This window comes from Ruegeria sp. C5, from assembly GCF_056537605.1.
Map to the genome: position 1 here is coordinate 54,089 of NZ_JBQFRX010000007.1, position 57,671 is coordinate 111,759.

A 57,671-nucleotide genomic window follows, 5' to 3' on the forward strand; every position below is an offset into this window, starting at 1 on the left:
TGGGAGTCCAAAGCGCCAGCGTGATCGATCTTGGCACAGACACAGAATAAGACAATGGGAGGAAAAAATGAAACTTCAGGGAATTGCGGCTTTCGCATGTGCGACGGCGATAAGTGCAGGAAGCGCCAGCGCCGGTGGAGCTGATCTGACGGTTTTTGACTGGTCGGGATATGAAGACCCGGGCTTCTTTGCCAGCTACATGGAAAAATACGGGAATGAGGCACCGAGCTATTCCTATTTCGGAAGCCAGGAAGAAGCCTTTACCAAGCTGAGTTCCGGTTTTACTGCTGATCTGGCACATCCTTGTTCCGACGCGGTCAGAAAATGGGTCGCAGCAGATCTGATTCAGCCGCTGGATGAAAGCAAACTGACCAATTGGGCCGACGTACTGCCCGAGATCAAGGAGGTCGACGCCATCGTTCTGGACGGCCAGCTTTACATGTTGCCGTTCGAATGGGGGAACACGGGCCTTATCTATCGCACCGACAAGGTCTCGGGCGACGATATCTCACTGCAAGTGCTGGCCGACCCGGCCTATGCCGGTAAGATTGCTATCCCGGATGCCGCATCATCTGCGTATGCGTTAGCGGCGCTGGCTACTGGAAATGCTGACGACTACACCAACTTGAGCGATGAGCAGTTCAAGGAAGCGTCTGACTTCCTGCGCTCGATCCACCCGAACATGCGCTTTTACTGGTCCGACGCAGGTCAGTTTGACCAGGCAATGACCAGCGGCGAGATCGAATTGGGTTGGGCCTGGAACCAGTCAGAACTAAACCTGATCTGGAATGAGGTGCCGGCCGCGATGATGCGAGACGTCGACAAGGGTATCGCGACCTGGGCGTGCGGCTATGTGCATCTGAAATCATCCACGACACCGGTCGATCAGGTCTATGATCTGTTGAACGCGCTTACCGACCCGGCCAGCGGTCAGTACATCATCGACAACTGGGGCTACCCGCATTCCAACGCAAAAGCGTTCGAAGTTGCCGATCAGGCCAACATCGAAGCCTATGGTTTCTCCGATCCAAAAAGCTTCTTCGAGGGCAGTTTGTTCTTTGATGCGGTGAACCCCGAGCTTGAGGCAAAAATGCTGGCGGAGTTTGAACGGATCAAAGCCGGCTTCTGATTCAACAATATCTCCGGGGCCAACCAGCCCCGGAACACAAACACAGGAAAACGCGTGAACATGTCAGACGCGAACCCATATGCTATGCTCTTGGAACCGGTTCAGATCGGGCCAGTCACTGCCAGGAACCGCTTCTATCAGGTGCCTCATTGCACCGGGTTGGGGCACCTCCGACCAAGGGCGGATGCTGCCGTTCGTGGAATGAAGGCCGAAGGCGGGTGGGCGGTGGTTTCCAATCAGGAGACCGAGATTCACCCGACTTCTGACCTTTCTCCTTACGCCGAAGGGCGGCTATGGGACGCGCGCGATGTGCCCGCGTTGCGGCTGATGACAGACGCAGTACATGAACATGGTGCACTAGCGGCTATCCAGCTGGTTCATAACGGCAATCATGCGCAAAACCTGCTAACCCGCGCCCCGGTTCTTGCACCTTCCGAAATGTCCGTCGACACGACACACCCCAAGCAGGCGCAGGCTATGGATAAGGCCGACATTCGGGAATTCCGCCGTTGGCACCGCGAGGCCGCGTTGCGCGCGAAAGATGCCGGGTTTGACATCATTTATGTGTATGCCGGGCACAACATGACATTGGCGCAGCATTTCATGCTGCCACATATGAACCAGCGTAGCGATGAATATGGTGGGTCGCTCGAAAATCGCGTGCGTCTGACACGTGAACTGCTGGAAGACACTCACGAAGCCGTGGGCAACAGCTGCGCTGTGGCGTTACGTTTTGCTATTGATGAGATGATGGGTGCCGGGGGCATGCAGGCAGCAGAAGAAGGCCGCGCCATTGTCGAGCTCTTGGCTGATCTTCCTGACCTATGGGATGTGAATGTGGCTGACTGGTCCAACGACAGTGCCACGACTCGTTTTCAGCCAGAGGACGGATATCAGAACGCGTTTCTGTCCCACGTTAAGCAGATCACCCGCAAACCTGTGGTTGGTGTCGGTCGCCTGACGTCGCCTGACATGATGTTGTCGATGGTCAGTAAGGGAATTGTCGACCTTATCGGAGCCGCGCGACCTTCCATAGCGGACCCGTTCATTCCGAAAAAGATTGAGAACGGTCGCATTGACGAAATCCGCGAATGTATCGGCTGCAATATCTGTGTCTCATCCGACAATCTGGGCATCCCGATCCGCTGCACTCAAAACCCCACCATGGGTGAGGAATGGCGACGCGGTTGGCACCCCGAGATCATCGCGCCGAAAAAGAGCAACGCGGACACTTTGGTTGTTGGCGGTGGCCCTGCCGGTCTTGAATGCGCCATGCAGTTGGCAAGGCGAGGATATCAGGTGACGTTGGCAGAGGCGTCAGCCGAATTGGGCGGGCGGGTTACGAAGGAAAGCAAACTTCCCGGCCTCGCAGCTTGGTCCCGCGTCGTCGACTATCGTCTGCATGATTTAAAGCAACGCGGCAACGTTCAGCTGTTCACTGACAGCAGGCTTGATGGCGATCAAGTGGCAGAGCTGGGCGTCGAACACGTCTTTGTGGCCACCGGCAGCCTTTGGCGAACCGACGGCATGGGCCGTAACACCCAGCGCCATGTGCCACAGATCGAGCAAAGCGCCAATGTGCTGACGCCTGATGACATCATGAATGGTGTTCTACCGCCGGATGGCCCGGTCATGATCTATGATGACGATCATATCTATCTGGCAGGAGTGATCGCCGAAAAACTTGCGACTGCAGGATACCAGGTTGTCTTTGTCACGCCGGAGAGTTTGGTTTCAGCTTACTCCATCAATACTTTGGAGCAGCCTCGCATTCAGGCCCGCCTGATGGAGCTTGGTATCGACATTCATTGCAATCAGGTGCTGACGGCGGTTCAAGGTGACATGGCCCGCATCGGTTGTGCCTTTACTGGTCGCGAAATGGATATTCCATGTGCCTCGACAATTCTGGTCACTGAACGTCAGCGTGAGACGATGCTATATGACAGCTTGCGCGGGCTCAGGTTGAAAACCGTCGAACTTATTGGCGATGCCGCTTCTCCAGGGCTGATCGTCGACGCAGTCTTCGCGGGCCACCGCGCGGCCCGTGATTTTGAACGCCCCAAGGCAGAAGCAGATCAGGATTGGTTTCGCCGCGAGATAATCGATTTGGAGGAAACGAGATGAACAGCCGACCGTTTGAGTTGGATGCGCTGATAGCCTCGCACCAGTACGGCCACGCCCTGCCGCGCGAATTCTATACCTCCCAAGACATCTATAACTATGACATTGCCCGGGTCTGGAACCGCAACTGGCTTTGGGCAGGGCATGTCAGTCAAATCCCAAGCCCCGGTGACTACTTCCTGTTCGACTATGGCCCGGAGAGCATTATCATTGTTCGCGACCGCGATGGAGATTTTCGTGCTCATTTGAATGTCTGCCGCCATCGCGGATCTCGCGTCTGCACTGAACAGTCCGGCAACGCCCGCGTTCTTGTTTGCCCCTACCACGCATGGACATATGAGCTATCAGGAAAACTTCGTGCAAGTCACAATATGGGGGAACAATTCGACCCGTCAAAGTTTGGGCTTCTTCCCGTTCAGGTGAGTGTCTTCAAGGGCCTGATCTTTGTCTGTGCCGATGCAAACACCCCATCACTTGATCCTGTCCTCAGCAAACTTGAGCCACTCGTCGAACCCTATGGCCTGAACGATTTGAAAGTAGCGCATACCGCGTCATTCCCTGTTCCCGCGAATTGGAAACTAGCGGTTGAGAACTACCTTGAATGCTACCACTGCGGGCCAGCGCACAAAGAGTATTCTCGCTCCCATAGCTTGAAATCACCGCAAGACATGGCTGGTTTGGTCGAGCCGCTAAAGGCTAGGGCTGTAGAAGCCGGGTTGTCACCCAATGAATTGACTCTTGTCGGCGACGCTGCGCTGACCCCATTTACCAGCGGGTACTATCGTCGCTATCCGCTTTACCAAGGCTACAAAACCGGCAGCCAATCGGGCGAGGCACTTGCACCATTGCTTGGAACGCTCAAAGGCTTCGACGGTGGCGCAACTGACTTTGATATTGGTCCATTGAATTGGTTCCTGATTTATTCGGATCACATGGTCGGCTACCGCTTCATTCCACGAGGCTTACAGGAAACTGACATTCAGGTCGTCTGGCTGGTTCGCGCTGACGCCGAAGAAGGCGACGACTACGACAAAGAAGACCTGACCTGGCTTTGGCATGTCACATCTTTGGATGACGAACGCATCATTCGCCACAACCAGTCCGGCGTAAACTCTCAATACTTCCAACCGGGCCCCTTGGGCGAGATGGAAACCTCGATCCAGGACTTCTACGATTTCTATTTCAACATGATCAGCCCGGAACCAGAACAAAGGATGTCCGGTCATGACTGAGGCAAAATCACGCCGTCGCGGCGGCGGCGGACGCGCCGCGCGCATAAAGGTTCAACAGGCTACCACGGGCAATGAGGCCGTACGTGGAGGCCTAAGTGGCGGCCGCTATAAACCGCTGACCCAAGCAGATATGGAGAACATCCATCAAGCGGCCTTAACCGTTCTGGAAAACACGGGCGTTACCGACCATTTTCCGGAATTGCTTGATCTGGTGCTTCCCAAAGGCGCAGTTTTGAATGACCTCAATAGGTTGTGCTTCCCCCGCGCCCTTATGGAAGACATCCTGGCGGCTGCCGCCAGAGAGTTTTACGTCTATGCCCGCGGTGAGCGTGAAGGCAAAGACGACATGCATTGCTCGGCCGAGAGTGTCTATTTCGCCAACTCTGGCACGGCCGTCACAACCTTCGATTCCGAGACCAAGTCCTATCGTCCATCGGTTCTGCGCGACGTTTATGATTTCACCCGACTAGTGGACCGCTTGGACAACATCCATATGCTGGGCGACACAGTTTTGGCTACCGATGTGACCGATGATTTCGCTCACGATATGAACACCATATATGCAATGCTCGCAGGCAGCCAAAAGCCTGCCTGTCTGACCTTTCGCGACCGCAGCCATATCCCGCATGCCATCCGCATGTTTGATTTGGCTCAGGGTGGCGAAGGGGCTTTCATGAAGAAGCCAAGCGTCATTTTTGGCGGCTGTCCAATGGTTTCGCCGCTGCGGATCGGCAAGGAAAACATGGAGATCCTGATTGATACCGCCAAACTTGGCCTCACCGTCGATCTGGCTGTGCCTCCGCAAGCCGGGGCCACAGCCCCCGCGACGCTTGCGGGAACGTTGGTACAAACCGTGGCCGAAACGCTGGCCTGCGTTGCCATCGTAAACCTCATCACTCCAGGCTGTCCGGTTTGCTTTGCCGCCTGGCCCTTCATCACTGATTTGCGCAGCGGCTCGTTCACCGGTGGCAGCGGCGAACAAGCCCTGATCGGCGCGGCTGCCATTCAAATGGGCAACTTCTATGGTCTGCCCACATCCGTTGGCGCAGGCATGACCGATGCCAAATTGCCCGATGCGCAATACGGGTTAGAAAAGGCGCTGACCTTCACGCTTGCTGCTCATGCCGGTGCCAATCGCCTTTGCGAGTTTGGCGGTATGATCGGTAGCCTCATGGGATGTAGTTTTGAAAGTATGGTCATCGATGACGAAGCGGGTGGAATGATCCTGCGGTCGTTGCGCGGGATAGAGGTCACGGATGAAACCATGGCTGTGGATGTGATCCACGATTGCGCCATCGACCCCGGCCATTTCCTCGGCAACCCGCACACGCTGAACTATATGAACAGCGAATTCGTCTATCCGCGACTTATGGATCGTGAGCGTACAGACACATGGGAAAACGAAGGCAAAACAGATTTGCTGGACCGCGCCCGTGACAAAGCCAACTCTATTCTAAACAGTCATTTCCCCAACTATTTCGGCGCTTTGGACACCCAGGTGCGTGAAGAATTTCCCATTGAAATGAGCGCGGAAAGCATGACCCATCATGGATAACTCTAATGCCAAACAATGGGACAACGATCACTTCCTGCACCCGTGGGAAGGGATGGAAGCTTTAGGTAAAAATAGCCGTACTTTTGTCGAAAGTGCCAGCGGCATCCATGTAGTGAACGAAAAGGGTGAACGCTTGATCGACGGACCGGGAGGCATGTGGTGCACCCAGATCGGTTATGGGCGCGAAGAGATGGCCGAGGCCATGGCTGAGCAAGCTAGGAGTCTTGCCTATTTCTCGCCTTTCAACAACACCAACTCGACTGCTGCGCGGTTCGCGCGCGAAATAGCCAAACGAGCGCCTGGAGATTTGAACAATGTCTTCTTTACCACGGGCGGCTCCACTGCGGTGGATACGGCTATCCGATTTGTCCATTTTAGAAACAACCTTTTGGGTCGACCCGAGAAAAAGAAAATCATTTCTAGGCAAAAAGCCTATCATGGAAGCACCTACTTGGCGGCCAGCGTGAGTGGAAAAGAGCGTGACCGGCTTTGGCTCGACAAAGCCGATGACCTCGCACATTTCCTGCCAGACGTGAATCCGCTCTACCGTTCACCTGGTCAAAGCGAAGAGAGCTTTCTGAAGGAGAAAGTTTCCGATCTTGAAAACGCCATTTTGGCGCTTGGCCCGGAAAATGTTGCCGCTTTTATCGCCGAACCTGTTCTGGCATCTGGTGGCGTGATCGTGCCGCCAAAAGGATATCACCAAGGCTGCCTAAACATCTGCAAGAAGTATGATGTTCTATACATCTCCGACGAAGTGGTGACAGCTTTTGGGCGATTGGGCCATTGGTTTTCGTCAGAGGCTGTTTTCGGCATTCAGCCGGACATAATAACTTGTGCTAAAGGAATGACATCTGGGTACGCGCCGATGGGTGCCGCGATTATCTCTGACCGATTGATCGCCGACGTTTCGGGAAAAGATGCTAACTTCTCAAATGGTTACACCTATTCTGGTCATCCAGTTAGCGCGGCTGCGGGTTTGAAGGGCATTGAGATCATTGAGCGGGAAAAACTTCTCGAACACGTTCAAAAGGTCGCTCCGGTTTTTCAGGATCAGCTGCAGCATTTGCGACAGATTGACATCGTTGCCGATGTGCGTGGGATGGGGTTGATGGGATGCGTACAATGCTCAGTCGATGGTGATCCCAGGAGCGATCTGGGATGCGACTACGAGATTGGCGGCCAGATCGATATAGAATGCCAAAAACGTGGGTTATTAGTTCGACCTATTATCAACATGTGTGTTCTTTCACCGCCCCTTATCATCAGCGAAAGTGAAATTGAGCAGATGTTTTCTATCTTGCGCAAAGGGCTTGAAGCGACACGAACGTGGCTTGGCGGAATTCAGTGAACAATGAAGAGCTTGCGCTACTGTTGCGGATGTCCGCAGACCGGTATGCCACTGCAGCATTTGAATTCCGTCCTAAATGTCCGCAATGGGCCGTCTGCTGGCCCTGTCGCTGATACTGTGATGCACCCTAGGTCAACTGTGAGCCTAGCCTGTGAATTCGAATTTCTCGCTTGGTGCAGCCGCAGTACCAGAAGTGTTGCAAACGTTAAGTATGGTCACTGCTGCTCGTGTAGAGGGAACGTCTATCAAGCCGGAGTTGAGCCGGACAAATGGGGTTGTCATCTATAACTTGACGATCCGTTCTCGCGATCCAAACATTTTCCGTGGAAGCTGTGGCGGCTTCACAATTGCGCATGATAAACTGCTTGCAACGCATAAGATCAGAGATGAACCATGCGGTTACCGGATGAAAGCGATACGGAATATGGAGCGGGCAATGTCCGGGCATTTCTGGAAAGCTTGACCGGTCCGTCTCGCGGAACCGTAACCTGGCTTGTCGGCACCGCTTTGTCCGCTTCACTAGGTCAAGACCGTATCCTGAAGATAAGGCGGAAAGAGGATGTACCCCCACATGACGAAGATGTGGCGACCTTTCAATGGTCGCAAGGCGGTTACACGCTAAACGCGCTGCCCGGCCGGGAAATCTGGGTCAATGGTCAAAAGACTGCTTCGGCAGTTCTTAGGCATGGCGACATGATCGAGTTTGGTGAAAAGGGTCCCATGTCGCGCTACAGGATGTGTGACCACTCATTCCCTGCACATCACACGGTCGAAGACATAATAAGTGACGCTTATGTGTATGCGCGCTCCAGCCGACGACCCTTCGCCAGCAAAATGTCCAGTGCGCTGCGCGAAGGCGGACGTCGACTGACATCACAAACCACGGTTTTGTTCCGGTTTACCGTTATCGGTCTACTTCTACTGATTACAGCCTTTGGCTATTTGCTTTTTCAGAACGATCGGAAGCTGGCGGATAGCCTGAAACAGGAATCTCTCAAGATCGAGGCGGTTGCTGTCATGCTTACGCAGACGCGAGAAGATGCACTGACGGCGGATGATCTGGTCGCGCTCAGAGAAGCGTTTGACAACCAGGTAATTTCCACCGAGCAGCGCCTTGGCACTTTGGAAGAACGCGCTGGTGCGTCAAGGCGAGTTATCACAGCCTCGACGCGCTCTATTGCCTTTATCCAAGGGGCCTACGGATTGCGTCAAACCGAAAGCGGCAAATTACTGCGGCATGTGCTTGGCCCGGACGGGGAGAACCTAAAAACTCCATTCGGAAAACCATGGATTGAACCAGATGCGGCAGGCGCGCCGGCGGAGTTTCAGTTCACCGGAACCGGGTTTCTGTTGCAGGACACCTCTCTGTTGGTGACCAACCGTCATGTCGCCTTGCCCTGGACGACCGGGGATCGGGCACAGGCCCTGAAGGCAGCAGGGCTTGAAGCCGAGATACTTAATCTGCTGGCTTATCTGCCAGAACAATCCAAGCCAATGGAAGCGGTATTGCTTAGGGCAAGCAAAACGGCCGATCTGGCGCTTCTGTCCGTTGATGCGAACCGTGTTCAAGGGCTCGGGCTTTCACTGGCACCAGACCCGCCGCGTGCAGGTGAAGAAGTTTTCCTGCTTGGGTATCCGACCGGCCTTAAGGCCTTGATTGTGCAGGCCGGGCCGAACTTTCTGAATTCACTTGAATCCGATGGCACCGTCGATTTCTGGACAATTGCAAAAAACCTTTCAGAGCAGAACAAGATCAGGCCTCTGGCCAGCCGGGGGATCGTCGCCCAGACCAGTCCCGGTGCCGTCGTTTATGATGCTGAAACCACAACCGGTGGAAGCGGTGGGCCCGCCTTGAACCGAAGCGGTAAGGTGGTCGCGATCAACGCCGCGATCTTACCCGAATTTGGCGGCTCCAACATAGGGGTTCCTGTATCGCACCTAAAAGTGCTGCTGGAGGAAATCCGGTAGCAGCCACTGGGGCGAAATTCCCGCTGGCTGTTACCGTCAAGAGAGATAGCTCAGAACTGTACCAGCTCTGCGCTTAGGTACGGTCTAAACATTGTGTGGATCGGGAACGCAGGCCAATACGTTCCCGATCAGCTGAGGCAGGTCGTGTAGCATGAAAGATGCTTCGCGCTGCCGGAAGCCGTTCTTCGACACTCACTTCGAGATGGGGGACTCTGAGACCCTGGGGTCGCAACCGAACAGCGGCAGCAGTTTCATGCTACGAGCCAAATCTGCCACATACTGTTTTAGTTGAATAGCGAAATTGTTTCATGCATTATATTTGAAAATCGAATAGATGCCCCATGGATATTGAACTCGCGCGAACATTTCTGGCGATTGTCGAGACGGGCAGTTTTCTGGAGGCTGCCAACAAGGTTTACGTTACACAATCAACAGTGAGCATGCGTATTCGGTCACTCGAACAACAGCTCGGACGACCAGTGTTCGAGCGCGGAAAATCGGGTGCTACACTTACTCCGGCCGGGCACCGCTTTCATAAACACGCGCAGGCACTTGTCAGGTGCTGGACACAGGCCCGGATCGACGCCTCCCTGCCTGATGCGGTGGAAGCTGCTCTGGAAATCGGAGCTGTGCCCAGCTTGTGGGACGGGTTCCTGATCGACGCGATGCCAGAATTTAAGCAAGCGTTGCCGAATGTGGCGGTTCACGGGTCTACGGTTTCAACTGAAACATTGCTGAGCCTAACGACTGCGGGCGCGCTGGATTTGGCTGTGATGTATGATCCGCGGAACACTGTCGGGCTGACCGCAATGCAGTTGTTCGAAGATGATTTCGTACTCGTAAGCAGCGATTTCGATACCTCGCGAAGCCCATTTGAACAAAACTATGTTCTGATCGACTGGGGACCGGAATTCCGTGCCGATCACCTGCTGAACTTCCCGGAAATACCAACGCCAATGTTGCAGCTTGGCATTGGAACTCTCGGCCTGAACTATTTGAAAGCCCAGCCTAGCGCCGGATATTTCCCCTGGCGGGTAGTTGCGCAGGAAGTCGAAACCGGTTGGTTGAGGGTAATTGAGGATGCTCCTCGGTTTGCCTATGCCGCCTATGCCGTTTTTGCAGAAGATGATCCTGAAAGCCTCCCCTGCAAGGCCGCCCAGCTATTGAGTGCCTTTGCAAAAGAACAGTTTCCCGTCACGGTCTGAGATGGCGAGCTACTCGCGGCTTACCATGTAGAAGGCGAATTGTTAGTTCTCGGAAGCCTCCAGGGCTTCGGTTGCTGCGGGCTGCTCTTTGCCAGATTCGAAAATTAAACCAGCGGTAATCACGACCATCAAAACGCCGCCCATGACGGCCCAGTACCTCCAACCAAAAGACCTTTGCAAACGCATTTCTCTCTCCACGGCCATCCATCGAGACCAGATCAGTATAAGGAGGAATAAAAGTCTGCCAAATCGAAAGGATTGACACTCAAAGAGACAATATACTGAAAAAAACATCTATTCAGATCGTCGATAACATGGTTGAGAAAAAATCATAAGGTTTTGCACTCCGAAAACGAACATTGATCTCCTAAACTAACGAAGTGGAGGGAAAGGAGAAATCGATGGATAGGCGCTGGGTAAATCGCGTTACCGAACACATAAGTCGTTTCATTGCGTCACAACGGTTCGGGATTGCGAAGCGCTCGGCAGCAAAACAGCAGGATTTGCAAATCCCACAAGATTGGGACGAAGCCGCCGAGATATGGGACCCGTCCGAATTCGACCCGGAAAAAGAAAACCGGGAACGACGTTTGCGCCCGAGCGACTACGAATGGGACACAACCGGCGAACTTCCTTGGCGCGGACACAATCACCGGTTCAAAGGAGGCTGAGGGGAACCCAAGGCCTGAATATTGGATATTTCAGTCACAGGTGACACAAAGCTCGCGTCCCCTGATCCCGCATCGCATACCGTTTGGGATCCGAGAACGTCTAGGGTGAATTCCAAATCCGGATTGCTGGACCCAAAACAATTGAGATTGCAGAAAAATTACGTCGCTTTCAGCCTCTTAGGTCGAAAACAGCGCAGCGCCATCTGTGCATCTTGGCAAAATTCAGTACCAATCAAAAATGGTGTACAGAATGCTGGAAGTTCATTCGATTCCCGGTGCATTTACCGCGCGGGAATGTGAGCAGATTGTTGCTGCATCACAAAAAGCCCCGGCAAACGAGGCTCTGCTTGTCGGGCAAAACAAGGATCACAATCTGCGCAGAGCGGATGTGACTTGGCTGGACGACGTTGAAGGCTCTGATTGGGTGATGTCACGCCTGATCAATGTTGTCCGTCGCTCCAACACCGACAAGTTTGGCTTCGATCTGAGCGAGTTCGCCGAAAGTCCGCAGATTGCCTGCTATAAAGCATCAGATGGTGGTCATTTTGCGTGGCATTCCGATATCGGCGACGGGCCAGTCGCCCGAAAAAGAAAGCTGTCGCTGGTCGTTCAACTCAGCAAACCCGGAATGTACGACGGCGGAGACTTGGAGATAATGCCGGGGGCTTATGCTGTAACGGCCAGCCGGTATCAGGGCAGCGCGACCATCTTTCCTAGCTTCTTGTTGCATCAGGTGACACCGGTTGAGAATGGTGATCGGTATTCGTTGACGGTCTGGGCGCATGGCCCGGCATTTCGGTGATGATTTCCGTACTCGTTTGATTAAGAATCCGAGACTACAAGGCTAACGATTCCTTTCGTGTAGGAAACAGAGTCGAAAGTGTTAGGCTTGCCTTTAACATATGCGCTGAAATGGCATTTCCTGTAGTCCAACGTATCTGCTAAATCCTGGAATCCGCACGGTACTGACGCCTGAGTTGCTTTGGTCACTCATTGGCTGACCTCTATTATGTATCCGCCGGTAAGCGACTGGCGACTGATTTCTCATGGACTAAGTTTGGCAGGCTCACCATATCAGAAGCAACTTTGCCAGCTGCCTTTGAAGTACTTTCGACAGATATGCGTGTCTGACCCAACCGGGGGTGCAGCTTACGAGCCAAAATCCACGTCCAAAGCAAACCTGCGCCACCCGCGGCGAACACGCCAGAGAGCGGTGCTACGAGAAGAACCAGCCAGGCGGCACCAGGTGTAATAATACCCGAAACATCGCGAAAGCTCGCGTAAATTGCTGACATCTCAGTTCGTTCGGAAGGTTTGACTGCGAGAAGGAACGGCAAACCTGCGGAAACATCGAGCAAGATCAGGAAAATCGAGCCCATCATTAAGAACGCGATTGTGACTTCAGGGATTCCGAATGGAACTCCAGCAAAAAGAAATAGCAGCCCGGACATGAGGAATCCGGTTCTGACTGCTGCGCGCACCGAACTGCGCTGCATAAACCTAAGCATCAGCGGGGTGCAAAACAGGGCGGCATTGGAAATCGATAAAGCAATCCCTCCAAGCTGGCTGCCTAGCCCGTTCTGAACCGCATAGATGGGCAGATATACGACATAAATCCACCACCCGCAGGAACGAACGACTGCGAATACCCATCCGGCAACCAATCGCGGTTGCGCAAAAAACCTCCCGAAATAGGCGAACGGATTTGCGGGAGCGCATTGGCTTCTGGTGATGAGCCTGCCGTTTCCGAGGCGCATAACAAGAAAGATGAGAAGCATGACAATCGCTGCACCGGCTGCAATCAGGAACGGTGCAGGTTGCCACCACTCGTACAATATCGCGCCAAGTGCAGGGCCAGCCGTCCAACCCAGCGCACTGTAGAAAAGCCGAGATGTCTCAAAACGTCCCAGTTCAATCCTGGCAACATGGTCGAGCACATAGGCGTTGAAGCACACAAATGTCGTCACAACGGCGAAAGTCGTGAGTGCAAGCCCCGCAATAACGGTAGCAGGGGTCGCAACGGTCGTCACAACCGCACCCGCGACGTACGAAAGAGTGCCGAATACATAGACCCATCTCCTTGGGACAAACCGGATCAGGTAGGGAACCAGAAGACCGATCAAGAGTGAAACTGTGCCAATGGCGAAATAAATTTCGGATACAAATCGCGCATCCTTCAGCGCGTTGTATATCGCTACCGGAAAAACAGAGATCAAAATACCCCTGGCAATCGCCTCTGATCCCGCCAGAATGGCGAATCCCCGCACGCTGGGTGCTGGCGCATGGCGAAGCCATTCTGGTATTCGGCGTTCATGCATGAGAAGTACTCAATAGACTGGGAATCAGTCAAACCTGTTTCCTCATTTTTTCTCTCCTGGCAGCGACCCGATGTCGTTTTTGCTAATCGTGTAAGTTACAAAAATTCCATAACTGAATTTCGTTTTTTCTTTTTTGGGAACCCGCTTCGCTGGCGTTCAATTTTAAGCGCTGATTCCAGCGAAAGCATAGCTTGAACTCGGGCTGGATTCGCCCAGTAGAATGGCCGCAAACGGGAAATCACTGCACGACCGAAAAGTCTACCGCTGCGGATGCGAGCACTTTCAGCATGAGCAAAAGTCGTGGCTGCAAAAGTCGGTTTTTTCCGCGATCTGTGAATTCAGGCTCGCCCAGATTTTACTGCCGCAGCGAATGTCGGCAAAGCGGGCTCTGCTGCAACACCTGATGGCCTCGCTCAAAGTCGGCAACGGGCCGTTGAAAATGTCTCGAAAAACAGGGCAGGGGCTTATGCTGCGTCAGCTCCGAGGTTCGCAAATCCGGAATGAAATCGCCATGGCAATGGTGGGCTTCTGCGGGGCAGTTGTTATCGAGTTCGCGGATCGTCCCTTTGGCAAGCGAGCGGGCCGCGTTCTCGACCCATTCGGGCATGCGTGGATTCTGAGCAAGACGACTGAAACTCTGACAGGTGCGCAAATTCAGAACCGCTTGGGCGGATAGTTTGGTCTGATCGAAATCGCGTTGCTCACCTCTTGCAGCGAAACTGACCAAATGTATGCTTTGTCCATGAACATCCACGGCTTCGATCACATCGTTCTCTGCGTCAATAATGTCGACGTAACGCTTGAGTTCTATCAACACCTGCTAGGCATGACTCCGCGAGAGGAACGCCCCGGCAAATGGTCCCTACATTTCGGTTCAAACAAAATCAGTCTTCAAGGTGCAGGCACAGCACCGGATCTGGCGATAAAAACCGTTCCGGGAAGCGGTAATTTCTGTCTACTGACCGACACACCAATCGAGGAAATCACCGCGAAGCTTCGCGCGCATGACGTCACTATCGTGGAAGGTCCTTCCGAGAAACTGGGCGCCGTCGGCAGGCTTATGTCCGTGTACTTCCGTGATCCAGATGACAATCTGGTCGAGGTAAGCAACAAGCTGGCATAATAAACGAATTGCAACACAATAGCAGCCACGCAACCAGGGTCGAGAATGAGCACAAGCTTTTCGAATTTTGCATCTTAGCCGATACTCAATGTAGCCTCGATGTCGAAACCAAGAGCACAAATCTGCTGGCTGATCACAGCTAAGGTAGGGGCCATGAGGCTCTAAGAACTGGAGAGCAGTCATGCCCAGAACGGGATTCATAGATCATATCGGCATCGCGGTGCCGGATCTTGCGGCGGCGAAGGCCTACTATGATGAGCTAATGCCGATCCTTGGCCTCAAGGAGTGGTTCAAAACCGAACCGGCATTCAACTACGGACCGGATGGGAAACTCGGGACGCAGCTGTTCTTCTACCAGGCGAGGGACGATGGGCACTATTTGCGCCACGCTACCGGGCTACAGCACTTGGCATTCTCGGTGGAAAAGCGTGAGATCGTGCATGAGGCGTACAATTGGGCACTCTCGCGGAAGTCACATATTCTGGACGAACCCCAGGAGTTTCCTCAATACGGGATCCACTATGCGGCCTATTGGCTCGACCCACACGGCATTAAGCTCGAGGTTGTCTGCCACAAAGATGGTGAAAGCAGTTGAGACATCAAACTATCACCAGTGCTCCAAATGCGGAGCTTTGACAAACTGTCGAAAAGCGCTGCGCTACGTCCTCCCAAACGTCTGGCGGTGTAGGTCCGGCGAGAGCCCAATGCGGGCTTTGCCAACCTTTCAAATCACCATCATCCCCGACCTTTTCAGTTCGAGTTTCAATCCCTAGCGGGCAAGGCAACCTCGCCTTCCCAGTCAGAAATACGGTGCGGTAGCGCCAGGAATTTTGACGCCACACGTGTTTTGGTCGTTCCACTTCCAGTCATCCCCGAGTATTTGCCGGTCGAGGAAACGATCCGCCAGTTGTTGACGCCGAAGGCAACAACCTCCCATCTCATGGTGAACGTGTCTTCTTCTTCACCATAAACGCAGACGCCACCGCCACTGACACCGCTGGGTCCGCCGAAACCCGAGCCAACGCACCGGACAAACCCAGGATCGATTGGTCCCTCGTCAACGGTATAAGTCCCATAGTTGTCCTCTTTCCAGAACACGTCCTCGCCCGCGGAAATTTGCTCTTGGTTGACGACATAGAAGTTCGTTACCGACACTTTCTCTGCAGCAGTCAGACAATGAGGTGCAATAAGAACTGCGGGGATTAGCATTGAACGCAACATGTTGTTTCCTTCGACAGTGGGGCAAAGCCAGCATGATAGAGCCTACGGAATTTATTGCTAGGAAGGGAACTCGTAGCCAGACCTGCAGAGTCAGCTTTGTCCGCTGACTGTGAGTCCGTGCGTCCTGAGAATTTGCGCCTGCAGCGAATGGCCGGTTCTACGGGCCGCACCGCAGCGGCGACATGTGTCGGTGAACGGCAGTTCAGGGCCGTAATTATCTGATCCCATTGCCGTATTACCTTCAATGGAAGTCTGGTTTCCTATAAATATTCAACAAGTTCATCATCAATAGCCTCTGACAATTCAAACGTAGACAATACGATAGTAAGATCAGGACCGTTCTTAGCAGAAAGCGATCAACTTGGCTCGGCTCAAACTCGAACATCTACAAACATTTCTTTCTGTTGTGCGCTTCGGCAGTGTCAGCAAGGCAGCCGAAGTACTTAACCTGACGCAGCCTGCCGTGACTACTCGCATCAAGTCCTTGGAAGATGGTTTGGGAACGTCGTTGTTCAAACGTGAAAGCGCTGGCATGCGCCTCACCAAGCGTGGCGATATGCTTGTCCACTATGCCGAGCAATTTCAGCACCTTTCAGATCTGGTCGAAGAGCACGTTGTGGATACGAGCGCCGTTGACAGGTTGATCCGCCTGGGCGTGTCCGAGACTATCGCTCAAAGTTGGCTGCCCGAATTTGTCGGCGCATTGCGAGCAAAGTACCCGTCTCTCAAGATCGAGATCAGCGTCGACATTTCATTGAACCTCCGGGATCAGTTGCTGGGGCGTGAAATCGATCTGGGTATTCTGCTTGGGCCGGTCTCAGATTACACGGTCGACAACGTGGTGCTTCCGGATGTACCACTGGCCTGGTTTCAGGCAGCAGGCGGAACTCTAGGGCAAAACGTCGATCTGGCTGGCATCCCAATCGCGACCTACGCCAAGAACACCCGGCCGTACCGGGAACTGAGGGCCGCACTTTTCGAACGATTCGGTTCCGAAATCTCCCTGTTCCCGTCCTCTTCTTTGTCTTCTTGTTTTCGGATGGTCGAGGCCGGGCTATGTGTTGGCGCGCTGCCGATCTCGCTAGCGAAGAAGCTGGTGCAAGAGGGAAAGCTGGTCGAATTCGACCCGGGCTGGGTTCCCGAACCTCTTCAATTTTCTGCCTCTTACCTGGGTGATCCGCGCAATCATCTGCTTGAGGCCGCAGCGGTCATCGCCCGAGATGTAGCGCTTCAACAGGTATAAAAATATATTATGTAGAAGACAAAAATAATACAATTTGATTTTATGCCCTAGTCGCACGAACGTATTCCAAACTAGGGAGGGTCGTAATGAGCGATCTGTTTGAGCCGTTGAAATCTGCGACAACAGCGTCTGTGCGCGCGCAGATCAGGTCACGGGCCTATCGCGGTCACACAGCCGGATTGGGCGGGAATACCCTGCAGGCCAATCTGGCGATTTTGCCCGAACATTATGCGTTGGATTTCATGCGCTACTGCCAGCGAAATCCAAAACCCTGCCCGATTGTCGGCGTTTCCGATACGGGCAATCCAAACATGGACACCTTGGGAGTTGATATTGATATCCGCACCGATACTCCGGCTTACTACGTATATCGCGACGGCATCCACGTCGACACGGTTCATGATCTCAAGCAACTGTGGCGCGATGATTTTGTGGCGTTCGCTTTGGGGTGCTCATTCACTTTCGAACATGCATTGCAACAGGCCGGCGTACCGCTCTGGCACATCGAAAACGACCGCACAGTGCCGATGTTCGTGACCAATATCCAAACGATCAAATCTGGTCCTTTCGAGGGGCCAATGGTTGTCAGTATGCGGGCGATCCCTGATGCCAGGGTAGACGAAGTTGTCGATATCTCACGCAAATTTCCTCTGGCGCACGGAGCGCCGGTGCATTGGGGCGAGCCAGAGAAAATTGGTATCGCCGAAATAAATAGCCCGGACTGGGGCGATCCGGCTCCGGTCTCAGACGGCACCACGCCAATGTTCTGGGCTTGTGGCGTCACACCACAGGCTGCGATCAAGAATGCCAAACCTTCAATCGCGATCACGCACAAGCCGGGGCACATGCTGATCACCGACATCGCGGATGACGCTGAAACACCCATCTATCAATCAAAATAATACAACAGGAGAGAAACCAGATGAAGAAACTCGCAACAACTCTCGGCGCGCTCGCTGTCTCAACAACCGCAGCGTTTGCCGACAATCCCGTGGTTTTGAACGCAGTAGGAACGTGGTCCAGCCTGACCAACTACCAAAAACACGAAGAGCCATTCTTTAACCAACGGCTCAACGAGGCATCGGGCGGCGAAATAGTCGGAAAAATCCAGTCGCAATCCGGTTTGGGGCTAAAGGGCTTCGAGATCATGCGCATGGTCAAGAACGGTGTCTTCGACTTTGCCTTTGGCTTGCCCGGCTACGTCGCCGCCGAAAATGCGATTTTCGAAGGCGCTGATCTGTCCACTTTGACACAGGACATCGACACGCAGCGTAAGGTGGCCGACGCCTATTTCGACACGTTGTCCTCGGCGTTCGAAGAGATCTACAACGCCAAGCTGCTTATGCTGTACCCGTTCCCAAGCCAAACCCTTTGGTGCAACGCTGAAGTGAACGGAATTTCCGATCTGGAAGGCAAAAAGATCCGCGTCTACTCGACGACTTTGGGTGATTTTGTAGAAGGTGTCGGGGGCACATCCGTAACTGTCGCCTTCTCCGAGGTTATTCCGGCGCTGGAAAAAGGTGTCGTAGACTGCGCGATCACCGGCACCATGTCAGCCTATACGGCCAAGTGGAACCAGGTGGCCACTCATGCCTATACCTTGCGTGTTGGCTGGGGTCTGGCATTCGGAGCCATGAACCTGGACAAATGGAACAGCCTGACGCCAGAACAACAGGCACTCTTGGAAACCGAACTCGCGGTTCTGACGGACTCCATGTGGGCCGAGACGGCAACCGAAGATGATATTGCGATTTCCTGCATCACCGGCGGCACATGTGAAATCGGTGAAGCCGGATCCATGACGCTCGTCGAACCCACGGCAGACGATTTGACCGCACGGGACAAGATCGCGACCGATGTCGTGCTGGCCCGTTGGGCGGAACGCTGCGGCGCCGATTGTGCTGCAAACTGGAATGAAACCGTTGGCCCGATCCTTGGCCTGAAAGCCGAAGCCAAGTAATCCGGCCGATTCAGTGGGGCGGTCAAACTCCCGCCGACCCACCACAAAACATCAGGTAATCAAAATGTTAGACAAGCTCTTAGGCGGCGCGCGAAGGCTGAGCCTTTGGATGACGTGGCTGGGTGGTACACTGATCGTGTTTTCGGCCTTCCTCATCACTCTCGAAGTCTTTCTACGCAAAGTTTTCAACATCTCGCTGGGCGGGGCGGACGAAATCTCGGGCTATGCCTTCGGTGTGGCAACCGCGTTGGCGATGTCTTTTGCGCTGTTTGAACGCGCGCATATCCGGGTTGACGCCCTGCTCGGAGCAATTCCCAAGGTGCTGCACCCAATTATCAACCTGTTTGGCCTCGTGCTTTTGACAGGATTTGCCTTGGTCATCGTTGTGATGGTGTGGGGTATGGTGGCCGACACGCTGGCTAACGGTTCCCGGTCGATTACTCCGATGCGCGTACCGTTGGCCATTCCCCAGATACCGTGGCTCTTGGGTTGGATGTTCTTTGTAGGCTCGGGCGTTCTGATCGCTCTGGCCGCGATCAGACAATACTTACGAGGCGATCTGGCCGGAGTGCAGGACCTGATCGGCGTGAAATCCCTGGACGAACAAATAGAAGACGAGACGGTATAGACCGATGCTGATCAAGACACTCCTGATCCTACTTGCCCTCATCGGTTTGGCCGTTCCTATTGCCGCCTCGTTGGGTTGGCTGGGCCTGATCCTGCAATGGACCGACAGCCCGATGCCGTTGCACCGCGCAATATCGGATATGGCATGGCAGACCAGCACGGACTTTCTGCTGGTGGCAATCCCGATGTTCGTAATGATGGGAGAGATCCTTTTGCGTGCTGGCATCACCGAACGGATGTACGACGGTATTGTCAAATGGCTTGGATGGTTGCCGGGTGGGTTGATGCATTCCAATATCGGATCCTCGGCCCTGTTCGCGGCCACGTCTGGGTCATCCGTAGCCACAGCCGCAACCATCGGAACGGTGGCTGTGCCGCAGATCAAAAAACGGGGTTACAACGAGCGGCTGTTTCTCGGCACCGTGGCTGCCGGAGGAACGCTCGGCATTCTCATCCCGCCTTCGATCAACCTGATCCTATATGGTTTGTTGACCAATACTTCGGTGCCGGAACTGTATCTGGCGGGCTTTCTGCCTGGATTTCTGCTGGCACTGTTGTTCATGGCAACCGTCGTTGTGGCATGCATGATCAGGCCGGAATGGGGCGGGGACCAATTACGCCACAGCTGGGCAGAGCGGCTTGCTGCGCTTCCTGCACTGATCCCCCCTCTTGGCATCTTCATGGTGGTCGTCGGCTCGATTTACGCAGGTCTGGCTACGCCTACCGAAGCCGCAGCATTGGGCGTTGTTGCCTCGATGGCGCTTGCGGCGTTCAACGGCAAGATGTCGATGGAAACCATGCGTCACGCAATCGAAGGCACAATGCGCACGACCGCCATGATCATGCTGATCATTATAGCTGCGGTGTTCCTGAACTTTGTCCTTTCAATAATCGGCCTGACCCAGGCTTTGACCGATTTTGTCACAGGGCTGGGCTGGAGCCCAATGCAAACCATGTTGATGATCGTCGCGGTGCTGATCCTGATCGGCTGCTTCATGGAGACGTTGTCCATGCTGTTGACCATGGCGCCGCTGGTTACCCCGATCGTTGTGGCGCTGGGTTTTGATCCGGTGTGGTTTGGCATCTTGTTGATGGTACTTCTGGAAACCGCTCTGATCACACCGCCGATAGGGATCAACCTTTATGTGGTGCAAGGGATCAGGAAAGCAGGACCGATGATGGATGTGATCCGCGGCGCATTGCCATTTGTTGTTACCATGTTCGTCATGCTCGGGCTTCTTTTGGTTTTTCCGAAGCTCGCAACCTGGTTGCCTTCCTTGGTGTACTAAACCGCCGAGGCTTCCTTCCCCCTTCATGAAATTCAATGCCGGTTTGGCCGGCAAGCAGAGGAGTTATGTCCATGTGGCAGTTTTGGGTAGATCGGGGTGGCACGTTCACCGACATCGTTGCACGCAAGCCGGATGGAAGTTTGCAGACACATAAGTTGCTGTCCGAGAATCCTGAACGCTATGCCGACGCCGCTGTACAAGGTGTTCGTGAATTGCTGGGTCTGGAAAGCGATCAGGACATCCCAAAAGGGTCAATTCGTGCGGTAAAGATGGGAACCACGGTCGCGACCAACGCGCTGCTGGAACGGAAAGGCGAACGAACCATTCTGTTCATAACGAAGGGGCTGCGCGATCTTTTGCGGATCGGGTATCAGAACCGTCCGCGCCTGTTCGACCTGAACATCCAGCTGCCCGAGCTTCTGTACGAAGACGTAGTCGAAGTCGAGGAACGTGTCGCGGCAGATGGCGAGGTCGTGACACAGCTGGATATCGACAAAACGAAAACCGCGTTGGAAAAGGCCTATTCGGACGGGTACCGATCCGTCGCTGTCGCGTTGATGCACAGCTTTCAGTATCCCGCTCATGAAAAACTGATTGGTGAGCTGGCGCGTGCCGTTGGGTTTCCACAAATCTCGCTTAGCCACGAGGTGAGCCCGCTGATCAAACTGGTGGGCCGCGGAGACACCGCAGTGGTTGATGCCTATTTGTCACCCATTCTTCGTCGATACGTAGAGCAGGTAGCGACAGCTCTGGGCGCCGATGAAGGCGGGTGCGATCAATTGATGTTCATGCAGTCTAACGGCGGCTTGACCGACGCCGATCTTTTCCAGGGTCGTGATGCCATCTTGTCCGGGCCGGCGGGCGGTGTCGTCGGAATGGTACGCACCGCTGCCGATCACGGCTTTGACAAACTGATTGGTTTCGACATGGGCGGCACGTCTACGGACGTGTGTCACTATGCCGGTGAATATGAACGATTCTTTGAAACCGAGGTTGCCGGCGTCCGGATGCGTGCGCCGATGATGTCGATCCATACGGTCGCCGCAGGTGGCGGATCTATCCTGTCCTTTCGTGATGGCAGGATGCAGGTCGGGCCGGAAAGTGCTGGCGCCAACCCCGGACCTGCTGCCTATAGACGCGGTGGCCCGCTAACCGTCACCGACTGCAATGTTTTGCTTGGCAAACTGCAGCCCAATCATTTTCCGTCGGTTTTCGGCCATGAAGGCAACGAACCGTTGGATAAGGAAATTGTGCGCAGAAAATTTGAAGCGCTGGCGGCTGAAATGGGTACGGATAAGTCGATTGAAGAACTTGCCCAAGGGTTCTTGCGCATCGCTGTTGAGAACATGGCAAATGCGATCAAGAAAATCAGTGTGCAACGCGGTTACGACGTTACCAAATATACCATGAATTGCTTTGGCGGTGCCGGGGGACAGCACGCCTGCCTGGTCGCCGACGCGTTGGGGATGGAACGGATTTTCATCCACCCGTATGCGGGCGTTTTGTCAGCCTTTGGTATGGGTTTGGCGGACATCACAGCGATCCGGGAACATCAGTTCCAGTCCTTTATTCTGGATCCAGAGGCACAGAATATCTGCGATGCTCTGGCGAAGTCCGCCAGGGCCGAGGTTGCGGCGCAGGGCGTGGCAGAGGTAGATATCTCGATCTCAGCAACTGCCCATATCCGTCCCGCGGACGCTCAGCAAAGTCTGTCGGTGCCATTTTCCGACCCGATTTCGATGCGCGACGCATTTGTCGTGTCGCACAAGCAGCGCTTTGGATTCGCGCCGGATACCAGCGATCTGATCATCGAAATGCTGGTGACAGAGGCTATTGGAAAGACGGGTGAGCAGGTCACTTTGCCCGATAGTGACGCAACCAACGCCGCTCGGATTCCGGTGACGCTTTATTGCAGCGGGCACCACCAACAGGTTCCCCTTGTTGATCGGACGCAGCTTGGCATTGGTCAATCGATCAAAGGCCCGGCGATCTTGACCGAACCAACTGGAACAAATGTCGTCGAAGACGGTTGGACTGCCACCTGTCTGAGCGGTGGCAACCTGGTCCTGACGCGTGAAACACCGCTGCAGCGGGTTGAAGCAGTCGGCACAAATGTCGATCCGGTTATGCTGGAAGTGTTTAACAACCTTTTCATGTCTATAGCCGAACAGATGGGGGCAACGCTCGCGAATACGGCGTATTCAGTGAATATCAAAGAACGGTACGACTTTTCCTGCGCGATATTTGACCAAAACGGTGATCTGGTTGCCAACGCACCGCATGTGCCCGTGCACTTGGGCTCGATGTCGGAAAGTGTTCGTACGATCCTACGTCAAAACAAGGGCAAAATCCGTCCAGGTGACGTGTTTATGATGAACAACCCCTATAATGGCGGCACCCACCTTCCCGATGTTACCGTCGTCACCCCAGTTTTTGACGAAGCAGGTGAGAAAATCGTGTTCACCGTCGCCTCGCGCGGCCATCACGCTGACATCGGAGGTAAGACCCCTGGCTCGGCTCCGCCCGACAGTCGCCACATTGAAGAAGAAGGCGTGTTGATCGACAATTTCTTGTTGGTCGATCAGGGTAAATTACGAGACGGCGCGGCGCGCGACCTGTTGGGTTCAGGGCGTTACCCGTGTCGCAATGTCGATCAGAACATGGCGGATCTTGCGGCACAGATTGCAGCGAACGAGACCGGCGCAGCCGAACTGCGCAAAATATCGGCGCAGTTTGGTTTGCCAACAGTCCACGCCTATATGGGGCACGTTCAGCACAACGCTGAGGAAAGCGTGCGACAGGTTCTCGACGTCCTGCGAGATTGCAGTTTTTCCTACCCATTGGACGGAGGGGCAAAAATCGAAGTGGCAATTTCGGTAGACAGGGAATCCCGAACCGCCACTATCGATTTTTCGGGCACATCCGATCAATCGCCCCTCAACTACAATGCACCGCTGGCAATTTGCCGTGCCGTTGTCTTGTACGTGTTCCGAACGTTGGTCGGCAGCGACATTCCGATGAACGAAGGCTGTATGAAACCTTTGAAACTGATTGTTCCGGCTGGCACGATGATCAATCCCAACGCACCCGCGGCAGTCATTTCCGGCAATACAGAAGTCTCGCAAGCCATTGCGGACACCCTTTATGGCGCGCTTGGGGTTATTGCCGGCAGCCAGGGCACGATGAACAACTTTGTCTACGGTAATGCCTCCTATCAAAACTACGAAACCATCTGCGGCGGGACCGGAGCCGGCAAGGGCTTTAACGGTACGAGCGCGGTACACAGCCATATGACAAACACCCGCATGACGGACCCGGAGGTTCTGGAAAGCCGGTTCCCGGTACGGTTGGAGGAGTTTTCGATCCGCTCTGGTTCAGGCGGGAACGGTGAGTTTCAAGGTGGCGACGGTATCCGCAGGCGGTTGCGGTTCTTAGAAGAAACAACCGTGACCATCCTTTCGTCCCACCGGGATACCCATCCACACGGTGCTTCAGGCGGCGCCCCCGGCGCGACGGGACAGAACGCAATTGTCCGTAGCGACGGAGCCGTACAAAAGCTCTGTGGCAACGACCAGTCAGTTCTTCATTCGGGAGACGAGTTTGTAATGGAAACACCCGGCGGCGGTGGGTTCGGTCAACCAAACAAATCGGTTTAAGTTGGGGATATACGACGAAAGAAGGGTTTTCGTAATACAAAGGTGCCTTTGACTTGCTCAGGATATTGTGAAAACGCTTTCTTTTGCTACGGAAAAAACAGCTGAGGCCAGCTTCGCTCTGCGGTGTTGGCCTACTGTTGATCAGCTATCTCTTGTGTCGTGAACGGTCGCATTGGGATCTGTTTAGCAACATCGAACTGGTGGATGGAATGCAGCTGTGGGCCACCCGTCGTAGTGCAACTCGATTAGTTCCAGCTGATGCAGCGCTGCATCCGACGACTGAAAGGAGTCTGAAGGAGAAGAACTAAGTTTGTGCTACGGGCGTACGAAGAAACTACCTTGCTGATCTTGCACCCTTCTAAGCGCTGCGCGGCAGCGTGAAAACCGGCCATTCGTTCAGGACACAACGAGATTAGAGCGGGCAACTTACGGGTCGCGGACGAAACTGTCCTATCTTGGAGCAACGGTTACTCACTGATTATTTCAGAAGACGGACCATCCGGTTTCTTGAGTCAAATAGGCGGCTGCCCGTGTACCAGCATTTGAATTGCCGTAGAAATTCAATCCCGGTGACCAAATGCCGATGGAAGCAACGTTGGGTGCAATAATGAGAATTCCGCCACCTACGCCACTTTTCCCTGGCAATCCAACGCGAAATGCAAAGTCGCCGGAACCATCGTAGTGACCGCAGGTCATCATCAACGCGTTGACACGTCGCGCGTGATTTAGGGACATCACTCTTGGCGATCCCTTCAAACCGGCAAGAACGCGACCGGCTCGTGCAAGTTGGATGGTTGTCATTTCAATTGCGCATTGATGGAAGTACGTTCCAAGGACCAAATCGGGCGGGTTAAAAAGGTTCTCATAAGACGCCAGATAATGAGCGAGTGCCTTGTTTCTGGCCCCAGTCTCTTGCTCGGATCTGGCCACGGCGCCGTTGATATGAATGTCATCATCCTCGGCCATTGCGCGCACGAGATTCAAGACTTCGGCCAAAGCCAGTTTGGGCTCACGGCCAGACAGGAGGGCGTCTGTGGTAACAATAGCGCCTGCATTCACAAACGGGTTTCTGGGGTGGCCTTTGTCGCTCTCCAAAAGAACGATCGAGTCGAAAGCAGTACCTGAGGGTTCGCGATCGACCCGTGCCCACAATTGGTCGCCGATCCTTCCCAAGGTTGCAATAAGTGCAAAGACTTTAGAGATGCTTTGTATCGTGAACCGTTGATTGGCCAGCCCCGCAGAATACGTCGCCCCGTCTGCCAAGCAGACACTGATAGCAAATTGGGCGGGTTCAATTTCAGCAAGATCCGGAATGTACTGCGCAGGCTGTCCCCAATCCGCTTCGTGATAGATTCGATCTGATATGCTTGTCAGCAGCGCCTGTAAGTCGAGCATCAGCCAATCCTAATTTTAGCAGTGACGTTGTTGTTCAGCACACCGGGGCCGGCCTAGCTTACAGCTTCTCTGCACCTCCTACAAAGATCGGCAGATCGTGACGGGCCGCAAATTCAGATGTGGCATTGCGAAATGCTCGTTTGAGGACGACATACATAGACACATTTGTGTTTTCCATTGGCATCACAAATTCCATCTCAATGGTAACCCGCGGTTCGAACCTGCGTGCAACAACGCCATGCGGTGCAAATAGCGGCAGTGAAAATGGTTCCGCAATGTTGACGTTTCGTTTGTTGGCCAACAGCGCGTACCGCATTACGGATGATTGGCACCAGATTCGCTTGGATATGCTGCCAGACGCTTCGCCAATCAACCGGGTTTCGTCATCATTGGGTAAGAACATCGTTTCGCTTTCAAACCCCACATGACTATGCCCGCTGAGATCTGTATTTTTGATCACCTTCAGATTGGCTAGCTCATGGTCCTGATGCACAGCGAACACATAATCGGCCGTTGCAAAGGCTTCGGTATGGATCCCTTCAAGATGACCAACTTTGTGCGTTACGGCAAAGTCGAGCTTTTTGTCGTAGAAAGCTTCCACAGTTTCTTTGGCATCCTGATCATAAATGTCGACGAAGGCATTTGGGTAGTTCTGATGAAATGACTCTAGAACCGAGGGCAATACCGCGGCGCCGATAGTCGGTAGGCAGGCTAGGCGAACCCGATCTTCGATCCCTGCACGGATTTCAGCAGCAGCGCGTTGTAGCGATTCGGCGCTATCGTAGACACCCTCAGCGATCCTAAAAAAGGCCATACCCTGAACTGTTGGTGTTACGCCCCGGCCCACGCGAGTAAAAAGTTCGAACCCTACATTTCGCGAAAGTTCGGTGACAAGTCGACTTACACCCGATTGTGTTAACCCCATATGTTCAGCGGCGGCCGCCAATGTCCCAGTTCGCACCACGAGCAGAAACGCCTGAAGCTGCCTAAATGTCATCGTCCAACCCTCTTCGAGGAATGATCCAATATAGTGTGGCCAACAGTTCGTTGAGGATCCTTCAGGTAAAAAAACGCGATTCCCGACCAATACCGGCGAAGTTCCGATAGGCGTCAGATTACGGTGCACGCCATCGCTTCGCAAGTTGGAGGCGCTCAAATAAGCGGTGGTCGCAAAGAAACCGCTCGGCGCTCGCCGCCATTTAACATCTTAGGATAAATGCGAAAAATTTGTATTGCTGACGTAAGGTCAAGTACCTTGATGATTCAGCAGGATTCCGAAGGGAAAATGTTTGCTACCACTCCGACCACGATGAACCACAAGGCACAGCAAGGCACAAGATAAGGCCTGGCAAACTAGCGACCAAGTGAAGTCCTGCGCATTCTTTTTGCTGATGCCACTGTACATACTCGGAGCAAACATGATCTCGAACCGTGCACTTGCATTGTCCTCCGTAATCAGCATGGCGCTGCTTGCATCGCCCTCAATCGCGGATGTCCATCCTGTCACCAATGAAGAACTAGCCGACGAGCAGGTGTTTACATACCGCGTCGGTGATGAATTTGCCTCGATTGATCCGCAACTGGCGGAAGATGTCCAAGGCGGTGAATTCATTCGGGACCTTTTCGAAGGGCTGATGAACCAGGACGCAGATGGCAATCTGGTGCCTGGTGTCGCCACACATTTTGAAGCGAACGCTGACAACACCGTCTACACATTTCAATTGCGTGACAACGCCAAATGGTCGGATGGCAAACCTGTGACCGCCCATGATTTTGAGTATTCGTGGAAGCGACTTGCCGATCCGAACACGGCCTCTCCTTATTCCTGGTTCGCTAAAGAAATGGGGCTGAAGAATGTCAAAGCTGTTATGGCCGGAGATATGGATCCGTCCGAGCTTGGTGTGAAAGCCTTGGATGACCACACACTGGAAGTTCAGCTGGAAAACAGCATGGGGCACTTTCCGCTGATGACGACGAGCGAACCGACATTTCCGTCGCCAAAATGGGCGATCGATGCGCATGGGTCCGACTGGACCAAGCCCGGGAACATCGTATCAAACGGTGCTTATGTTCTGACCGAACATGTCCCCCAAGAAAAATCCGTGCGCGAACGCAATCCGCTTTACTGGAACGACCAGAACACGATTTTGGAAAGGGTCGAGGCTCTTGTCATCAGTGACGACAACGGTGCCCTGACGCGCTATCTCGCCGGTGAGTTGGATCGCACAGAGGTGCCTACCGGGCAATACAATGCCCTAAGCAAAAAACACCCAGACGACGCAGTTAGTTTTCCGCGTCTCTGTGCCTACTATTACTTCATCAACATGACGGAAAACACGCATCCCGCACTGCTGGACCCGCGTGTTCGCGAGGCGCTTTACCTGGCCATTGACCGAGAGGTGATCACCAATGCGATCCTGCAGGGTGGCGAATTTCCGGCCTACACCTTCACGCCCGAGGCGACAGCTAACTTCGTCAGCCCAGACAGCTCGGCACGTGGAATGACGCAAGCCGAAAGAGACGCGCGCGCTTCGGCTTTGCTGGCCGAGGCTGGCTACTCTGGCGAAGAGATTGAGCTGGATCTTCTTTACAATACCAGCGAGGCGCACAAGAAGATTGCGATCATTGCGTCCCAGATGTGGAAACAGAAGCTGGGTGTCGATACCGTCCTACAAAACATGGAATGGAAAACCTTCCTCGAAGCGCGTTCGAACCAGCAGTTCGACATAGGCCGCGCCGGATGGTGCGGGCCATATAACCTGGCATCGTCCTTCCTGGACCTGATGAGCAGCACACACGCATATAACGATGCGGGCTATGCCAATGCCGAGGTTGACGCACTGCTGGAAAAAGCCAAGACCAGCCCCGATCCGTCTGCAAGTTTTACGCGTATCGAGGAAATCCTGGCCACCGACTTCCCGATCATTCCGATCTATCACTACGCAGGCGTTTACATGATGAACGACGATCTTAGGAACTGGCCCGTTGGGAATGTCGAGCAGAAATGGTACTCGCGCGAGCTCTATTTCGCGGCTGACTGACTGGGCAGCGCCGGACCGCACACCACGTCTCTGGTCCGGCACCTCATCCCGAATTCGCCCCAAACATTCCCTTTCCGCGGGAGGTCCCAATGACCGAATTCATATTCAGACGTCTGCTATCCGCGATTCCTACGCTACTTGTTCTGATCATCTTCTCCTTTCTGCTGATGCATTCCGCACCCGGCGGCCCGTTTTCTTCTGACCGACCCCTGCCGCCCGAAGTGCTGGCCAACATCGAGGCCAAGTACCATCTCGACGATCCTCTTCCGCTCCAGATCTGGAACTACGTTGTGGGTGTCGTCACCCAGTTCGATTTCGGTCCGTCCTTTCAATATAAGGATAGGACGGTAAACGAGATCATCGCTCAGGGTTTTCCGGTGACGTTGACTTATGGGTCGATCGCATTTGTGGTTGCCGTTGTGTTTGGGTGCGCCTTGGGCATCACGGCAGCGCTGAACCAGAACTCGTGGCTGGACTATTTTGCCGTGGGTGTTTCTATCGGCGCTCAGGTGCTGCCGAACTTTGTCATGGCGCCGATCCTCGTGCTGATCTTTACGCTATGGCTCGGATGGCTGCCCGGCGGTGGGTGGAACGGTGGGCAATGGCCCTACCTGGTCATGCCGGTGATCGCATTGTCGACCAGCTTCATGGCGTCGATTGCCCGGATCATGCGGTCGTCGCTGTTGGAAGTGATGCACAGCAACTTTATACGAACCGCGCGCGCCAAAGGCCTGTCGGCGCGTGCAATCCTTTTCCGGCACGCCTTGAAGCCGGCGATGCTGCCGGTGATTTCCTACCTCGGGCCGACCTTCGTGATCATGATCACCGGATCTGTTGTGATCGACCTCTATTTCACCACCGGCGGTATCGGGCAGGCCTTTGTAAACTCGGCGCTGAACCGGGACTATTCGGTGATGATGGGGATCACGATCCTGATCGGCTGCCTAACCATCCTTTTTAATCTGGTCGTGGACATCCTCTACGCCTGGATTGACCCCAAGATCAAACTATGAGGAGGCCGCACCATGTCTGACACCGCCATTGCAACTCCTGACGGCCACGTGGAAACACCGACAAAAGGGCGATCCCTCTGGCAGGACGCGCGCCGCCGGTTCTTGCAAAACCGGGCCGCTGTGATCAGCCTATTCGTGCTGAGTTTTATATGCCTTGTTGCCGTTCTTGGCCCGTTTTTTACCGCATGGAACAACGAAGAGGTGGACTGGAGCGTCTTGGGCGACATTGCTACGTTGGGCGCGCCGTCGCTAGGAAACGGCCACTATTTCGGCGTCGATGAACTTGGCCGAGACCTCTTTGCGCGTGTCGTTCAAGGTACGCAGGTTTCACTCATGGTCGGGATCGTCGGTTCGTTGATCGCCGTCACCTTCGGGACCCTCTATGGCGCGACAGCTGGATATGTAGGCGGGCGCACCGACAACATCATGATGCGGCTAGTCGATATCCTGATGTCGATCCCTTACATGTTCGTGCTTATCCTGCTGCTGGTCGTCTTTGGCCGCTCGATGTGGCTGCTGTTCGTGGGTGTCGGATTGATTTCCTGGTTGGAAATGTCACGGATCGTACGCGGCCAGACATTGACCCTGAAATCCAAAGAATATGTCGAGGCGGCACTGGCTATCGGGGTCAAGCACCATGTGATTGTCATCCGGCATATCATCCCGAACTTGCTGGGTGTGATCGTGATCTACGCCACCCTGCTGGTGCCTCAGATGATCCTGACCGAGAGCTTTATCTCGTTCCTTGGCCTCGGAGTTCAGGAGCCCAACACAAGCTGGGGAGCGTTGATCTCGGAAGGTGCCTCGACCCTGCAATACGGCACCTACTGGCAGCTCTTCTTCCCGCTCGCTTTCTTTATTGTGACGCTCTTTTGCTTCTTCTTCATCGGTGACGGCCTGCGCGACGCGCTGGACCCCAAAGACAGGTAGGGACCATTCATGAGCTTGCTAGAAGTCAAAAACCTCTCTGTAGAATTCGACACGCCCGACGGGCCGGTACGTGCCGTGCAGGACGTCAGCTTTTCGCTCGGAGAGCAGAAGACTCTGGCCATCGTCGGAGAAAGCGGATCAGGGAAGAGCCAGACGGCGTTTTCAATCATGGGGCTGCTCGCCGGCAACGGGCGGGTGACCGGATCGGTCAAATTCGACGGAACCGAGATTCTTAATGCGTCGGAAAAAGTGATGAATACCTACCGCGCTGCGCAGATTGCGATGATCTTTCAAGATCCGATGACATCTTTGAACCCTTTCGTCCGAGTGTCAAAGCAGATGGCTGAGGTGCTGATGCTTCACAAAGGGTTAAGTAAAACGGACGCCATCAAGGATAGCACCAAGATGCTGGACGCCGTTAAAATCCCCGACCCGGCACGACGTGTTCACATGTACCCGCACGAGTTTTCCGGTGGCATGCGACAGAGGGTGATGATTGCGATGTCCTTGCTATGCCACCCCAGGTTGGTCATCGCCGACGAGCCGACAACTGCGCTGGACGTAACTGTGCAAGCGCAAATTATGGATTTGTTAAGTGACCTGCAAAGCGATTTTGGTATGAGCATCGTGTTGATTACCCACGACCTTGGAGTCGTAAAGGGATCGTGCGAGAACACGCTGGTGCTCTATGGCGGGCGTGTAATGGAAAGCGGCCCGACGGATCAGCTCTTTGAGGCGCCCACCCATCCCTATACCCGTGGATTGTTGCATGCGGTGCCAAGGTTGGAGTCAAATGACGCCAAGCTGGCTACCATCCCCGGGAATCCGCCCAACATGCAGCAACCACCTAAGGGCTGCGCATTTTCTCCGCGCTGCGGGTATGCCAACGACCGCTGCATCGCCGAGAAGCCCAAGCTGGAACAATTCAGAGCGGGTCGCAGCCGCACTTGTCATCTGTCCTTGGAGGAGCTCGTATGACCAGTACCGAAACATTACTCAAGGTCGATGGCGTCAAGGTCTATTTCAAGTACGGCGGAACCGGCCTCGCGAAGAGAACGGAACAAAAGTACATCAAGGCTGTTGACGGGATCAGCTTCGACATTAGACGCGGCGAAACGCTGGGGATCGTCGGCGAAAGCGGTTGCGGTAAATCCACGCTGGCTCGCGCTGTCATACGGATGGTTCCTGCGCATTCCGGGCGTGTGTTGTGGATGGGTCAAGACCTGCTTGAATTGGATGGAAACGCCATGCGCGACCAGCGCAAGGACCTTCAAATGATCTTTCAGGATCCGCTAGCCTCGCTGAATCCGCGCATGACTTTGGGGCAGATCATCGCGGAACCGTTGAAAACACATTTCCCCAAGATGCCCCGATCCGAGATCCGCTCGAAGGTGGCTGCCATGATGGCGCGAGTTGGCCTGTTGACCAGCATGGTCAACCGCTATCCGCACGAGTTTTCCGGTGGCCAGTGTCAGCGGATCGGGATTGCGAGAGCACTGATACTAGAACCCAAGCTGATCATTTGTGACGAGCCGGTTTCTGCGCTGGACGTGTCGATCCAGGCGCAGGTAATAAATCTGCTGATGGACCTACAGAAAGAGATGAACCTCTCCCTGATGTTCATCGCCCATGACCTGAGCGTTGTAAAACACATCTCCACACGCGTGATGGTTCTGTATTTGGGTAATGTGGTGGAATTGGCCGAAAGCGAAGCCATATATCGGAACCCGTCACACCCATATACCCGCGCTTTGATTGCAGCCGTGCCGGATCTGGACAAGCCCGCCCCGGCAGACCGGGCGTCATTGATGGTCGACGGAGAGTTGCCCTCTCCGCTGGCGCCTCCGTCCGGGTGCCCATTTCGTACGAGATGTCCCATGGCCCAGGATATTTGCAGTACTGACAAGCCGAAACTAAAAACATCGTTCGACGGCCACAGTGTTGCGTGTCATTTTCATCGGGTTGACCAACACGACAACTGAAATTTGCTGTTGCGTAAACAGCGACGGACATTCCACTTACAGCGCTTGCGCCGGGAGGGTTATTGCGAGTTGAACCAGATTGACGGCTCCGATCACCGAAGGCTCGAGGATCGAAGCGACACCTGCACGCTGCTCGTATTCATTTACGATGCGACCAACTTTCCAATTCTGAACTTCATCACCTCAGCCAACAACAAATTTGCCAACGATGTATAGGTTCAACCTTAGCTCGATTTTGCGCTCGCAGCGAACGGCCGGTTTGACGAGCCGCACCGCAGCGACCGAGACGTTGGGTGAACGGCTGCTGTGGGCCGAACCAAGAGTTTTCTAGGTCTGCTAGTATGCCCCTGAGGCGTATATGAAGAGCCTAAGGCGGCCGTGATGATTTTGAGAGTTTTCTCGGTCGACCTTTGTAACCCACGATCAGCTTTTCATCCTCGAGCAGACGTAGCGCCGTTTCCCAGTGGATTTTGAGTTTTCGTGCCACCCTGTTGATTACTTGGGTCTCTGTCCAGATGCGGCGCAGTTTATGTTTTGGCACTTTGGGTCTGCGAACCCCACGCTGTACCTCAAAGCCTCGTTCCCTAAAGAGTTTGGACAGTGTTGCAGGCTTCATCCCGTTTGCGTTGGCAATATCTGAGCAGGTTTTTCCCTTTTTATATTGCCTATAGAGGCGTTGAACATAATCGACACCAAGCAAGTCCAAGAGCCGTCGCACAACCAACGGGCTAATTCCGAGTCGCGTGGCAAATTCCTTATGGGTTTTACTTTGTCTAAGCAAAGCGAGGAGTTTGCGGCGCAGGTATGGCTGCCACGCATTTGGCGTCTCTCGCAGGAAAATAGTCGGAACTCTGCCGCATTTTATTTCGACTATTGTGCTCAAGCCTAATCCAGTTTCTTCAACGTCAGATACCTCTATTTGCGTCTCTAGGCGCAAAGCCGTCGGCGTTACAGCAACTTAGCTGATTGTCTTCCGACATTGCATTGAAATTTTGAGGCGCAAATACGTAAACGTCAGAAATTAAACAATAAAAATGACACCCGTAAAGTCATTTGTTAGGTTTCGTTAACTGGAATCAGTCGGAACATTTGACATGACCGGGAATTTGATTGTCGATCTCGCGAAACATGAGCAGATCAAGTGTGACCTTCGGCTAAAAGGCAGTTCACTGGCTAAGCTGAGCCGAGATATCGGCCGTTCCATCAGCTCAGTGTCTACTGTGTCACAAGGATACAGGCGCTCTGACTACGTCCAGAAAGCCATAGCAGAAAAGCTTGGGACAACGCCCGAGACTCTGTGGCCGGAACGTTACGAATAACGGAGGTGCCTGCAGATGAATTAGCAACAGCATAGATTGCCAGCAATCGGCCACGTGACGCCTTATCCGCAGCCTCATTTATCCATGAATCTCCAATCGCAAATAGTCCGGCTGTCGCCACGCCGGTCATAAGGCGAACGAAGAACAAGGCAGGCTCGAACTCGGTGAGCGAAAACACAAGCGCGGACCCGGCAGATATCGCAGCCCCTGCCGAGAAGGATCGGATATACCCGATTTTGGAGATAGGCCCGGCAGCAAAGAAGCAGCCAAGCAGGAAGCCTAGAGAGTATGAAGCGGATGCGATGGCAGCGCTTGCTTGTGAAGCTCCTGTTTCGGCAAAATAAAGAGCCACTAGCGTACCGGAAGCCGCCGTCACCAACTGTATGGCCGCCATCGCCAGCATGACAGATCGTAGTGTTATGAGTTGTGCCTGCACCACCACTCTTCCGTTATTCAGCTTCGTCTCTATGCCGGCCAAGGGAACACAACCATAGCACTATTCGCAATTGAAAATGCGTTCGAGTAGATCGCCGGCACGACCATGATCTACCGGTCAATCTGTAGGCTACGTCGCAACTACACTTACTCGGGATTGAATTTTTGTACTCGTGTACGCCGACTAGGTGTCCGTCGTCAGACAGTTTTGAGAGCTTCTGGGTCGTCGAAGGTCAGCTTTACTTTGTCTGAACGCTTTTTTGCCTTCTGTTTCGGGCTGAGAGCAGACATTAATCAGATAGTGTCTAATGACAGCAAAATCCGCAGAGGCAGCCTTTCGTACTCGTTCCTATGAACGGCCATCACTCAACCAGAGATCGCTTCACATAAAACCGCTTCAACGATGTGCGCAAGTCGTCATCGAATCATCAAACATCCAATGGTTGCGAAATCTGGTGCTCTTTATGTCGCTCTCCGTCTACCGCGAAGCAGACAAAGCTGACCTTTTCAGCGCTTACTTCGATGCGAGGTTTCGTAAACTGGTTGCGCAACGCAACAACAATGCTCGGATCTTGTACTCTACCAATCCGGGAAACGTGTCGCGAAAAAGCTGGGGAGTCGGACTGTAAACAGCCGCTGCAGCATGGATCTCAAGGAAATGCCCACTGTTATTTTTGCGGGGCTTCCATCCTCTGGAGAGTAGCCAATCGTTTGTCGTGTTTCGGTGATATCCCAGCGCATACCTGGGTTATCTGACATTAGGTTTAGGGCTGCGAAGGAAATATCCTTTGCATCTATTGCGGCGCGCATTCCGCTTAGAAAGTCCCGATCACTCAACCACATTTCCTGACCCCACCGGCCCATCGCCATGTGTGTGCCGGGTTGGTTGCCGTGAGTCCATTGCGTCCAGCCGATGCGCAAGCAGATGACCGATAGTCCGTGATGCTCAGCGAAATAGGCCCCTGTCCGTTCACAGAATAACTTTGACATGCCGTAGGCGTTTACTGGCCCTGGTGGTGTCGCGCTGTTGAGCACCTTATGCGTGAACCTTTTGTCGCCGTGAACCCAGTTGGAGCTGGCAAGAACCACGCGCCTGACGCCCATGGCTGCCGCATGGTGATAGAGAGAAAGCGTTGCATCCATATTGTGTTTGATCGCGGAGGCCCAAGTGGCGGAGGGCTCTCGGTCACCAGCTAGATGCACGATAATGTCCACTCCCTTTAGCAAACTGACCCAACTGCTGTCGTCGGACAGGTCTGCGGTGTGAATGTCGGGATGATCAACGGGGCGAATGTCGATGCCAGAAACGGTGTAGTCGGGGTCGCTTTCTAGCGCGTCAAAAAGTTTGCGGCCGAGATGCCCACCAGCGCCTGTAATCAGGACATGCATGACAGGAATTCCTTGTTGTTTGCGAGTCCCAATGGCATTTGGGATGCATCTTCCTCCGCCAAGACGCGGAACGTCTGCCGAAAATTCAGCGTTTCATTCGGTGCGAGATTGCGTGCCGGGGAGTGCCACTCCGCTTCGCAATAGGCGTAATCGCCCGAGTTAAAGACCTCAAACGGATAGTCGTGTGCAAATTGATCGCCCCGTTGAGGTTCTGGTACTGAACACATCAGCAGAGGGCCATCAGCGCCGCACCGCGCCACTGTACGTCCGTTTGGGTTCGGTAGCCCGACCTTGAATTCCTGCTGTCTGTTGCAATCCACGACAATGCTTTTGCCGTGCGTAGCTATCATCCCTTCGGAAGAGCCAAAAACAGGATAAAACGCGGGGTCTTCCAACCCGACACCGATCTTGGCAGGGGTGTTAAGCATCATGACTGACCAAATGCCGGTGAGGCGAGAGGAGGTCCCATGGTTGACCACGATGTGTTCTATTTCCCAGCTTTCCGCCGAGGTCAGCGTGATGCGGCGCGACACTGACAAGTGCGAGGTCGGGCATACTGCGCTGGTCATGTCGATACGAGTGCTGCTTCTTGAAGTGATCTGGTAAGAGCCGCTGTCCAACACGGGAAACGGAGCGCCGTTTACCCAGGATGCATCTGGGGCGATCCACGTCTTCTCTCCGCCCCAGAGCGGAAAACCAAATTGTGGAGAGCGTGTGGGCAGATCAGTAAGCCGTGTGTCATCGACATCCAAACCGTCGAGATCTGCGTTCTGAAATAGGAGGGAGCGACCTTGGAAGTATATATCCCATAGGCGGCCCCCGATGCCGGGCAGGAGTGTCAGTTGCAGATCGTTTTGCTGCAGGTGAAGAACGCTCCATCTGTCCGACATGTACCCCCTCCTATCGGGTTCCCGGCGCGATCGAATGCGCCGGGACAATCGCTTAGGTGTGTTTGAACTGGACGACGTTTTCTGCCGTAATCGGCATAACCCCGGTCTCAACGCGCTCCGGCAACGGGTTGATGCCAGCCGCCTTCCAATCGGGCAAGACCTTCAGCGCGTCTGTGTTCTGCCAATGCATCATGTGGAAGGCTAGAAAGATCTCAAGATAGGATTTCTGAGCCACAGCGCCGTGAATTGTGCCGTCTTCGATATAGGGAAGCATATCATCATTTCGGTCCATCGCGACGATCTTGATGTCCTTGCGTCCCGCCTCATTGACGGCAATTGCAGCGCCTTTTCCGCTGTCGCCGTCCGTGCCGCCAATTCCAACAATATCCGGGTTCGCCTGAATTGCCTGAAGGTAGGCTGTCGGCGCATAGGAAGGGTCGGCCTTATCGTTGACGACGTCGACCACTTCGATATCCGGGTATTTCTCGGCAAAGATTTGTTTGTACCCCTCGACCCGCTCCAATGTGGAGGGGGCAGGGAAAGTGCCGAGGATAACCTTGCCTTTCCCGCCAATCGCTTGCGCGAGCATTTCGCCGCCGACACGTCCTGCCTGAACGCCATTGATACCAAGAAATGTGGACCGGGGACTGTCGGGAATATCGCCAATACAACATGTGACCGGAATGCCCGCCTCGACCGCACGTTCGACGCCGGGGGCCAGAGTGGCCGGATCACCGGGGAAGATAAGGATGCCTGCGGGACGTCTTGCGATCAGTTCATCCAATTGGCGTGCTTGTGCGGCCGTGTCGAAATCCAAGGGGCCCGTGAATGTGGCCTTGATGCCCATCAGTTCCTCAAGGTCTTCCATTGCATTTCGATAGTCCACCCAGAACGGCACCTGCGTGACGATGGACAGGAACACATACTCCTTGCCGGCCGCTTGCGCCATGGCTTCTTTGGACAGCATGGGCAGTCCGAACGCTGCGGCCAATCCAGCGGTGGTGCCCGCTGTCAGCAGCCTGCGCCGATTCACGTTCAATTCAGTCATCGTAGTCTCCCTGTTTTGGATCTTTGGTTGTTGTTGAGTTTTGGAAAGCTTCGGGATTAGCCCCGTTTGCTTCGGATCAGCATGTCCAAGGCGACCGCTGTAACGAGTACACCGCCGATGACGATCATCTGCCAGTAGATTGATACAGCCAGCATCGTCATAGTGTTGTTGATCAACGCAACGAAAACGACACCGAGGAAAGCACCAAGAATAGTACCTTCGCCGCCGCGTAGAGATGCGCCACCGATGACAGCCGCTGCCAGAACCTGAAGTTCGATACCGTTTCCTGCCGTGGGCGTGCCGCTCATCAGGCGGGAGGCCAGCAATACACCCGCCAAAGCAGCCAGAATACCGGTCAGTGCGTACAGAATGATACGTACGCGTGTGACATGGATGCCTGACAACATCGCGGCCTTTTCATTGGCGCCGATGAAATAGACCTGACGGAAAAAGCGCGTATGGCGGACGGCCAGGTCAAACAGAACGACGAGCAGAATGGTGAACAAGACGATTACCGGAAAGCCGCCTATGTCAGCTTTGCCGATCCAGGCAAATGATGCCGGCAGGCTTGAGACAGAAAAACCTTCGGTCAGGACAAGAGCGATGCCTCGCGCGATCGACATCGTGCCGAGGGTCGCGATAAGCGGATTGATCCCGAGGCCGGTCACGAGCAAACCGTTCACTACCCCGACAATTCCACCCAACACTAATCCGCATACCACAGCGAGCGGAATTGGCATGCCAGTCAAAAGCAGCATGGCTACGACGGTAGAAGACAAAGCCATAACCGATCCAACGGAAAGATCGAACCCGCCGGATGCAAGTAGGATCGCCATACCGATCACGATGATCGCGGTGGGGGCCATGCCCACGGCCACGGCTCGAAAGTTCGAGAAGCTGAGGAAATAGGGATTAACGTTGGACATCACGATGATGATGGCGGCGATCAGAACGATCAGCGTTAGTTCACGAATATCGACAAAAGCTTGTAGAACACGGCGCAGCAGCGGACGCTTCATGGGCAAGTTGGCTTGAGCGGTCATGGTCACGTCGCGACTCCTGATTGATTGGTTTGGGGTGCGTCCACAATTGGAACGGAATTTCCAGCGGCCATTTGAAGAAGCGTGGATTCGGTTGCCTCAGCGGCTGCGATGTCTCCCATGAGGCGACCGTCGTGGACGACAAGGATGCGGGTCGAGAGAGAGACCAGTTCGGGAAAATCGGATGACACTACGAGGATGGCCATTCCCTCGGCTGCTCGACGCAAAAGTTCCGTGTGGATTTGGAATTTGGCTCCGACATCGACCCCTTTTGTGGGCTCCTCAATGATCAGAAGAGCTGGCGCGCGTTTGAGCCACTTGGCCAACATAATCTTTTGCTGATTGCCCCCTGAGAGATCACCAACAAGTTCGTTAATCCCGCTAGTTTTGACACTGAATGCGTCAATGGCTGTTTGGCTGGCTGCTTTGATCGAGCCCGAACGCATGAACCCAGCAGACGCATGATCGGAAAGACTGGCCGCGATCAGGTTGTCGCTGAGTGATTGTTCCAGAAAGAGGCCTTCAGTCTTGCGTTCCTCGGGAACAAACCCGACCCCAGCACGCATCGCCTGCCGCAAGGACGCAAAGTTAACAGGCTTGCCGTGCAGTCTGATCTCCCCGGTCGCGCCATGCATCAACCCGACAATCGATCGAACAATCTCGCTGCGGCGAGCGCCCATCAACCCTGCCATCCCTACAATCTCTCCGGCTTTAATGGAGAAAGAAATGTCTTCGAATTCATCTGGATGGGTTAATTCTTGGACATGCAAAACCTCTTCGCCGTTAACCTTACCTGACCGCGTGACATCGCCGGGGTGAGCGCCGCCGATCATCTCGGCGACGACTTGTTCCTGAGAAGTTTCCGAAACCGGTAAAGTGCTGATGTGGCGCCCATCTCGCAAAACGGTAATGCGATCCGAGATCTGGAAAATCTCGGCCATATGGTGGCTGACATAGACGATGCCAATCCCTTTCTTTGTCAGGGACTTTAGGACTTCGAATAGTGCGTCTACTTCGTCGGGTGCCAATGCTGATGTCGGTTCATCCAGCAAAAGGACGCGGGAATTCAACGACAGCGCCTTGGCGATTTCAACAATCTGGCGGGAGCTTATTGGCAAGTTTTCCACGGGTGTTGAGACGTCGATATCCAGACCGAATTCCGCCAGTAACGCCTCCGCACGGCGGCGCAGTTCAGGCCAGTCAACTACGCCAAACCGGGTGGGTACGCGCCCCGCGTAGATGTTTTCCGCAACAGAGAGCGCGCCAGCGAGGCTGAGTTCTTGAAAAACACAGCCGATGCCCAAGGATTGCGCGTGTGATGGGCTTTCGACTCGCTTTTCCTTTCCGTCGCACAGGATACGCCCAGCAGAAGGTTGGTGAAGTCCATAAAACAGGCCGAGACAAGTGGATTTTCCGGCGCCGTTTTCCCCGCATAGCGCGTGAACTTCGCCGGGTCTCAATTCAAAGTCGACGCCATCCAAAACAATGTTCGTGCCGAAGCTTTTGCCAACCCGATCCAGCTGGATCAGTGGCTGTAGCCCCGGTGAGTCAGGTTTCATTGCTGGCGTCATACAAGCTTCCTCCCGCCTTTTGATTGGCATCTGATATCTCAGATGTCAACTGAAAAAGAAAAGACCGTGAGGTGCCCAAAAGAAAGGGGCGGCGCCGTTTTGGCCGGCCCCCGTCACAACGAAGCTACGTTTTTGCTAGGATGCGGTCGCTCCTTCGAGGACGATGGCGGCGCTTTTGTAGGCTTGTCTGGTGCGGTCAATATGCGCAGTGAGAAGAGATTTGATTTTGGCCATGTCGCCTTCGCGAACGGCAATAGCGATTTTCGAATGCTCATCGAAGGAGAGCTCAGTATGCTGTGGCAGCTTCGCCAAATGGGTTCGCAATGCGGCAATCTTACCGATGTAGCGTGTATAGCTGGCCGTCAGGTAGTCGTTACCTGCATGTTCAAAAATCAATTGATGAAATGTGGTATCCAGTGAAAGGTAGCCCTTTTCATTACCTCGCCTGCGTTCTTTCTCCATGTCCTTCACGACACGCTGCATGTCGCCGGCAAGACCTTCCGGATTCCGCAACAACGCAAGTTCAAAGGCGGCAGTTTCGATAGCCTGTCTGAAATCGCAGATCTGAGTCACTTCCGGCTCAGACAGCGAAAAAACACGTGCGCCTTTTTGAGGCTCGATACTGACCAACCCTTCGTCACGTAGTTGAGCGAGTGCTTCGCGGACTGGCGATTTCGATACGCCCAGCTCTTCGGAGATTTTTCGCTCCGACAAAACCTGGCCCATTTTCAGGGAGCCATCGATAATACTATTCCGCAAATGTTCCAGTGCGAGTTCACGCAAAGACTTGGGTCTCTCAAGCGCCATCTGAGGATATCTCCAAAAAAAGGTGTTGCCAGATGCAAGATATCTGATACACCAGATTAGGCAAGCTGGTATATCAGATATCAGAATGTACTAGGGAGAACCAAAAGTGCGCGCAGAGTTGGTCGTCGATTGTAAGAACCAGCACGGGGAAGGGATTTTCTGGAATCCCGCCGATGGTCTTGTCTGGTGGACCGACATTGAAGGTTGTGCGCTTTGGTCATTTGATGCTGCAACGTCAGACACCGCCTCTCATGAGATGCCGGAGCGTGTGTGTTGCTTCGCGCCGCGCGCGTCTGGCGGTCTGATTGTTGCTTATGCTGATCGAGTTGTCTTGTTCGAGTCGCCCAATAGCGAGGAAACCCTCGTGGCACGATTCGAGCCGAACAATCCGGAGACACGGCTGAACGACGGGCGAACCGATCGCCAGGGGCGATTGATTGTTGGAGGCATGAACGAAGTCACTGGTAAGGCCGATTCGTCAGTCATCTGCGTCGATAAAGACTTGAGTGTGCGGACGATTATCGAAGGAGTGTCTTGCGCCAATTCGACTTGCTTTACATCCGACGGTGAGACGATGTTCTTCGCGGATACTCCGGATCGGGAAATCGTCGCATTTGATTACGACACCCGCAGTGGAACCGTTTCGAACCGTCGGCGGCACGCTTCTTTCAATGATGAGCCCGGCTTGCCTGATGGGTCCTGTGTCGATGCCGAAGGGGGCGTCTGGAACGCCGAATGGGAAGGCCATCGCGTTGTTCGCGTCGCACCTGATGGCACGATAGATCGCGTGATCGAGGTGCCGGTCTGGAAGCCCACCTGTTGCGCTTTCGGTGGCCCTGATCTCGACACGCTGTTCATCACGACCTCAAGGCTGATGAGTGACGAAGCAGCTTTAACAAAAGAACCGGAATCCGGCGGCCTCTTTGCTGCGAAACCCGGCGTTCGTGGCGTGATCGACGCGCCATTCAAAGGATAACAAACGAAATTCTGGAGGAGAAAACTATGTTGAAAACGCTTATGACCACTACGCTTGCCGCGGGGTTCGCCACGCTGGCAGCGGTCGCTCTGGCGGAAAATTATCCAACACCGGTTCCACTTGAGGACGGGGCACAAGCGCCAATCGATGCAATAGAACCCAAGAACGATACGTTCCGGATCGCGTATATGCCGCCGGCGACCGAGTTCAACTACTACATCGCCATCGGTGAAGGCATCAAAGCGGTTGCTGCTGAGGCCGGGGTCGAAGTCTTCATGCTTGCGCCCCAGTCCGGTGCGGACATCAACGGCCAAATGGGAATGATCCAAGATGTGCTGACGCAGGATGTGGATGCAATCATCTTTGGGACACACGACGAATTTGCTGCCGCACCACTGCTAAAGCAGGCAGTAGACAAGGGCATGGCAGTTCTGATGATCAATTCGGACATCCCGAACTTCCCGACACCAATTCATGGCGTTGTCGGGTACTCTCAGCGTAACGGCACGCATGCTATCGCTGATTGGGCCATTGAAACTTATGGTGATCAACCGATGAAGGTCGGCATTATCGAAGGGCAGCCTGGCTATCACTCGACCGAACGTGTGGGCGGCTTCCTCGACGGTATCGAGGGCAATGATAACTTCGACGTTGTGGTATCCATTGATGGTAAATGGAACGTTGAAGGCGGCAACACTGCTGGTATGGATATCCTGCAGTCGAACCCCGATCTCGACATGATCTTTGCGGCGAACGACTACATGATCATTGGGGCATCATTTGCTGCAAAAGCACTTGGCCGCAATGATATCGTCCTTTTGGGCAATGATGGTGACACGTCTGGCCTTGAAGAAATCGCGGCTGGCAACATCACGGCAACCGTCAACACCTCGCCATTCTTAATGGGTAAAGCCGCCATGCACGCAACCATTGATGCGCTCAACGGGTCCTATCCCGGCGGCTGGATCGAAACGCCCACATCGATTGAAGACAAAGACGGTGCGATCAGCGTGCTGCAAGAGCCAGAAAAGCTCTTCCCGCAGCCGTCCAAAGAGTACTGAACTTTCTCCCCGCTTCCCGGTGGCGCGTGCGCGTGCTGCCGGGTCGCAATTCAACCGAGATCCCCTTTTATCGAGGCAATCGCAATGACACCCGCAACGCCCCTTTGGGAGTTTGTCGATATCACCAAGGCCTATCCTGGGGTTTTGGCGAATGACAAGGTCTGCATCCGGCTTATGCCCGGTTCCATTCATGGGCTGCTGGGTGAAAACGGCTGTGGTAAGTCGACTATGATCAAGACACTGTCCGGCGTGCAGCAACCCGATAGCGGTCAAATCCTGCACAATGGCAAGCCGGTCACGATCAGCGATCCGCAGGCGGCACGTGAACTTGGTGTCGCAACAGTTTTTCAGGAATTCTCGATCGTGCCCACCTTGTCGGTTGGCGAAAACATCTTCCTTGGCAATATGCCTCGGTCCCGCTTTGGCGTGATCGACTGGGCCAAGGTCCACAACGAAGCCGCTCGGGTTCTGGTGGAAATGGATGTCGATGTTTCACCCGAAACCATAACCGGCTCGCTATCGGTAGGCGAGCAACAACTGGTCGAGATCGCGAAAGCTGTCGCGATGGACGCCCGCATGATCATCCTGGATGAGCCGACGGCGGCATTGGGTGAAGATGAAATCGAGCGCCTGCACCAGCTACTGCGCAATATGCGCGAGCGCGGCACCGCTATTCTCTATGTGTCGCACAGGCTGGATGAGGTTGAACGGATCGTTGATGAAGTGACGATCTTGCGCAACGGCTGTGTTGTGCGTGCAAGTGGCGAGACCAAGATCAACGTTTCTGAGATTGTCAGCGCAATGGTCGGTGAGGACATTGGTGAGCATTATCCCAAGGAGCAGAACGCGACCAAGGATATTGTGCTAGAGGCGGCGGGTCTGGCCACCAATTCGGGCGTGAGAGATGTATCGTTTTCGTTGCACCGAGGTGAAGTTCTGGGCTTGGGTGGTGTATTGGGCAGTGGCCGCACAGAGATTGCCCGCGCCCTATTCGGGACAGATGAGCTAACCGCCGGGCAGATATCACTGAACGGCAAACCGGTTCGCTTTCGTCGGGAAATTGATGCGATCCGTGCCGGATTGGCCCTTGTTCCGGAGAACCGTAAGTTTGACGGGTTGTTCTTCAATTTCCGCGCAAGCGGGAACGTCACCGCAGCGTCCCTTGGCGGGCTAAGCCGGTTCGGCGTGTTGAATCTTAAGGCGGAAGAGCAAGCCACCCATGACCTGATCCGCGATCTGGAAATCTCGACCCAGGCCGAGGAAAAGACGGTCAACTTCTTGTCTGGTGGTAATCAGCAGAAGATCGTGATTGCACGTTGGCTGTTCTCAGCCTCTGACATCCTGATCCTTGATGAACCGACGCAAGGGATCGATATCGGCGCCAAGATCGCTGTTTATAAGTTGATTAACAGGCTCACGCGGGCGGGAAAATCGATCATTCTAATCAGTTCAGACCATGATGAGTTGCTTGCGATGAGCGATCGGATTTCCGTCGTGCAGCACGGAACGATAGTGCGCACGGTCGATGCATCCGACCTTACGCATGACGATCTTGTTCGCGCGTCCGCCGACACCCCCCAATCCAAGCCTAAGGAGGCTTTCGCATGAAGCGGATCTTTGACACCCAGTTGATCGGGCCATTCGCAGCAATGGTGATTGTCGCACTGATCGTGGCCCTTACGACCGAACGCTTCCTGAACCCGGGCAACCTTTCTAACCTTTCGCTACAGGTAAGCATCGTGGCCTTGATCGCAATCGGGTCTACTATCGTGATCTTCGCTGCGGGCATCGATCTGAGTTCCGGGTCTATGGTGGCTTTGCTGACCATGATCCTTGCGCAAATGTTGAAATTTGTCGGCATTCCACTGGTTCTGGCGCTGCCCCTCATACTCTTCATGGGCGGATTGCTTGGTCTGTTCATTGGGCTGATAACAGCCTACGGGCGTATCCCGTCGTTTATCACGACATTGGCGGCGTTGATTGCCTTCAGGGGCCTTGCCCTGACCTTCAACAATGGGTCTCCGATCTTCTCGCTGGATCCCGCGTTAGAGCCAATCTTCTACGGCAAGCTGTTCGGCGTTCCGATGCCTTTCTTCTACCTCGTATTCTTCTACGTCCTTGCTGCGTTCACCATGAACTTCACGAAACTTGGGCGTGAGATCTATGCCGTGGGTGGTAACCCAGCCGCTGCCGTTCTGACGGGTATCAACGTACGAAAAGTTCAGACGACGACATTTGTCATCGCTGGTTTCATGACGGCTGTTGGTGCGATCCTGATGTCAGCGCGCCTCAACTCTGGTTCGCCCAACTATGGCCAGACGCTGGAACTGCAGGCCATTGCCGCTGCTGTTGTCGGCGGAGCCAGCCTTGCAGGCGGTCGTGGCAACATCCTCGCCACGCTGATGGGGGCGATGACAATCGTTATCGTCCAGAATGGTTTGAACCTGAACGCTGCGCCATCTTCGGTTCAGAACATCGTGTTGGGCCTGATCATTCTGTTGGCCGTCGGCATAGACATGTGGCGTGCAGAGATTTCGGGCTTGATGGGTCGAATGTTCGGCCGCACTTCATCGCAGCAGTCGTCTAACGTAAAGAAGGAGGCCTGAGATGGATCTGGGGCTTAAGGATAAGCTGGTCCTGGTGACTGGTTCAGGTTCCGGCATCGGCAAAGCCACTGCCCGGGTCTATCTTGAAGAAGGCGCGCGGGTCATCGTGCATGGCCTGACCCAGACGGAAGTGTCCGACTGCGTCGACGACCTGTCATCTCTGGGCAAGGTCGAAGGCATTGCGGCCGACCTGACCAAGACCTCAGATGCAGAAACACTGGCGGATTTTGCCCGCGCGCGCGGGGCGGTGGATGTTCTTGTGAATAATGTCGGCATCTTCTCGGTCAAACCGTTCGAGGATCTCACGGATGACGACTGGATGCATTACTTCAACATCAATGTCCTGTCCGCCGTTCGGATGAGCCGAAATTTCCTGCCTGACATGCTTGGCCGGGATAAGGGATCTATCATCAACATGGCCAGCGAAGCGGCAGTGAAACCGCTCCCTCAGATGGTGCATTATTCTGTCACTAAAACTGCCATGTTAGGTCTGACACGCGGCATGGCAGAACTGACAAAGGGCACGAAAGTCCGGGTTAACTCGATCCTGCCTGGTCCGACCTGGACCGAAGGTGTCGAAGCCTATTTTGACGGTCTCGCGGATCAAAAGGGTGAGCCGCTCGATACGATCGTCGACAATTACTTCAAATCAGATGAGCCCACATCGCTCATACAACGCTTTGTCCAACCAGACGAAGTCGCCCGCATGATCGTCACGATCTCAGCAAGCACGGCCTCCAATGGATCTGCGCACCGGATCGAAGGCGGCATCGTTCGCAACATTCTTTAACTTCTAACTGGAGGAGCCCTACATGGCCGCTCTCACTTTCTCTCACATCGGCATCACAGTTCCCGACCTGGAAAAAGCCGTGGAGTTTTATTCCAAGGCATTCGGCCTCTACGTGCTGATGGAACCAACTGAAATCCTGCATGACGAAAGCGCCATCGGTCAGATGTGCGACGATGTATTTGGGGAAGGTTGGGGAAGCTTCCGCATCGCGCATTTGTCGATGGGCGACGGTGTTGGCATCGAATTGTTTGAGTTCCCGAAGACCGTCGAAGAAGAACGCCCGTTTGAATATTGGCGGCGTGGCTTGTTTCATTTCTGCGTACAGGACGAGGATCTGGAAGGCCGCGTCAAGGTTATCGAAGACCTGGGCGGGCGCCAGCGCATGAGCCAAGTGCGCAAGTATTACCCAGGTGAAAAGCCCTATCGCATGGTCTATATGGAAGACCCTTTTGGCAACATTTTCGAGCTCTACAGCCACTCGTACGAATTGACCTATTCGGCGGGTGCTTATGACTGATCGCGCCGCCTTTCCCCCCAGAACGGACAAACCCAAGGTCGTGATCACCGATTACGACTTTGGTGATGTTGCCGTTGAGACGGAAATCCTGGAAGCCGCAGGAGCCGAGGTGATTGCGCTTCAGGCCAAGCGTCAGGAAGACCTGTTCGATGTCGCGCCGCATTGCGCAGCGATGATGAACCAATATGCCCGGATCGGGAAAGAAACGATCACGCGGATGCGAAACTGCGAGGTCATCGCGCGCTATGGCGTAGGCGTGGATATCGTGGATGTCGGCACGGCGACGGAAAAAGGTATCCTCGTCACCAATGTGCAAAACTATTGCACCGAGGAGGTCGCCGATCATGCGATTGCCCTTTGGCTGACCCTGGCGCGCAAGTTGCCTGACTATGATCGGGCCACTCATGCAGGGATCTGGAAATGGCAAAGCGGGCAGCCGGTCTACCGTTTGCGCGGGCGGACGATGGGTGTCGTCTCGCTGGGTAAAATCGGGCAAGCCATCGTGGCGCGGGCGCAATCTTTCGGGGTTACGGTCATCGCCTACGACCCGTATTTGCCAAGAGAAGTCGCGGCAAAGATTGGGGTCGAGCTGGTGAGCAAGCCCGAATTGCTGGCAAGGTCCGACTATATCCTGATGCAGGCACCGATGACGCCGAACACGCATCACTTTTTGTCGGATGCCGAATTCTCGGTCATGAAACCCGGTGCGATACTCGTGAACACCGGACGCGGACCAACGGTCGACAACAAAGCCCTATTCCGGGCGCTGACCGAAGGCCATCTGGCCGCTGCAGGGCTCGACGACCCCGAAGAAGAGCCGGCCAAGCGCGCCAACTGGACGCCTGATGACAACCCGTTGTTCACGCTGCCCAACGTCCTCGTAACGCCACATGCGGCCTACTATTCCGAGGAATCCATACACGCAGCGCGGGTCACCGCGGCCACTCAGGTGGCCAAGGTCCTGACAGGGCAAAACCCCGACTATACCGTCAATGCCGACGCATTGGCCGTATCTACCGCATAACAGGAGACAAGAATGCCAGACGTCAGCACGGACCTCAGGGTTTTCTATGATTTTGAAAGAAACCCGGAACTTCTCAAAAAATTCGACAAGGTGTTGGAGGCGTACTCTGCCGCTGCCATTTTTGCGGATGTGCAGTACCGAACAGGCGTGATGGACAGCGCCATCAAACCCGCCTTCCGCGCCAAGGTGACAGGCCAGGCCGTGACGGTTCAGCTTTCAAAAGGCGACCTGGTCGACCCATTGCGAGCGCTTGAAATGGGACAACCCGGGGACGTGATCGTTGTGGACGCGGGTGGAGATCGTCAAACGTCGGTCTGCGGCGGTTTGATGGGTGGTCTGGCCAAGAACCGTGGCATTCGCGGTATGATCGTCGATGGTACCGGGCGTGACACAGATGAGTTGGAAGACATCAACTGGCCGATTTGGACGCGCGCGATCACGCCGCGCGGAACGCACACGATGTTCTCGGAACGTAAAGAAGAACTTTCGATCAATGTACCAATCGCCTGTGGGGGCGTCGTGGTAAACCCCGGAGATTTCATTGTAGCTGATCTTATGGGCGTCGTCGTGGTTCCACAGGAAATTGCCGAAGAAACCGTGCGCCTTGCTCAAGAGCAAGCTGACCGTGAGGAGGAAACCCGTAAATGGGTGGCCCAAGGCAAAACCGTTGAGGATCTGCTAAATGAATTCGGTCGCATCTGAGCCAGCGCTGATCGGCGTAGATTGGGGCACTTCATCGTTTCGTGCATTTCTAATTGGTGCGGAGGGCGACGTGATCGATGGGGTCTCGTCGCCTGAAGGTATCATGCAGGTTGCGGGACAAACCTTTGAGGCGGTCCTTGATCGTCTCATCGGCCCTTGGGTCGCCAAGGCTAACCTGCCGATCCTGGCATCTGGCATGATCACCAGCCGCAATGGCTGGGTAGAAACGCAATATGCTGAAATGCCGCTGGGTGCTGGCGGTCTTGCGCGAGCGTTGGTCCCGCATGAAGCGGCCAACGGAGCGCGTATTCATTTTGTGACAGGTGCTTCGACAGAACATGCTGGAGGACCGGACGTGATGCGCGGCGAGGAAACCCAGATCATCGGGGCATCTTCGCTAGGCTTGAGCGAAGGTATGTTCGTGATGCCGGGAACGCACAGCAAATGGGTTCAGGTTGCCGACGGGAAGATCGTGGATTTCTCGACTTACATGACAGGTGAGATCTTTTCGGCGCTGAAAGAACACACGATCCTTGGCACCTTGATGAAGGAGGACGCCTTCAGCGAAGGCGCATTCGTGATGGGCGTCAAGGCGGGTCTCAGTGGCGAGTCGAACCTGCTGCACAGCCTGTTTCATGTTCGGACGCTTCCTCTCATGGGCAAAATCCCAAAGGTTGCCACGGCCGACTATTTGTCGGGCTTGTTGATCGGGACCGAGGTTGCTGCCGCGACCGGCGAAGTAAAAGACGTCGGCACGATCACTGTTGTTGGACGTAGCGACTTGTCCGACCGATACGAAATAGCGCTTCGAACTGCTGGTTTCGACAGCCGTCGCGCGCCAGATGATATCGTTGCGAAAGGGCATTTTCTGATTGCTCGCGCTGCGGGGTTGGTTGGATGATTGACCTCACCGCAGCTCTTGCCGAGAACCCGCTGATTGCGATTTTGCGGGGGCTGGCACCAGAAAATGCGCGCCCGGTGTCTGATGTACTCTTCGATGCCGGGTTTCGGATAATCGAAGTGCCACTCAACTCACCTGACCCGCTGGAATCGATAGGGCAGATCGCCGTAAATCATGGCGCTCAGACCATCGTCGGCGCTGGCACAGTGTTGACTACGGATCAGGTCGCGGCGGTCGCAGATGCAGGCGGGCGGATCATCGTGTCGCCCAATATGAACCCGGACGTCGGGCGCGCGGCCGTCGCGCGGGATCTGTATTGGTGTCCAGGTGTCATGACCCCCTCCGAGGCCTTTACGGCGTTGGATATCGGAGCATCGGTCCTCAAATTCTTTCCGGCAGAAATGGTGCCACCAGCTGCCATAGCTGCCATGCGTGCCGTATTGCCTGCAGACGCAGTCATCGCTGCGGTAGGGGGCATAACGCCGGATACGATGGCGTCGTATCATGCCGTGGGTGCAGATGGATATGGGCTGGGCTCTGCACTATTCAAACCGAGCTATACATTGGATGATATCGGAAGGCGCGCGCGCGCCTTCACCAGTGTATTGGAGGAACTTGGATGAAACAGGCCCTTGTAACGGGCGGAACGCGAGGGATTGGTGCGGGTGTTGCACGGTCGTTAGCAAACGCAGGTTGGTCCGTCATTGCCGCATCCGCCTCCCAATCCGAATTGGATGCATTCGAGCCTCAGGACGGGTTAAAGGTGCAGCTCTTGGATGTCACCGACCAGACGTCCATCAATGATGTATTCGGCGAACTCACGGGTCTCGATGCCTTGGTGAACTGCGCAGGTATTCTTTTGCGTGGCGAAGAATATGACATCGACGTCTTCGCCAAGGTGCTCGATGTGAATCTGACAGGCACCATGCGCTGCTGTCTTGCCGCGCATCCATTGTTGGCTGAAGCGAGTGGGGCCATCGTCAACACCGCCTCTATGCTCAGTACCTTTGGTGGGCCTTTGGTTCCGGCGTATTCCGCTTCTAAGGGCGGCGTGGCACAGTTGACCAAGGCGCTCGCAGGTCGCTGGGCCGAAGACGGTATCCGGGTCAATGCCATCGCGCCGGGTTGGATTGAGACAGAGATGACCCAGGGCCTTCGGGAAGACCCTGAAAGAACAGCGGGGATCATGGCGCGTACGCCTATGAAACGCTGGGGGAAACCCGAAGAAGTCGGTGCGCTTGTGCAATGGCTTTTGAGTGAAAACGCCAGCTTTGTGACCGGATCAATCTATCCGGTCGATGGCGGCTATCTCGCTATGTGAGGAAAATCAATGAATGACGATGACACCGCCCGAATGCCATATCAGTTGCCGTTTCCCAAGGATGCGCAAGACGAGATCGTGATCCCGAATGCCATGAGCGAAGACGACAGGCTATGGGTTCCGCAGGCAGAGAACGTCTGGTTCCGACCGCTCTGCTTGAACCGCTCGCAAGGTTATTGGATGAACCTTCTCAAAGTGCGCAAAGCTGGTGTTCTTTCGCGGCACCGCCATCCACAGCCAGTCCACGGTTTTGTCCTGAAAGGCCGCTGGCATTATCTGGAACATGATTGGGTTGCGGAAGAGGGGGGATATGTCTTTGAGCCGCCGGGTGAGACTCATACTTTGGTCGTTCCCGACGATGTTGAAGAGATGGTCACCTATTTCCAGGTCAATGGCGTGATGTGCTATGTTGATCCGTGGGGCAAGGTCACTGGCTACGAAGATGTCTTTACCAAGATTGATCTGTGCCGAAAACATTTCGGGGAAGTCGGTCTTGGAGAAGATTACGTTGAACAATTCATCCGGTGATGCGCCGCGTTTCGCGCTTGTAGCGCATGATGCGCGAAAGGACGAAATCGTTGAATGGGTGGGTCTGCAATTGGCCCGCCTGTCCAGAGTACAAATCTTTTCGACTGGGACTACCGGTAGCCGCATTAAGCAAGCCTATCCAGAACTGGATGTGACCTGCCTGAAAAGCGGACCACTCGGAGGCGACCAACAGATCGGCGCCATGATCTGCGAAGAGAAACTGGATGCATTGATTTTCTTTGTCGACCCTCTCTCACCCATGCCACATGACGTCGACGTTAAGGCTCTGACCCGTCTCGCAACGGTATATAATCTGCCAATGGCATGTTCGCGCTCAACCGCGGATCTGATCGTCAAGGGGCTGATTGACGAGGATGACAACGCGTCTGCGTGATACGCCACGCGCCGCAAGCGCCGATCAGCCAGTTCTCAGAAGGTGCTCTGCCAGACTGCCGAGGTTTTCGCTGCCAAGCTGGCTCATGTTGGCCTCAATGTCAGCTTTCAGGATGTGAACGAGATGGTCGATCCCTCGTGCTCCGAACGCTGCAACAGCATATTGAAAGGCACGCCCGACCATGACGAAATCCGCACCTTTCGCCAGGGCACGCATGATGTCCAATCCCCAGGCAACGCCAGAGTCGTAGATCAGTGGCACATCTATTCCGACCGCCTCGCGGATGTTCGGGAGTTGGTCAATCACAGCGGGTCCGGCTTCGAATTGACGCCCGGAGTGGTTTGAGACCCAGATGCAATCCACGCCCTCGGCCACCATTTTTTGCGCGTCCTCCGGCCGCAAAACACCCTTGACGATCAGGCGACCCCCCCATTCCTGCCGTAGTTCGCGCAGGTAGTCCCAATCTGGAATCCCACGGATCAGAGCGCCTGCATGAGTAAAACTTTCTCGTCCGCGGGTCGGGACGTAATCGTCAAAGAACCGCATACGTGGCATGATGCCCTCGCGAAGATGTGCAAGGCACCAGGCGGGTCGTGACGCCATTTCTGTCAGCGTGCGCAGGTCAGTTTTTGGAGGCACCGTCAGATTGGCGCGGCGTTGTCGTTCGCGCCGACTCTCTTCTGGAACGTCCACCGTGACAATCAGCGTATGAAATCCCGCTGCCTTAATCCTCGGCAGCATGGCGCGACGCAGATCGCCGGAGTTCACCGGGTAATGCTGAAACCATCCGTTTTTTCCAATGTAAGGTGCCACATCTTCCGGTGAAGCAACCGCCACGCTGGACAACGAAAACGGAATATTGTGAGCAACCGCAGCCTTTGCAAGCATCCGCTCTGCTCCTGCCCACATCAGGCCGGACATACCTACCGGTGCTATTCCGAATGGCAGATCGTAAGTTCTACCCATCAATGTAGTCTGTAGGTCGGCCTTTGTTCGGCCGCATAGTACACGCGGCATGAACCCGATGGCATCAAGTGCGTCCCGGTTGACCTTCAACCCCAGCTCCCGGCCGGTCGCGCTGTCGAGGTATTCGAAGGCAAACTTCGGAATGCGCTTTTGTGCGGTTTTCCGAAGGTCTTCTATCGACGGGTGGGAAAGGTCCAGATCCATCCGGGTCCTCTGTTCGTTGTCTAACGTTTGAAGCTCCTCAGTCGGTCACCAAAGGGATGGCAGGGCCAAGGAAATTACGGGCACATAGGTGATGAACATCAACAAGATCAGCATGCCGACAAAGAATGGCAGGATCGCCCGGCTGAGGCTTTCGATGGAAACCTTCGAAATGCTACTGGCCACGAACAGGTTCACACCCAATGGCGGTGTGCAGAACCCAATGGCCAGGTTGACCGTCAAGATGACACCAAAAACGATCGGATCGACACCTAGCGCGGTTGCAACCGGCAGCAGGATCGGCGTCATGATGATGATCGACGAAATCGTCTCCATGAACATTCCGATCACCAACAACAGCAGATTGATCAGCAACAGGATGATGATTGGGTTGTCGGACAGGCTGGTGATCGTTGTTGCGAGCTCTGTCGGGATTCTTGCGAGCGTGATCAACCTGCCAAAGGCGGTCGCCATGATCACCAATATCAGAATGGTCCCGCTGGTCTTTGCACTGCCCGCCAAAACCTCTGGCAGGTCCTTGAGGGTGATGTCGCCATAGACGAATATGCCGATGAAAGCGGCATAGACTACGGCCACGGCACCGGCTTCGGTTGGGGTGAAGATACCGCTGTAGATGCCCCCAAGGATAATTACCGGCACCAATAGCGCCCAGATGGAAGACCGGAAGCTCTGCCAGACGCCTGGGCCTGAGAACGTAGTCGTCGATTGCTGAACAACCTCGTCCTTTCGCAGCAGAACACGAGCGACCAACATGAACATGAGGGCAAAAAGGATGCCAGGAACAACGCCTGCAAGAAACAGTTTGCCGATCGAAACCTCGGCAGTAACACCATAGATGATGAAGGGAATACTTGGCGGGATCATTACACCGATCATTCCTGAGGAGGCTGTCAATGCGCCGCTGAATTTGCGCGTATAGCCGACCTTTTCCATCTCTGGGATCATGTTCGACCCGATGGCGGCTACGGTCGCAGGAGATGAGCCGGATATGGCGGCAAAAAACACACAGGCGAGCACGTTCACATAAGCCAGCCCACCCCGGATATGACCGATCAGCGCATTGGCAAATCCAACCAGTCGGCGAGACATTCCGCCGTGTTGCATCAGGTCGCCTGCCAATATGAACAGAGGGACGGCAATTAGAGGAAAGGAGTCCGCGCCTGTTACCACCGACCGTGCCAGAAGAACCATGGGTGGTGTGCCATCTACAAAGACCATCACGATCATAGTGGCCAAGCCCAGACAGATGCCAATAGGCACGCTGAAGAGCAACAGGGCAAAGAGCGTCAAGAAAAGCGTTGTTGCAAGCATACCGGGTTCCTCACGCTTTGGTTCCTGCGATCAGACGCAGGGTTCGGAACAGATGTTGAGTGACGCGGATCGCGGACAGGCCCGCGCCAATCGGCGCCGAAGCATAAAGGATCGGAATCGGTAGCCCCAAAACGACCGAAGTCTGGCTGGCGACAAAAGGCTGTCGGATAAGCTTGATGCATTCAATTGTTAGAACGATCAGAAATCCAAGGACAAGAAGCGCGATCACAACATCCGCGTAAAGCCTTGCGCGCTCGCTTAGGACATCACGCAGGACCGTGATACCCACATGATCGCCTGTGTGGAACGCATAGCTGACGCCTAGCCAGACAAACCATACAAACAGCCAAAGCGTTAGCTCTTCGCCCCATGAAAGAGAGGCATTCAGAATGTAGCGCATGAACACATTTCCAAAGATCAACAAGACAATCGCGGCCAAAAGTGCACTGGCTAAGACCTTTTCGGCATTCATATCGATCCATTTGATAACCGACACCGTTCACCTCCCCTTGAACGAAAGGGGCACCCGAACTTTCATGGCGCGGGTGCCCGTATTGGCTGAGTAGTCTGAGGGTCAGCTTCCGCTCGCTGCGGAAACTGCCGCTACCCAGTCGTCATAGGCTTCAGCGCCAACCTCGTCGCGATACTGCAGGCGGACGCTTTCGGTTTTGTCGGCAAAGGCCTGTCGCTGCTCTGCAGTCAGTTCCAGAACCTCGACACCAGCAGCACGAATCTGTTCCAGTTGTTCCGCATCTTCGCTCGCGACCAGTTCAGCCTGATATTCACGTGCGGCGGCCATCGAGTCCCGGACCAGTTGCTGATGCTCTGCGGACAGCGATTCAAAGAACGGTTTGGAGATGACGGGCATATAGACCGCAAAGACATGGCCCGTGGTCGAAAGGTATTTCTGAACCTCGTAGAAACGCTGTGAGGTAATGATCGCCAGTGGGTTTTCCTGGCCGTCGATCACGCCTTGCTGGAGAGCAGAATAGACCTCACCAAAGTTCATTGGCGTCGGGTTGGCTCCGAGCGTTTCGAATGTCGCCACATGCGCCGGAACCTTCATGGTACGTAGCTTGACACCCTCGAGATCTGCGGGGGTTGCAACCGGACGGACATTGTTGGTCACATTGCGTATACCCAATTCAAGCCAGCCAAGACCGACCAATCCCTGGTTTTCGACCCGTGCAAGCATCCCATCACCAGCATCACCATCAAGAACATCAAAGGCGATGTCCTTGGAGGAATACATGTAAGGCAGTTCAATTACTGCAAAAGCCGGATCCCAGCCCGCGAAGAAAGAGGAAGGAGGAATGGCCATTTCCAGAACGCCGGTTTGAACACCTTCGATCATCTCGCGATCAGGGCCCATCTGCGACGAATGGAATATCTGTACGTCGATCTCACCATTCGAGCCAGCTTCGACCAGTTCTTCAAATTTCAGTAGCGCGCGATGCATATGAAACGCTTCTGCTGCGCCATGCCCAACCTTAATGACTGTTTCAGCGGATGCTGCAAAAGCAAGCCCGGCTGACATGACGACGCCAAGCGCCAATGTTGATTTCTTGAACAAGGTATCCTCCCACGGATTTAGTTATTTTCGATCTATTATCTGAGATATCAGATATAATATAGAAATCAAGCTTACATGTGCTATTGTGTTAGAGAGACGAAATAGGACGAAGTGAAAATGACCGAGATTTTGCAGATTAAGCGCCCGGATTCGTTGAGTAAAACTGCTGAAGAGCATATCCGAAAAGGCATAATCAATGGCACGTTTCAATTGGGTGAATCGTTGCCGGAAGTGAAGCTTTCAAATGCCATGGGCATCAGCAAAACTCCGATTCGCGAAGCGCTATCGGCATTGAACCTTCAGGGGCTCGTTCAGATATTTCCTCATCGAGGAGCCTTTGTATTCTCTCTTTCTCAAGAGGACGTGGTGCAGCTTTGCCAGTATCGGCTCATCCTAGAATCCGCAGCTTTGGAGCAGTCGCTTGAAAAGAACCCTTCGGTTCTGATCAATGAGCTGGCTACAATTGTTTCTAAGATGTCAGAAGCGCAGGAAGCGGATGAATTCGAGCAGTACTTGGAACTTGACGCCGAGTTTCACGACGCGTTTTTCAGGTCCTGCGGAAACAGTTACCTGCGGGATGGATATCAAAAAGTCAGTGATATCGTCCAAACTATGCGGACACATCTGTCCAAGCGTTCCAATCGAACGAAGAAATCTTTCAAGGAACATCAAGCGATCACATCGCTATTGGGCGAGAGTAAAGTAAAAGCAGCAACGAACACCCTCAAACGTCAAATCACTCGCGGTGAGCGTTCTTATTCCGATTTGGTTGGTCTGAAGCAAGCATAAGTATCCTGCCATCTGAACACTGTGCCAATAGAAAGCGCATTTGGCGGCAACTGGAGGCTTTCCAGTCTCCTGTATCAGGCCTTTAACATCCAGTGGTTACGAGACCTGCCATTTGAGGCGAAGGCCGTCGATAGAACTACTTTTGCTAAGTTACAAAACCCCGCCAATTTCATGGCGCCGGTTAGCGCTTTAACCTCTGTCCAAACGGCTCCCTGGTACAGCGGGGTTCGGGTGTTGAATGATAAGTTTGCGAAATTCGCCTAGTAAGCACAGTAATTTAACTTACCTTTCAGGTCCCGCGTCGCTGATCCAGGTGTTAGAGACAGGCGGTAACCACGGCGAGCTACATAGCTTCCAGCGTATGTGCGAGACCGTTTCGGATGTGATCTTCCAACAGTTTCTTGGCCGTGTCGGCGTCTCTGGCCAGTGCTGCATCGAACATGCCCTTGTGCTCCTTGACG

General features: G+C 54.3%; 55 protein-coding genes and 1 pseudogene (2 of these 56 running past the window's edge). 40 read left to right on the plus strand and 16 right to left on the minus strand.

Features of this window, described 5'->3' with window-relative positions; genetic code table 11:
* The 10 genes from ACR0AW_RS18640 to ACR0AW_RS18685 all read left to right on the plus strand — a co-directional run.
* Positions 1-50, plus strand: the end of a protein-coding gene (locus ACR0AW_RS18640) for an ABC transporter ATP-binding protein (RefSeq protein ID WP_170474744.1). The gene continues 1,048 nt to the left of window position 1, outside the view; 50 of the gene's 1,098 nt are visible here — the last part of the coding sequence; the start codon falls outside the window, past its left edge; it ends in the stop codon at positions 48-50.
* 17 nt (positions 51-67) lie between these two features.
* On the plus strand, positions 68-1,129 hold the full coding sequence (locus ACR0AW_RS18645) for an extracellular solute-binding protein (protein WP_170733988.1): 1,062 nt from the start codon (positions 68-70) through the stop codon (positions 1,127-1,129).
* A 60-nt stretch (positions 1,130-1,189) separates the two neighbouring features.
* On the plus strand, positions 1,190-3,253 hold the full coding sequence (locus ACR0AW_RS18650; protein WP_170733989.1) for an oxidoreductase: 2,064 nt from the start codon (positions 1,190-1,192) through the stop codon (positions 3,251-3,253).
* Positions 3,250-4,482, plus strand: a complete 1,233-nt coding sequence (locus ACR0AW_RS18655; RefSeq protein ID WP_170733990.1) for an aromatic ring-hydroxylating dioxygenase subunit alpha — start codon at positions 3,250-3,252, stop codon at positions 4,480-4,482. The genes ACR0AW_RS18650 and ACR0AW_RS18655 overlap by 4 nt, the downstream gene beginning before the upstream one ends.
* Positions 4,475-6,037 carry a trimethylamine methyltransferase family protein gene (locus ACR0AW_RS18660; RefSeq protein ID WP_170733991.1) on the plus strand — a complete coding sequence of 521 codons (1,563 nt, stop codon included), beginning with the start codon at positions 4,475-4,477 and terminating at the stop codon, positions 6,035-6,037. The genes ACR0AW_RS18655 and ACR0AW_RS18660 overlap by 8 nt, the downstream gene beginning before the upstream one ends.
* Positions 6,030-7,388, plus strand: coding sequence for an aminotransferase (locus ACR0AW_RS18665; protein ID WP_170572139.1), 1,359 nt, complete (start codon positions 6,030-6,032; stop codon positions 7,386-7,388). Before ACR0AW_RS18660 ends, ACR0AW_RS18665 begins: the two co-directional genes overlap by 8 nt.
* 393 nt (positions 7,389-7,781) lie before the next feature.
* Positions 7,782-9,356 (plus strand): S1 family peptidase, encoded by a 1,575-nt coding sequence (locus tag ACR0AW_RS18670; RefSeq protein WP_170733992.1) that lies wholly within the window; start codon positions 7,782-7,784, stop codon positions 9,354-9,356.
* 341 nt (positions 9,357-9,697) lie between these two features.
* Entirely contained in the window at positions 9,698-10,561 is an 864-nt protein-coding gene (locus tag ACR0AW_RS18675; RefSeq protein WP_170733993.1) for a LysR family transcriptional regulator, read from the plus strand.
* Between the two features lie 401 nt (positions 10,562-10,962).
* Entirely contained in the window at positions 10,963-11,232 is a 270-nt protein-coding gene (locus ACR0AW_RS18680; RefSeq protein WP_170733994.1) for a hypothetical protein, read from the plus strand.
* Positions 11,233-11,482: 250 nt separating this feature from the next.
* A complete protein-coding gene (locus ACR0AW_RS18685) occupies positions 11,483-12,034 on the plus strand; it encodes a 2OG-Fe(II) oxygenase (protein WP_170733995.1) in 552 nt (183 codons plus the stop codon).
* 205 nt (positions 12,035-12,239) lie between these two features.
* Here ACR0AW_RS18685 and ACR0AW_RS18690 read toward each other — a convergent pair whose 3' ends face one another.
* Positions 12,240-13,550, minus strand: a complete 1,311-nt coding sequence (locus ACR0AW_RS18690; RefSeq protein WP_170733996.1) for an MFS transporter — start codon at positions 13,548-13,550, stop codon at positions 12,240-12,242.
* A gap of 220 nt (positions 13,551-13,770) precedes the next feature.
* Between ACR0AW_RS18690 and ACR0AW_RS18695 the strand changes: the two genes are divergently transcribed.
* From ACR0AW_RS18695 to ACR0AW_RS18705, 3 genes are all read left to right on the plus strand, one after another.
* On the plus strand, positions 13,771-14,226 hold the full coding sequence (locus ACR0AW_RS18695; protein WP_170733997.1) for a VOC family protein: 456 nt from the start codon (positions 13,771-13,773) through the stop codon (positions 14,224-14,226).
* Positions 14,227-14,292: 66 nt separating this feature from the next.
* The gene (locus ACR0AW_RS18700) at positions 14,293-14,673 is read left to right on the plus strand and encodes a VOC family protein (RefSeq protein ID WP_170733998.1); all 381 of its coding nucleotides are present in this window, start codon (positions 14,293-14,295) and stop codon (positions 14,671-14,673) included.
* A gap of 181 nt (positions 14,674-14,854) precedes the next feature.
* Positions 14,855-15,268: a VOC family protein gene (locus ACR0AW_RS18705; protein WP_170403748.1), complete on the plus strand. Its 414-nt coding sequence runs from the start codon at positions 14,855-14,857 to the stop codon at positions 15,266-15,268.
* A 167-nt stretch (positions 15,269-15,435) separates the two neighbouring features.
* Here the strand turns inward: ACR0AW_RS18705 and ACR0AW_RS18710 are convergent, their stop codons facing one another.
* Positions 15,436-15,894, minus strand: a complete 459-nt coding sequence (locus tag ACR0AW_RS18710) for a hypothetical protein (RefSeq protein ID WP_170403745.1) — start codon at positions 15,892-15,894, stop codon at positions 15,436-15,438.
* A 361-nt stretch (positions 15,895-16,255) separates the two neighbouring features.
* On the opposite strand from ACR0AW_RS18710, the gene ACR0AW_RS18715 reads away from it, so the two are divergent.
* The 6 genes from ACR0AW_RS18715 (at position 16,256) to ACR0AW_RS18740 (ending at position 24,669) form a co-directional block, all read left to right on the plus strand.
* Entirely contained in the window at positions 16,256-17,137 is an 882-nt protein-coding gene (locus ACR0AW_RS18715; protein WP_170403851.1) for a LysR family transcriptional regulator, read from the plus strand.
* 86 nt (positions 17,138-17,223) lie between these two features.
* Entirely contained in the window at positions 17,224-18,039 is an 816-nt protein-coding gene (locus ACR0AW_RS18720; RefSeq protein ID WP_170687396.1) for a putative hydro-lyase, read from the plus strand.
* A gap of 20 nt (positions 18,040-18,059) precedes the next feature.
* Positions 18,060-19,097, plus strand: a complete 1,038-nt coding sequence (locus ACR0AW_RS18725) for a TRAP transporter substrate-binding protein (RefSeq protein WP_170511034.1) — start codon at positions 18,060-18,062, stop codon at positions 19,095-19,097.
* A 64-nt stretch (positions 19,098-19,161) separates the two neighbouring features.
* Positions 19,162-19,725 (plus strand): TRAP transporter small permease subunit, encoded by a 564-nt coding sequence (locus ACR0AW_RS18730; RefSeq protein ID WP_480439428.1) that lies wholly within the window; start codon positions 19,162-19,164, stop codon positions 19,723-19,725.
* Between the two features lie 4 nt (positions 19,726-19,729).
* Entirely contained in the window at positions 19,730-21,013 is a 1,284-nt protein-coding gene (locus ACR0AW_RS18735) for a TRAP transporter large permease (RefSeq protein WP_010441863.1), read from the plus strand.
* 71 nt (positions 21,014-21,084) lie between these two features.
* Positions 21,085-24,669 carry a hydantoinase B/oxoprolinase family protein gene (locus ACR0AW_RS18740; RefSeq protein WP_170733999.1) on the plus strand — a complete coding sequence of 1,195 codons (3,585 nt, stop codon included), beginning with the start codon at positions 21,085-21,087 and terminating at the stop codon, positions 24,667-24,669.
* 483 nt (positions 24,670-25,152) lie between these two features.
* Here the strand turns inward: ACR0AW_RS18740 and ACR0AW_RS18745 are convergent, their stop codons facing one another.
* Together ACR0AW_RS18745 and ACR0AW_RS18750 are read right to left on the minus strand one after the other, a co-directional pair.
* A complete protein-coding gene (locus tag ACR0AW_RS18745) occupies positions 25,153-26,064 on the minus strand; it encodes a glutaminase (protein ID WP_170511028.1) in 912 nt (303 codons plus the stop codon).
* Positions 26,065-26,122: 58 nt separating this feature from the next.
* Positions 26,123-27,061 carry a LysR family transcriptional regulator gene (locus ACR0AW_RS18750; protein ID WP_170511025.1) on the minus strand — a complete coding sequence of 313 codons (939 nt, stop codon included), beginning with the start codon at positions 27,059-27,061 and terminating at the stop codon, positions 26,123-26,125.
* Positions 27,062-27,482: 421 nt separating this feature from the next.
* Here ACR0AW_RS18750 and ACR0AW_RS18755 point away from each other — a divergent pair, with 421 nt between their 5' ends.
* From ACR0AW_RS18755 to ACR0AW_RS18785, 7 genes and pseudogenes are all read left to right on the plus strand, one after another.
* A complete protein-coding gene (locus ACR0AW_RS18755; RefSeq protein WP_170511022.1) occupies positions 27,483-29,105 on the plus strand; it encodes a peptide ABC transporter substrate-binding protein in 1,623 nt (540 codons plus the stop codon).
* 89 nt (positions 29,106-29,194) lie between these two features.
* Positions 29,195-30,118, plus strand: coding sequence for an oligopeptide ABC transporter permease OppB (oppB, locus tag ACR0AW_RS18760; RefSeq protein WP_170511019.1), 924 nt, complete (start codon positions 29,195-29,197; stop codon positions 30,116-30,118).
* A gap of 12 nt (positions 30,119-30,130) precedes the next feature.
* A complete protein-coding gene (locus ACR0AW_RS18765; RefSeq protein WP_170734001.1) occupies positions 30,131-31,048 on the plus strand; it encodes an ABC transporter permease subunit in 918 nt (305 codons plus the stop codon).
* Between the two features lie 9 nt (positions 31,049-31,057).
* The gene (locus ACR0AW_RS18770; RefSeq protein ID WP_170511016.1) at positions 31,058-32,026 is read left to right on the plus strand and encodes an oligopeptide/dipeptide ABC transporter ATP-binding protein; all 969 of its coding nucleotides are present in this window, start codon (positions 31,058-31,060) and stop codon (positions 32,024-32,026) included.
* A complete protein-coding gene (locus tag ACR0AW_RS18775) occupies positions 32,023-33,030 on the plus strand; it encodes an oligopeptide/dipeptide ABC transporter ATP-binding protein (protein WP_170403814.1) in 1,008 nt (335 codons plus the stop codon). Before ACR0AW_RS18770 ends, ACR0AW_RS18775 begins: the two co-directional genes overlap by 4 nt.
* Positions 33,031-33,036: 6 nt before the next feature.
* A pseudogene (locus ACR0AW_RS18780) lies at positions 33,037-33,186 on the plus strand (ISNCY family transposase); the annotation flags it as partial.
* Between the two features lie 938 nt (positions 33,187-34,124).
* Complete coding sequence (locus ACR0AW_RS18785) at positions 34,125-34,349, plus strand: helix-turn-helix domain-containing protein (protein ID WP_170734003.1); 225 nt, start codon at positions 34,125-34,127, stop codon at positions 34,347-34,349.
* On the opposite strand, the gene ACR0AW_RS18790 is transcribed toward ACR0AW_RS18785, so the two are convergent.
* From ACR0AW_RS18790 to ACR0AW_RS18820, 7 genes are all read right to left on the minus strand, one after another.
* Complete coding sequence (locus tag ACR0AW_RS18790; protein ID WP_480439432.1) at positions 34,246-34,752, minus strand: MFS transporter; 507 nt, start codon at positions 34,750-34,752, stop codon at positions 34,246-34,248. The genes ACR0AW_RS18785 and ACR0AW_RS18790 overlap by 104 nt on opposite strands.
* A 611-nt stretch (positions 34,753-35,363) precedes the next feature.
* Positions 35,364-36,173, minus strand: a complete 810-nt coding sequence (locus tag ACR0AW_RS18795; RefSeq protein ID WP_170734004.1) for an NAD-dependent epimerase/dehydratase family protein — start codon at positions 36,171-36,173, stop codon at positions 35,364-35,366.
* Complete coding sequence (locus tag ACR0AW_RS18800) at positions 36,161-37,063, minus strand: hypothetical protein (RefSeq protein WP_170734005.1); 903 nt, start codon at positions 37,061-37,063, stop codon at positions 36,161-36,163. The genes ACR0AW_RS18795 and ACR0AW_RS18800 overlap by 13 nt, the downstream gene beginning before the upstream one ends.
* A 52-nt stretch (positions 37,064-37,115) precedes the next feature.
* Positions 37,116-38,111: a substrate-binding domain-containing protein gene (locus ACR0AW_RS18805; protein ID WP_010437236.1), complete on the minus strand. Its 996-nt coding sequence runs from the start codon at positions 38,109-38,111 to the stop codon at positions 37,116-37,118.
* A gap of 56 nt (positions 38,112-38,167) precedes the next feature.
* Complete coding sequence (locus ACR0AW_RS18810) at positions 38,168-39,154, minus strand: ABC transporter permease (RefSeq protein ID WP_174818509.1); 987 nt, start codon at positions 39,152-39,154, stop codon at positions 38,168-38,170.
* Positions 39,155-39,156: 2 nt separating this feature from the next.
* Entirely contained in the window at positions 39,157-40,710 is a 1,554-nt protein-coding gene (locus ACR0AW_RS18815; RefSeq protein WP_480439434.1) for a sugar ABC transporter ATP-binding protein, read from the minus strand.
* A 147-nt stretch (positions 40,711-40,857) separates the two neighbouring features.
* Complete coding sequence (locus ACR0AW_RS18820; RefSeq protein WP_480439436.1) at positions 40,858-41,505, minus strand: GntR family transcriptional regulator; 648 nt, start codon at positions 41,503-41,505, stop codon at positions 40,858-40,860.
* 130 nt (positions 41,506-41,635) lie between these two features.
* Between ACR0AW_RS18820 and ACR0AW_RS18825 the strand changes: the two genes are divergently transcribed.
* The 13 genes from ACR0AW_RS18825 (at position 41,636) to ACR0AW_RS18885 (ending at position 52,349) form a co-directional block, all read left to right on the plus strand.
* Entirely contained in the window at positions 41,636-42,505 is an 870-nt protein-coding gene (locus tag ACR0AW_RS18825; RefSeq protein ID WP_170734007.1) for an SMP-30/gluconolactonase/LRE family protein, read from the plus strand.
* 26 nt (positions 42,506-42,531) lie between these two features.
* Complete coding sequence (locus tag ACR0AW_RS18830) at positions 42,532-43,566, plus strand: sugar ABC transporter substrate-binding protein (protein WP_170734008.1); 1,035 nt, start codon at positions 42,532-42,534, stop codon at positions 43,564-43,566.
* Between the two features lie 84 nt (positions 43,567-43,650).
* Positions 43,651-45,174 (plus strand): sugar ABC transporter ATP-binding protein, encoded by a 1,524-nt coding sequence (locus ACR0AW_RS18835; protein WP_170734009.1) that lies wholly within the window; start codon positions 43,651-43,653, stop codon positions 45,172-45,174.
* Positions 45,171-46,172, plus strand: a complete 1,002-nt coding sequence (locus tag ACR0AW_RS18840) for an ABC transporter permease (protein WP_108861951.1) — start codon at positions 45,171-45,173, stop codon at positions 46,170-46,172. The genes ACR0AW_RS18835 and ACR0AW_RS18840 overlap by 4 nt, the downstream gene beginning before the upstream one ends.
* A 1-nt stretch (position 46,173) precedes the next feature.
* Entirely contained in the window at positions 46,174-46,962 is a 789-nt protein-coding gene (locus tag ACR0AW_RS18845; RefSeq protein ID WP_170734010.1) for an SDR family oxidoreductase, read from the plus strand.
* Positions 46,963-46,984: 22 nt separating this feature from the next.
* Positions 46,985-47,479 (plus strand): lactoylglutathione lyase family protein, encoded by a 495-nt coding sequence (locus tag ACR0AW_RS18850; protein WP_010437254.1) that lies wholly within the window; start codon positions 46,985-46,987, stop codon positions 47,477-47,479.
* Positions 47,472-48,503 (plus strand): C-terminal binding protein, encoded by a 1,032-nt coding sequence (locus ACR0AW_RS18855; RefSeq protein ID WP_010437255.1) that lies wholly within the window; start codon positions 47,472-47,474, stop codon positions 48,501-48,503. Before ACR0AW_RS18850 ends, ACR0AW_RS18855 begins: the two co-directional genes overlap by 8 nt.
* 12 nt (positions 48,504-48,515) lie before the next feature.
* Positions 48,516-49,205 (plus strand): RraA family protein, encoded by a 690-nt coding sequence (locus tag ACR0AW_RS18860; protein WP_170734011.1) that lies wholly within the window; start codon positions 48,516-48,518, stop codon positions 49,203-49,205.
* Positions 49,186-50,106, plus strand: a complete 921-nt coding sequence (locus ACR0AW_RS18865) for a 2-dehydro-3-deoxygalactonokinase (RefSeq protein WP_170546583.1) — start codon at positions 49,186-49,188, stop codon at positions 50,104-50,106. The genes ACR0AW_RS18860 and ACR0AW_RS18865 overlap by 20 nt, the downstream gene beginning before the upstream one ends.
* A complete protein-coding gene (locus ACR0AW_RS18870; protein WP_170734012.1) occupies positions 50,103-50,729 on the plus strand; it encodes a 2-dehydro-3-deoxy-6-phosphogalactonate aldolase in 627 nt (208 codons plus the stop codon). Before ACR0AW_RS18865 ends, ACR0AW_RS18870 begins: the two co-directional genes overlap by 4 nt.
* Complete coding sequence (locus ACR0AW_RS18875; RefSeq protein WP_170734013.1) at positions 50,726-51,427, plus strand: SDR family oxidoreductase; 702 nt, start codon at positions 50,726-50,728, stop codon at positions 51,425-51,427. Before ACR0AW_RS18870 ends, ACR0AW_RS18875 begins: the two co-directional genes overlap by 4 nt.
* 9 nt (positions 51,428-51,436) lie before the next feature.
* Positions 51,437-51,955: a 2,4'-dihydroxyacetophenone dioxygenase family protein gene (locus ACR0AW_RS18880; protein ID WP_010437260.1), complete on the plus strand. Its 519-nt coding sequence runs from the start codon at positions 51,437-51,439 to the stop codon at positions 51,953-51,955.
* Positions 51,936-52,349: a methylglyoxal synthase gene (locus tag ACR0AW_RS18885; protein WP_170588270.1), complete on the plus strand. Its 414-nt coding sequence runs from the start codon at positions 51,936-51,938 to the stop codon at positions 52,347-52,349. The genes ACR0AW_RS18880 and ACR0AW_RS18885 overlap by 20 nt, the downstream gene beginning before the upstream one ends.
* Positions 52,350-52,373: 24 nt before the next feature.
* Here ACR0AW_RS18885 and ACR0AW_RS18890 read toward each other — a convergent pair whose 3' ends face one another.
* The 4 genes from ACR0AW_RS18890 to ACR0AW_RS18905 all read right to left on the minus strand — a co-directional run bounded on the left by ACR0AW_RS18890 (position 52,374) and on the right by ACR0AW_RS18905 (position 56,421).
* Positions 52,374-53,519, minus strand: a complete 1,146-nt coding sequence (locus tag ACR0AW_RS18890; RefSeq protein WP_170734014.1) for an alpha-hydroxy acid oxidase — start codon at positions 53,517-53,519, stop codon at positions 52,374-52,376.
* A gap of 45 nt (positions 53,520-53,564) precedes the next feature.
* Positions 53,565-54,827: a TRAP transporter large permease gene (locus tag ACR0AW_RS18895; protein WP_480439440.1), complete on the minus strand. Its 1,263-nt coding sequence runs from the start codon at positions 54,825-54,827 to the stop codon at positions 53,565-53,567.
* A gap of 31 nt (positions 54,828-54,858) precedes the next feature.
* Positions 54,859-55,344, minus strand: coding sequence for a TRAP transporter small permease (locus ACR0AW_RS18900; RefSeq protein WP_170734016.1), 486 nt, complete (start codon positions 55,342-55,344; stop codon positions 54,859-54,861).
* Between the two features lie 78 nt (positions 55,345-55,422).
* Complete coding sequence (locus ACR0AW_RS18905; protein WP_170734017.1) at positions 55,423-56,421, minus strand: TRAP transporter substrate-binding protein; 999 nt, start codon at positions 56,419-56,421, stop codon at positions 55,423-55,425.
* 117 nt (positions 56,422-56,538) lie between these two features.
* On the opposite strand from ACR0AW_RS18905, the gene ACR0AW_RS18910 reads away from it, so the two are divergent.
* Positions 56,539-57,210 (plus strand): GntR family transcriptional regulator, encoded by a 672-nt coding sequence (locus ACR0AW_RS18910; RefSeq protein WP_170734018.1) that lies wholly within the window; start codon positions 56,539-56,541, stop codon positions 57,208-57,210.
* Between the two features lie 343 nt (positions 57,211-57,553).
* Here ACR0AW_RS18910 and ACR0AW_RS18915 read toward each other — a convergent pair whose 3' ends face one another.
* Positions 57,554-57,671 carry the end of a GntR family transcriptional regulator gene (locus ACR0AW_RS18915; RefSeq protein WP_170734019.1) on the minus strand. Its footprint extends 536 nt past the window's final position, so 118 of the gene's 654 nt are visible here — the last part of the coding sequence; the start codon falls outside the window, past its right edge; the stop codon is at positions 57,554-57,556.

Excerpts from the sequence above, each read along its gene's own strand:
- ACR0AW_RS18790 (WP_480439432.1), bottom strand. The coding sequence starts at position 34,752 with ATGCTGGCGATGGCGGCCATACAGTTGGTGACGGCGGCTTCCGGTACG.
- ACR0AW_RS18860 (WP_170734011.1), top strand. The coding sequence starts at position 48,516 with ATGCCAGACGTCAGCACGGACCTCAGGGTTTTCTATGATTTTGAAAGA.
- ACR0AW_RS18890 (WP_170734014.1), bottom strand. The coding sequence starts at position 53,519 with ATGGATCTGGACCTTTCCCACCCGTCGATAGAAGACCTTCGGAAAACC.
- ACR0AW_RS18675 (WP_170733993.1), top strand. The coding sequence starts at position 9,698 with ATGGATATTGAACTCGCGCGAACATTTCTGGCGATTGTCGAGACGGGC.
- ACR0AW_RS18775 (WP_170403814.1), top strand. The coding sequence starts at position 32,023 with ATGACCAGTACCGAAACATTACTCAAGGTCGATGGCGTCAAGGTCTAT.
- ACR0AW_RS18795 (WP_170734004.1), bottom strand. The coding sequence starts at position 36,173 with ATGCATGTCCTGATTACAGGCGCTGGTGGGCATCTCGGCCGCAAACTT.
- ACR0AW_RS18845 (WP_170734010.1), top strand. The coding sequence starts at position 46,174 with ATGGATCTGGGGCTTAAGGATAAGCTGGTCCTGGTGACTGGTTCAGGT.
- ACR0AW_RS18655 (WP_170733990.1), top strand. The coding sequence starts at position 3,250 with ATGAACAGCCGACCGTTTGAGTTGGATGCGCTGATAGCCTCGCACCAG.
- ACR0AW_RS18755 (WP_170511022.1), top strand. The coding sequence starts at position 27,483 with ATGATCTCGAACCGTGCACTTGCATTGTCCTCCGTAATCAGCATGGCG.
- ACR0AW_RS18665 (WP_170572139.1), top strand. The coding sequence starts at position 6,030 with ATGGATAACTCTAATGCCAAACAATGGGACAACGATCACTTCCTGCAC.
- ACR0AW_RS18855 (WP_010437255.1), top strand. The coding sequence starts at position 47,472 with ATGACTGATCGCGCCGCCTTTCCCCCCAGAACGGACAAACCCAAGGTC.
- ACR0AW_RS18805 (WP_010437236.1), bottom strand. The coding sequence starts at position 38,111 with ATGACTGAATTGAACGTGAATCGGCGCAGGCTGCTGACAGCGGGCACC.
- ACR0AW_RS18910 (WP_170734018.1), top strand. The coding sequence starts at position 56,539 with ATGACCGAGATTTTGCAGATTAAGCGCCCGGATTCGTTGAGTAAAACT.
- ACR0AW_RS18835 (WP_170734009.1), top strand. The coding sequence starts at position 43,651 with ATGACACCCGCAACGCCCCTTTGGGAGTTTGTCGATATCACCAAGGCC.
- ACR0AW_RS18730 (WP_480439428.1), top strand. The coding sequence starts at position 19,162 with ATGTTAGACAAGCTCTTAGGCGGCGCGCGAAGGCTGAGCCTTTGGATG.
- ACR0AW_RS18840 (WP_108861951.1), top strand. The coding sequence starts at position 45,171 with ATGAAGCGGATCTTTGACACCCAGTTGATCGGGCCATTCGCAGCAATG.
- ACR0AW_RS18735 (WP_010441863.1), top strand. The coding sequence starts at position 19,730 with ATGCTGATCAAGACACTCCTGATCCTACTTGCCCTCATCGGTTTGGCC.
- ACR0AW_RS18880 (WP_010437260.1), top strand. The coding sequence starts at position 51,437 with ATGAATGACGATGACACCGCCCGAATGCCATATCAGTTGCCGTTTCCC.
- ACR0AW_RS18800 (WP_170734005.1), bottom strand. The coding sequence starts at position 37,063 with ATGTCGGACAGATGGAGCGTTCTTCACCTGCAGCAAAACGATCTGCAA.
- ACR0AW_RS18690 (WP_170733996.1), bottom strand. The coding sequence starts at position 13,550 with ATGCATGAACGCCGAATACCAGAATGGCTTCGCCATGCGCCAGCACCC.
- ACR0AW_RS18810 (WP_174818509.1), bottom strand. The coding sequence starts at position 39,154 with ATGACCGCTCAAGCCAACTTGCCCATGAAGCGTCCGCTGCTGCGCCGT.
- ACR0AW_RS18875 (WP_170734013.1), top strand. The coding sequence starts at position 50,726 with ATGAAACAGGCCCTTGTAACGGGCGGAACGCGAGGGATTGGTGCGGGT.
- ACR0AW_RS18725 (WP_170511034.1), top strand. The coding sequence starts at position 18,060 with ATGAAGAAACTCGCAACAACTCTCGGCGCGCTCGCTGTCTCAACAACC.
- ACR0AW_RS18830 (WP_170734008.1), top strand. The coding sequence starts at position 42,532 with ATGTTGAAAACGCTTATGACCACTACGCTTGCCGCGGGGTTCGCCACG.
- ACR0AW_RS18660 (WP_170733991.1), top strand. The coding sequence starts at position 4,475 with ATGACTGAGGCAAAATCACGCCGTCGCGGCGGCGGCGGACGCGCCGCG.
- ACR0AW_RS18770 (WP_170511016.1), top strand. The coding sequence starts at position 31,058 with ATGAGCTTGCTAGAAGTCAAAAACCTCTCTGTAGAATTCGACACGCCC.
- ACR0AW_RS18865 (WP_170546583.1), top strand. The coding sequence starts at position 49,186 with ATGAATTCGGTCGCATCTGAGCCAGCGCTGATCGGCGTAGATTGGGGC.
- ACR0AW_RS18700 (WP_170733998.1), top strand. The coding sequence starts at position 14,293 with ATGAACATCCACGGCTTCGATCACATCGTTCTCTGCGTCAATAATGTC.
- ACR0AW_RS18670 (WP_170733992.1), top strand. The coding sequence starts at position 7,782 with ATGCGGTTACCGGATGAAAGCGATACGGAATATGGAGCGGGCAATGTC.
- ACR0AW_RS18785 (WP_170734003.1), top strand. The coding sequence starts at position 34,125 with ATGACCGGGAATTTGATTGTCGATCTCGCGAAACATGAGCAGATCAAG.
- ACR0AW_RS18815 (WP_480439434.1), bottom strand. The coding sequence starts at position 40,710 with ATGAAACCTGACTCACCGGGGCTACAGCCACTGATCCAGCTGGATCGG.
- ACR0AW_RS18710 (WP_170403745.1), bottom strand. The coding sequence starts at position 15,894 with ATGTTGCGTTCAATGCTAATCCCCGCAGTTCTTATTGCACCTCATTGT.
- ACR0AW_RS18740 (WP_170733999.1), top strand. The coding sequence starts at position 21,085 with ATGTGGCAGTTTTGGGTAGATCGGGGTGGCACGTTCACCGACATCGTT.
- ACR0AW_RS18750 (WP_170511025.1), bottom strand. The coding sequence starts at position 27,061 with ATGACATTTAGGCAGCTTCAGGCGTTTCTGCTCGTGGTGCGAACTGGG.
- ACR0AW_RS18850 (WP_010437254.1), top strand. The coding sequence starts at position 46,985 with ATGGCCGCTCTCACTTTCTCTCACATCGGCATCACAGTTCCCGACCTG.
- oppB (WP_170511019.1), top strand. The coding sequence starts at position 29,195 with ATGACCGAATTCATATTCAGACGTCTGCTATCCGCGATTCCTACGCTA.
- ACR0AW_RS18685 (WP_170733995.1), top strand. The coding sequence starts at position 11,483 with ATGCTGGAAGTTCATTCGATTCCCGGTGCATTTACCGCGCGGGAATGT.
- ACR0AW_RS18765 (WP_170734001.1), top strand. The coding sequence starts at position 30,131 with ATGTCTGACACCGCCATTGCAACTCCTGACGGCCACGTGGAAACACCG.
- ACR0AW_RS18705 (WP_170403748.1), top strand. The coding sequence starts at position 14,855 with ATGCCCAGAACGGGATTCATAGATCATATCGGCATCGCGGTGCCGGAT.
- ACR0AW_RS18720 (WP_170687396.1), top strand. The coding sequence starts at position 17,224 with ATGAGCGATCTGTTTGAGCCGTTGAAATCTGCGACAACAGCGTCTGTG.
- ACR0AW_RS18680 (WP_170733994.1), top strand. The coding sequence starts at position 10,963 with ATGGATAGGCGCTGGGTAAATCGCGTTACCGAACACATAAGTCGTTTC.
- ACR0AW_RS18695 (WP_170733997.1), top strand. The coding sequence starts at position 13,771 with ATGGCCGCAAACGGGAAATCACTGCACGACCGAAAAGTCTACCGCTGC.
- ACR0AW_RS18870 (WP_170734012.1), top strand. The coding sequence starts at position 50,103 with ATGATTGACCTCACCGCAGCTCTTGCCGAGAACCCGCTGATTGCGATT.
- ACR0AW_RS18645 (WP_170733988.1), top strand. The coding sequence starts at position 68 with ATGAAACTTCAGGGAATTGCGGCTTTCGCATGTGCGACGGCGATAAGT.
- ACR0AW_RS18745 (WP_170511028.1), bottom strand. The coding sequence starts at position 26,064 with ATGCTCGACTTACAGGCGCTGCTGACAAGCATATCAGATCGAATCTAT.
- ACR0AW_RS18650 (WP_170733989.1), top strand. The coding sequence starts at position 1,190 with ATGTCAGACGCGAACCCATATGCTATGCTCTTGGAACCGGTTCAGATC.